General features: G+C 43.6%; 52 protein-coding genes (2 of these 52 only partly in view). 42 read left to right on the forward strand and 10 right to left on the reverse strand.

The annotated features are described in order from the left end of the window. The 5 genes from DWX68_RS00580 to DWX68_RS00600 all read left to right on the forward strand — a co-directional run. Positions 1-463, forward strand: partial view of an NTP transferase domain-containing protein gene (locus tag DWX68_RS00580; RefSeq protein ID WP_181986244.1) — the 3' end only. Its footprint begins 527 nt before the window's first position; only the last 463 of its 990 coding nucleotides appear in the window; its start codon lies off the left edge, out of view; it ends in the stop codon at positions 461-463. Further along, the gene (moaC, locus tag DWX68_RS00585) at positions 438-914 is read left to right on the forward strand and encodes a cyclic pyranopterin monophosphate synthase MoaC (RefSeq protein ID WP_022360485.1); all 477 of its coding nucleotides are present in this window, start codon (positions 438-440) and stop codon (positions 912-914) included. Before DWX68_RS00580 ends, moaC begins: the two co-directional genes overlap by 26 nt. After that, the gene (gene moaA / locus DWX68_RS00590) at positions 911-1,891 is read left to right on the forward strand and encodes a GTP 3',8-cyclase MoaA (RefSeq protein WP_118628375.1); all 981 of its coding nucleotides are present in this window, start codon (positions 911-913) and stop codon (positions 1,889-1,891) included. Before moaC ends, moaA begins: the two co-directional genes overlap by 4 nt. Positions 1,892-2,021: 130 nt before the next feature. Further along, the gene (locus tag DWX68_RS00595) at positions 2,022-2,459 is read left to right on the forward strand and encodes an MOSC domain-containing protein (RefSeq protein ID WP_022360487.1); all 438 of its coding nucleotides are present in this window, start codon (positions 2,022-2,024) and stop codon (positions 2,457-2,459) included. A 29-nt stretch (positions 2,460-2,488) separates the two neighbouring features. Further along, positions 2,489-2,977 (forward strand): MogA/MoaB family molybdenum cofactor biosynthesis protein, encoded by a 489-nt coding sequence (locus DWX68_RS00600; RefSeq protein WP_117796574.1) that lies wholly within the window; start codon positions 2,489-2,491, stop codon positions 2,975-2,977. A gap of 176 nt (positions 2,978-3,153) precedes the next feature. Here DWX68_RS00600 and DWX68_RS00605 read toward each other — a convergent pair whose 3' ends face one another. The 5 genes from DWX68_RS00605 to DWX68_RS00625 all read right to left on the reverse strand — a co-directional run bounded on the left by DWX68_RS00605 (position 3,154) and on the right by DWX68_RS00625 (position 8,194). Continuing rightward, positions 3,154-3,855 (reverse strand): response regulator transcription factor, encoded by a 702-nt coding sequence (locus DWX68_RS00605; protein ID WP_022360489.1) that lies wholly within the window; start codon positions 3,853-3,855, stop codon positions 3,154-3,156. Beyond that, positions 3,848-5,809: a DUF4118 domain-containing protein gene (locus DWX68_RS00610; protein WP_107000892.1), complete on the reverse strand. Its 1,962-nt coding sequence runs from the start codon at positions 5,807-5,809 to the stop codon at positions 3,848-3,850. The genes DWX68_RS00605 and DWX68_RS00610 overlap by 8 nt, the downstream gene beginning before the upstream one ends. Before the next feature lie 81 nt (positions 5,810-5,890). Then, the gene (locus DWX68_RS00615; RefSeq protein ID WP_147341938.1) at positions 5,891-6,175 is read right to left on the reverse strand and encodes a hypothetical protein; all 285 of its coding nucleotides are present in this window, start codon (positions 6,173-6,175) and stop codon (positions 5,891-5,893) included. 17 nt (positions 6,176-6,192) lie between these two features. After that, positions 6,193-6,840 (reverse strand): TrkA family potassium uptake protein, encoded by a 648-nt coding sequence (locus DWX68_RS00620; RefSeq protein ID WP_022360492.1) that lies wholly within the window; start codon positions 6,838-6,840, stop codon positions 6,193-6,195. 13 nt (positions 6,841-6,853) lie between these two features. Then, positions 6,854-8,194: a potassium transporter TrkG gene (locus tag DWX68_RS00625; RefSeq protein WP_118628376.1), complete on the reverse strand. Its 1,341-nt coding sequence runs from the start codon at positions 8,192-8,194 to the stop codon at positions 6,854-6,856. Between the two features lie 403 nt (positions 8,195-8,597). Between DWX68_RS00625 and DWX68_RS00630 the strand changes: the two genes are divergently transcribed. From DWX68_RS00630 to DWX68_RS00695, 13 genes are all read left to right on the forward strand, one after another. Beyond that, complete coding sequence (locus tag DWX68_RS00630) at positions 8,598-9,365, forward strand: NAD(P)-binding domain-containing protein (protein WP_118628377.1); 768 nt, start codon at positions 8,598-8,600, stop codon at positions 9,363-9,365. 261 nt (positions 9,366-9,626) lie between these two features. After that, positions 9,627-10,799, forward strand: a complete 1,173-nt coding sequence (locus DWX68_RS00635; protein ID WP_118628378.1) for an ATP phosphoribosyltransferase regulatory subunit — start codon at positions 9,627-9,629, stop codon at positions 10,797-10,799. Next, positions 10,793-11,509: an ATP phosphoribosyltransferase gene (gene hisG / locus DWX68_RS00640; RefSeq protein WP_118628379.1), complete on the forward strand. Its 717-nt coding sequence runs from the start codon at positions 10,793-10,795 to the stop codon at positions 11,507-11,509. Before DWX68_RS00635 ends, hisG begins: the two co-directional genes overlap by 7 nt. Positions 11,510-11,515: 6 nt before the next feature. Continuing rightward, complete coding sequence (gene hisC / locus DWX68_RS00645) at positions 11,516-12,631, forward strand: histidinol-phosphate transaminase (RefSeq protein WP_118626958.1); 1,116 nt, start codon at positions 11,516-11,518, stop codon at positions 12,629-12,631. A gap of 109 nt (positions 12,632-12,740) precedes the next feature. Beyond that, positions 12,741-13,337, forward strand: coding sequence for an imidazoleglycerol-phosphate dehydratase HisB (hisB, locus tag DWX68_RS00650; protein ID WP_118493391.1), 597 nt, complete (start codon positions 12,741-12,743; stop codon positions 13,335-13,337). Positions 13,338-13,445: 108 nt separating this feature from the next. Further along, positions 13,446-14,063: an imidazole glycerol phosphate synthase subunit HisH gene (hisH, locus tag DWX68_RS00655; protein WP_022360499.1), complete on the forward strand. Its 618-nt coding sequence runs from the start codon at positions 13,446-13,448 to the stop codon at positions 14,061-14,063. Positions 14,064-14,141: 78 nt separating this feature from the next. Then, entirely contained in the window at positions 14,142-14,852 is a 711-nt protein-coding gene (gene hisA / locus DWX68_RS00660) for a 1-(5-phosphoribosyl)-5-[(5-phosphoribosylamino)methylideneamino]imidazole-4-carboxamide isomerase (RefSeq protein WP_118628380.1), read from the forward strand. A gap of 84 nt (positions 14,853-14,936) precedes the next feature. Beyond that, positions 14,937-15,695 carry an imidazole glycerol phosphate synthase subunit HisF gene (gene hisF, locus DWX68_RS00665; RefSeq protein ID WP_118628381.1) on the forward strand — a complete coding sequence of 253 codons (759 nt, stop codon included), beginning with the start codon at positions 14,937-14,939 and terminating at the stop codon, positions 15,693-15,695. A gap of 365 nt (positions 15,696-16,060) precedes the next feature. Then, positions 16,061-16,747 carry a bifunctional phosphoribosyl-AMP cyclohydrolase/phosphoribosyl-ATP diphosphatase HisIE gene (hisIE, locus tag DWX68_RS00675; RefSeq protein ID WP_118628383.1) on the forward strand — a complete coding sequence of 229 codons (687 nt, stop codon included), beginning with the start codon at positions 16,061-16,063 and terminating at the stop codon, positions 16,745-16,747. A gap of 414 nt (positions 16,748-17,161) precedes the next feature. Then, positions 17,162-17,938 (forward strand): hypothetical protein, encoded by a 777-nt coding sequence (locus DWX68_RS00685; protein ID WP_118628385.1) that lies wholly within the window; start codon positions 17,162-17,164, stop codon positions 17,936-17,938. A gap of 154 nt (positions 17,939-18,092) precedes the next feature. Next, the gene (locus DWX68_RS14990; protein ID WP_270224331.1) at positions 18,093-18,218 is read left to right on the forward strand and encodes a hypothetical protein; all 126 of its coding nucleotides are present in this window, start codon (positions 18,093-18,095) and stop codon (positions 18,216-18,218) included. 311 nt (positions 18,219-18,529) lie between these two features. Beyond that, positions 18,530-19,573 (forward strand): ATP-binding protein, encoded by a 1,044-nt coding sequence (locus DWX68_RS00690; RefSeq protein WP_347475151.1) that lies wholly within the window; start codon positions 18,530-18,532, stop codon positions 19,571-19,573. Between the two features lie 152 nt (positions 19,574-19,725). Further along, positions 19,726-20,319: a YHYH domain-containing protein gene (locus DWX68_RS00695; RefSeq protein ID WP_118628386.1), complete on the forward strand. Its 594-nt coding sequence runs from the start codon at positions 19,726-19,728 to the stop codon at positions 20,317-20,319. 137 nt (positions 20,320-20,456) lie between these two features. Here the strand turns inward: DWX68_RS00695 and DWX68_RS14995 are convergent, their stop codons facing one another. After that, a complete protein-coding gene (locus DWX68_RS14995) occupies positions 20,457-20,579 on the reverse strand; it encodes a hypothetical protein (RefSeq protein WP_279220389.1) in 123 nt (40 codons plus the stop codon). 155 nt (positions 20,580-20,734) lie between these two features. Beyond that, positions 20,735-25,498 carry a hypothetical protein gene (locus DWX68_RS00700; protein WP_147354930.1) on the reverse strand — a complete coding sequence of 1,588 codons (4,764 nt, stop codon included), beginning with the start codon at positions 25,496-25,498 and terminating at the stop codon, positions 20,735-20,737. A gap of 113 nt (positions 25,499-25,611) precedes the next feature. Between DWX68_RS00700 and DWX68_RS00710 the strand changes: the two genes are divergently transcribed. From DWX68_RS00710 to glf, 23 genes are all read left to right on the forward strand, one after another. Then, positions 25,612-25,920, forward strand: a complete 309-nt coding sequence (locus DWX68_RS00710) for a type II toxin-antitoxin system HicB family antitoxin (protein ID WP_243027432.1) — start codon at positions 25,612-25,614, stop codon at positions 25,918-25,920. After that, positions 25,910-26,098 carry a hypothetical protein gene (locus DWX68_RS00715; RefSeq protein ID WP_117796560.1) on the forward strand — a complete coding sequence of 63 codons (189 nt, stop codon included), beginning with the start codon at positions 25,910-25,912 and terminating at the stop codon, positions 26,096-26,098. Before DWX68_RS00710 ends, DWX68_RS00715 begins: the two co-directional genes overlap by 11 nt. A 363-nt stretch (positions 26,099-26,461) precedes the next feature. Then, positions 26,462-26,974 carry a transcription termination/antitermination NusG family protein gene (locus DWX68_RS00720; RefSeq protein WP_118482501.1) on the forward strand — a complete coding sequence of 171 codons (513 nt, stop codon included), beginning with the start codon at positions 26,462-26,464 and terminating at the stop codon, positions 26,972-26,974. 25 nt (positions 26,975-26,999) lie between these two features. Continuing rightward, entirely contained in the window at positions 27,000-28,346 is a 1,347-nt protein-coding gene (locus tag DWX68_RS00725) for an exopolysaccharide biosynthesis polyprenyl glycosylphosphotransferase (RefSeq protein ID WP_118468912.1), read from the forward strand. A 32-nt stretch (positions 28,347-28,378) separates the two neighbouring features. Further along, complete coding sequence (locus tag DWX68_RS00730) at positions 28,379-29,326, forward strand: DUF4422 domain-containing protein (RefSeq protein ID WP_118628390.1); 948 nt, start codon at positions 28,379-28,381, stop codon at positions 29,324-29,326. 28 nt (positions 29,327-29,354) lie between these two features. Further along, complete coding sequence (locus DWX68_RS00735) at positions 29,355-30,143, forward strand: ABC transporter permease (protein ID WP_118628391.1); 789 nt, start codon at positions 29,355-29,357, stop codon at positions 30,141-30,143. Positions 30,144-30,152: 9 nt separating this feature from the next. Beyond that, entirely contained in the window at positions 30,153-30,914 is a 762-nt protein-coding gene (locus DWX68_RS00740; protein WP_118471628.1) for an ABC transporter ATP-binding protein, read from the forward strand. A gap of 41 nt (positions 30,915-30,955) precedes the next feature. Next, entirely contained in the window at positions 30,956-32,845 is a 1,890-nt protein-coding gene (locus DWX68_RS00745) for a DUF4422 domain-containing protein (RefSeq protein WP_118628392.1), read from the forward strand. A 51-nt stretch (positions 32,846-32,896) separates the two neighbouring features. Next, complete coding sequence (locus tag DWX68_RS00750) at positions 32,897-35,299, forward strand: glycosyltransferase (protein WP_118628393.1); 2,403 nt, start codon at positions 32,897-32,899, stop codon at positions 35,297-35,299. A gap of 60 nt (positions 35,300-35,359) precedes the next feature. Then, positions 35,360-37,090 (forward strand): hypothetical protein, encoded by a 1,731-nt coding sequence (locus DWX68_RS00755; RefSeq protein WP_118628394.1) that lies wholly within the window; start codon positions 35,360-35,362, stop codon positions 37,088-37,090. A gap of 263 nt (positions 37,091-37,353) precedes the next feature. Beyond that, entirely contained in the window at positions 37,354-37,479 is a 126-nt protein-coding gene (locus tag DWX68_RS15000; RefSeq protein ID WP_279220390.1) for a hypothetical protein, read from the forward strand. Positions 37,480-37,486: 7 nt separating this feature from the next. Then, positions 37,487-38,503, forward strand: a complete 1,017-nt coding sequence (locus DWX68_RS00760; protein ID WP_118628395.1) for an acyltransferase family protein — start codon at positions 37,487-37,489, stop codon at positions 38,501-38,503. Positions 38,504-38,674: 171 nt separating this feature from the next. After that, positions 38,675-39,514: a decaprenyl-phosphate phosphoribosyltransferase gene (locus DWX68_RS00765; protein WP_118628396.1), complete on the forward strand. Its 840-nt coding sequence runs from the start codon at positions 38,675-38,677 to the stop codon at positions 39,512-39,514. A 5-nt stretch (positions 39,515-39,519) separates the two neighbouring features. Then, positions 39,520-40,083, forward strand: a complete 564-nt coding sequence (locus DWX68_RS00770) for an HAD-IB family phosphatase (protein WP_118628397.1) — start codon at positions 39,520-39,522, stop codon at positions 40,081-40,083. A 293-nt stretch (positions 40,084-40,376) separates the two neighbouring features. Next, positions 40,377-41,306, forward strand: a complete 930-nt coding sequence (locus DWX68_RS00775) for a sugar phosphate nucleotidyltransferase (RefSeq protein WP_347475150.1) — start codon at positions 40,377-40,379, stop codon at positions 41,304-41,306. A gap of 20 nt (positions 41,307-41,326) precedes the next feature. Continuing rightward, positions 41,327-42,265, forward strand: coding sequence for a glycosyltransferase family 2 protein (locus DWX68_RS00780; protein ID WP_118628436.1), 939 nt, complete (start codon positions 41,327-41,329; stop codon positions 42,263-42,265). 26 nt (positions 42,266-42,291) lie between these two features. Next, positions 42,292-44,067: a DUF6020 family protein gene (locus DWX68_RS00785; RefSeq protein WP_147354931.1), complete on the forward strand. Its 1,776-nt coding sequence runs from the start codon at positions 42,292-42,294 to the stop codon at positions 44,065-44,067. A gap of 44 nt (positions 44,068-44,111) precedes the next feature. Further along, a complete protein-coding gene (locus tag DWX68_RS00790) occupies positions 44,112-46,547 on the forward strand; it encodes an LTA synthase family protein (protein WP_182432110.1) in 2,436 nt (811 codons plus the stop codon). Positions 46,548-46,563: 16 nt separating this feature from the next. After that, positions 46,564-47,790, forward strand: coding sequence for a glycosyltransferase family 4 protein (locus DWX68_RS00795; protein WP_118628401.1), 1,227 nt, complete (start codon positions 46,564-46,566; stop codon positions 47,788-47,790). Positions 47,791-48,013: 223 nt separating this feature from the next. Continuing rightward, positions 48,014-48,991: a hypothetical protein gene (locus tag DWX68_RS00800; RefSeq protein ID WP_147354933.1), complete on the forward strand. Its 978-nt coding sequence runs from the start codon at positions 48,014-48,016 to the stop codon at positions 48,989-48,991. A 129-nt stretch (positions 48,992-49,120) separates the two neighbouring features. Continuing rightward, positions 49,121-50,062: a MarR family transcriptional regulator gene (locus DWX68_RS00805; RefSeq protein ID WP_243027434.1), complete on the forward strand. Its 942-nt coding sequence runs from the start codon at positions 49,121-49,123 to the stop codon at positions 50,060-50,062. An 89-nt stretch (positions 50,063-50,151) separates the two neighbouring features. Then, on the forward strand, positions 50,152-50,829 hold the full coding sequence (locus DWX68_RS00810; RefSeq protein WP_243027436.1) for a hypothetical protein: 678 nt from the start codon (positions 50,152-50,154) through the stop codon (positions 50,827-50,829). Between the two features lie 265 nt (positions 50,830-51,094). Continuing rightward, positions 51,095-52,207 (forward strand): UDP-galactopyranose mutase, encoded by a 1,113-nt coding sequence (gene glf / locus DWX68_RS00815; RefSeq protein ID WP_107000857.1) that lies wholly within the window; start codon positions 51,095-51,097, stop codon positions 52,205-52,207. A gap of 546 nt (positions 52,208-52,753) precedes the next feature. Here glf and DWX68_RS00820 read toward each other — a convergent pair. Genes DWX68_RS00820 through DWX68_RS00830 form a run of 3 tightly spaced genes read right to left on the reverse strand, consistent with a single transcriptional unit; the run spans position 52,754 to position 57,163 of the window. Beyond that, entirely contained in the window at positions 52,754-53,851 is a 1,098-nt protein-coding gene (locus DWX68_RS00820; RefSeq protein ID WP_107000856.1) for an alginate O-acetyltransferase, read from the reverse strand. Positions 53,852-53,878: 27 nt separating this feature from the next. Further along, positions 53,879-56,422, reverse strand: a complete 2,544-nt coding sequence (locus DWX68_RS00825; RefSeq protein WP_118628403.1) for a HAMP domain-containing sensor histidine kinase — start codon at positions 56,420-56,422, stop codon at positions 53,879-53,881. A 45-nt stretch (positions 56,423-56,467) separates the two neighbouring features. Beyond that, a complete protein-coding gene (locus DWX68_RS00830; protein ID WP_022360531.1) occupies positions 56,468-57,163 on the reverse strand; it encodes a response regulator transcription factor in 696 nt (231 codons plus the stop codon). Between the two features lie 435 nt (positions 57,164-57,598). Here DWX68_RS00830 and DWX68_RS00835 point away from each other — a divergent pair, with 435 nt between their 5' ends. Then, on the forward strand, positions 57,599-57,671 hold the 5' end (the start) of the coding sequence (locus DWX68_RS00835; protein ID WP_118628404.1) for a beta-ketoacyl-ACP synthase III. Its footprint extends 890 nt past the window's final position; 73 of the gene's 963 nt are visible here — the first part of the coding sequence; the start codon lies at positions 57,599-57,601; its stop codon lies beyond the right edge, outside the window.

Here is a 57,671-nt window from a genome sequence, read left to right on the forward strand (position 1 = left end):
GGGTGTTTTACTGGACACCAACACGAAAATGGACTACGAATCGCTGCTTGCCTACGAAAAAGACAGGCAGAAGCGCGGGGAGCTGGCATTTCGGGCGTCGATTTCGCTGAGCCGCGAGGAAGAATGCTTCAGCGCGCTGACGGCGGATTTTCTGGAGGCAGTTGCTGAGAGTGGTTCAATGCTCGGTGCCTGTCAGATCCGGGATATTTCTTACAGCAAGGGCTGGAAAATGCTCAAGATCGCGGAGGCGCAGCTGGGAATCCAGTTTTTAGAGCGCCAGACGGGCGGAAGCAAGGGCGGATTTTCTGTGCTGACGCCGGAGGGAAAGGTGTTTTTAGAAAAATTCCGCCGGATGGAAGCAGCAGTGCAGGCGGCAGCAGAAGCAGCGTTTGAGAAAATCTTTCTGGAGCCGGAAGAAGAGGAAAAGGAGGATACAGATGGAAGAGAAATTAACGCATTTTGATGAAAAGGGAAATGCGATCATGGTAGATGTAACGGAAAAGAAGATTACCAGCCGGACGGCGACGGCATCCGGCAAGATTCACGTCAATGAAGCGGTCATGAAGGCGGTTCTGGAGGGAACGGTTGCCAAGGGCGATGTGTTGGGGGTGGCGCGTGTGGCGGGAATCATGGCGGTGAAGCAGACCGCACACCTGATCCCGATGTGCCACACACTTCTCATCACGAAATGCAGCGTGGATTTTGAGGTGGATGAAAAAGAGCTGACGATCAAGGCACTTTGTACTGCTAAGCTGGAAGGAAAGACCGGCGTCGAGATGGAGGCGCTGACCGGCGTCAGCGTGGCGCTTCTGACCATTTATGATATGTGCAAGGCGATCGACAAGCGGATGGAGATCGGAGAGATACATCTCGATGCAAAATCGGGAGGAAAGAGCGGGGAATTTGTGCGATGATAGACGGATACGGCAGAACGATCGACTACGTCCGGATTTCCGTGACCGACCGATGCAACCTGCGCTGTGTGTACTGTATGCCGGAGGAAGGCGTCAGCAGCATTTCCCATGAAGAGATCCTGCGGTTTGGTGAGATCGAGAGGGTCTGCCAGATTCTGGCAGAGAACGGCATTCAGAAAATCAAGCTGACCGGAGGCGAACCGCTGGTGCGCCGGAGACTGCCGGAGTTAGCAGCAGCGTTAAAACAGATTCCGGGAATCAAGAGCCTGACGATCACGACGAACGGTGTTTTATTAGAAGAAATGTACGATGCGCTGGCGGACGCGGGGGTTGATTCAGTCACGATCAGCCTGGATACGCTGGATGCGTCGGTGTACCGGCAGCTCACACGCCGGGATGAGCTCGAAGCGGTCAGACGCGGTCTTCGGACGGCGATCCAGAAAGGCAGGATGCAGATCAAGATAAATTGTGTGCCGGTGCTTGGGATCGAGGAGCAAAAGCTTTTAGAGGTGGCGGAACTGGCGAAAAACCATAACGTGCACGTGCGTTTCATCGAAATGATGCCGATCGGCATGGGGACGCAGTTTGCCTTTGTGAAAGAGGATGCGTTGAAGCATGCGCTGGAAGAGGCATTTGGAACCTTTACCCCGTGCGGGGACGTGGCAGGAAATGGCCCGTGCCATTATTTCGCAGTCCCTGGCTTTCAGGGACGGATCGGTTTTATCAGCGCGGTCAGCCATAAATTCTGTTCCGAATGCAATCGGATCCGGCTGACATCGGAAGGATTCTTAAAGACCTGTCTCCAGTATGACAATGGGGTGGAATTAAAGACCATTCTGCGCGGCGGCGGTACCGATGAAGACCTGCGCCGGGCGATCGGACAGGCGCTTGCGGAAAAGCCGAAGGGACATAATTTTGAGAAAAAGACGGAATTTACGGATCGGGAACACCGGGGAATGTCCCAGATAGGCGGATAAGCAGGGTGTTTGTGAGGATTATGATTATGGTTTCTGCGGTGAAAGTGTGAGCCGGCGGAATGTTACAAGTGAAATATCGTATATGAAATATGAAATCGGAAAATTTATGGATAGAAAAGGGGAAACAATCATGGGAAAAGTAATCGCAACGTGTACCAGTGAAATCAAAGGTGTTCAGAAGAAAAATGTCCATCAGGTCTGTCTTATCGAGGACTATGGAATCGAGGGTGACGCCCATGCGGGCAAATGGCACCGTCAGGTCAGCCTTCTTTCATATGACCGGATTCAGGAATTCCGCGCGCGTGGTGCGAAAGTCGAGGACGGCGCGTTCGGTGAAAATCTGGTCGTGGAAGGAATCGATTTCAAGACGCTCCCGATCGGGACAAAATTTAAATGCAACGACGTCGTGCTGGAATTGACACAGATCGGAAAAGAATGCCACCATGGATGCGCGATCTTCCAGGCGATGGGCGATTGTATCATGCCGCGCGAGGGCGTATTTACGAAGGTGCTGCACGGCGGCGTGATCAAAGAGGGAGATAATCTGGAGATTCTGGAAGAAGCGTAGGAAAGAGATCAAAGAGAGGTGGGAAACCAATGAGAGCAGCAATTATTACATCCAGTGACTCCGGGTACGCGGGAAAACGGGAGGATGTGAGTGGTCCGGTAATCGCAGAAATGGTGAGAGAGGCTGGTTATGAGGTGGTCTGGCAGAAGGTGCTGCCGGATGACCAGGCGATGTTGGAAGAGGCGATGAAGGAGATCTGCGATGAGGGAAAGGCCGATCTGCTCTTAACAACGGGCGGAACGGGATTTTCTCCGCGCGACGTGATGCCGGAGGCGACGCTGGCGGTCGCGGAACGGATGGTTCCGGGTATCCCGGAGGCGATGCGGGCATACAGCTTACAATTTACAAAGCGGACGATGTTAAGCCGAGCGGCAAGTGGGATCCGTAAACGCACGCTGATCGTCAACCTGCCGGGCAGTCCGAAGGCGGTGCGGGAGTGTCTGGAGTACATTCTGCCGCAGCTGGATCATGGATTAAAAATCCTTTTGGGGCTTGATGGGGAGTGTGCTAGAAAGTAGGGAAAGCAGCAAAAACGAAGATGGAAAAACAGATATAATATGTAAGACGATGTATGCTAATAGCGAGGACTTTCAAGTCCTCGCTATTTCAACGATGGTCAGCTTATTTGGGGCAGAATGGAATGACCACAAGAAATCTACTCCATTCAGTCATGAATGTTCAGTTCAGGAATTACTTACTCGATGCGGAGCATCCGATAGCCGATTCCGATGTGTGTTTGTATGTATTGCTGCCCGTCTTTTCCGCGTTCCAGCTTTTTGCGCAGGGTCGCCATGAACACCCGCAGAGAAGCGATATCGTTTTCCCAACTGCTGCCCCAAATCTGCTGCGTGATATAGGTGTGTGTCAGAACCTTACCAACATTTTTGGAGAGCAGGCACAGCAGCTTGTATTCGATGGGTGTCAGGTGCAGCTCTGTGCCGTCAAGATATGCGCAGCCTGCCGCATAGTCGATTTTCAGCGCACCATTCGTAAAAATCGGAGAATCCTGCACGGAGTCTGTTTTCATCATCGACAGTCTCCGCTGCGTCACCCGCAGTCGTGCCAACAGTTCGTCCACGGAAAAAGGCTTCGTTAGATAATCATCCGCCCCAGCATCCAGCGCCCCGATTTTATCGGAATCCTCTGTTCTGGCGCTGATCACAATGATCGGCATATTCGACCACGAGCGGATTTTTTGGATGACTTCCACGCCGTCCATATCCGGCAGCCCCAGATCAAGCAGTACAATGTCCGGGTTGTGAGACAGCGCTTCCATCACGGCACTTGCGCCGTTTTGCGCCGAAAGATACCTATATTCGTGAGTTTTTAGTGTCATCGTTATTAAATTTCGCACCGGGGTATCATCTTCTACAACGAGGATGAGCGGCTTATTCATTTAAGTTCACCTCACTAAGTGGTATTGTAAAGGAAAAGATGCAGCCATGCGGCGAATTGTCTTTCAACGTCATTTCACCATGATGTGCATGAACAATGGTTTGACAGAGCGTAAGTCCTAGTCCAAGACTTCGGCGGCTGTCGCCAATTGGATTGCCCCCAGTAAAGAACATTTCAAAAACACGTTCCTTCAGTTCATTCGGAATACCGGGACCGTTATCGCTGACACATATTTCAGCCATATTTTCTCGCGGGATTGCCGTGATCCGGATGTTCGAGCCAACCGGGGTATATTTGACTGCGTTATTCACCAGATTGATGAGCACCTGCATGATGAGTCCTGCGTCCATCCGTGCCAGCAACAGTACGTCTCCGCAATCTACTGCGATGTGATGTTCTGCCGCTCTTCGGTCAATATGCCTGAGTGCTTCCGATATGATGTCATCCACGACCTGATCAGAAAGGTGCAGCTTTACGCTGCCGTCTACAATTTTCGTAATGGAAAGCAAGTTCTCAACCAGTCCCGTCAGCCATTGTGCATCGTCATAAATGTCCGTAAAAATCTGTTTCCGTGTCTGCTCATCCAACACGTCATAGCTGTGCAGCAGCGTATCTGCGTTGCCGGAAATCGAGGTCAGTGGTGTCCTGAGATCATGAGAAATCGAACGCAAAAGATTGGCGCGAAGCTGTTCGTTCTTTGCAAGAACGGCAGCTTCTTCCTTTTCTCTGGCATTTCGCAGGTTATCCAGCGCCAGAGAGCACTCGCCGAGGATGGAGAACAGAACGCTGGATGTAAATGCGTCAGGCTGCGTTTGCTTTTCCATCGGAATCCCGACAACACCGTAAATCTGCTGTCCGGTACGGATGGCAAGATACAGCCGTTTTGCTTTTGGAAAGTTTTGCGTCGTTGCTCCGGCGCGCTTGCGGTTTTGCCAGACCCATTGAACCACGTTCTGTTCCCGGTCGGTATCTGGGATGCTGTATGGACTACTTCCGTCAGCCGGATAAATGTTCCCATCCAGCAGAGCGTTGCCCTGTGCCGGGTAAATCAGAACGTCTCGCTGCATGAGCTTTTGTATCTGCGTCGCGGTCATCCGATAGACCTCCTCCGGCGTTTCCGCTTTTTGGAGCTGTCTGTTCATATCAAAAAGGAGCTTCGTGCGATAAGCGTCCCGTGCGGATAGCTGTGCGTGGGCTTTGAGCTTGGCCGCAAGTGTACTTGTCAAAAGTGCAGCCGCGAACATGACGGCAAAGGTTATTGGGTATTTGCTGCCATAGGCTGCCAAAGACAGCCGGGGCTCCGTCATAAAATAATTGAACAGGAGGACACTCAAAAAAGCGGACAGCACACCGCAGGTATATCCGCTGGTAAAAGTGGAAGTCAGAAGCACACCCAGCAGGTAAACCATGATGATATTGGCATTTGCAAAGCTGAGCCGCAGAAAAATCCATCCGATGACCGTCGTAACTGCCAGAATTCCGATGGTCAGAAGTAGTTCCCGGGCGGTCGGAAACGCCGGGCGGATAGTAAGCGGCTGATTTCTGCGGCAGTTCTTATAGGCTTCCACATCCGGAATAATATAAATATCTACCTCCGGTGCAAGCGTAATGAGCTGTTCTGTCAGCGTCGATTCGCTCCAGAAATGCCGCCGCTGTATGCCGCTTCGTCCAATCACAATTTTGGTCACATCAGAGAGCCGCACATATTCCGCGATCTGTGTCGCCACATCTTCACCATGCGTTGTGACAATTTCTGCGCCAAGCTGCTGCCCCAGACGCATATTCGCCTGCAAACGGACGGTATCTTCCGCGTTCATATCAGCGTCTCCGGGGGTCTGCACGTAAAGTGCGGTAAGACTGGCGCAAAATGCCTGTGCCATTTTCCCTGCCATTCGTACAATGCGTTCATTGGATGGAGACGAGGACAGGCACACAAGAATATGCTCTTTTGGCATTTCGCTTCCTTTATTCTGCACATTTTCACCACCCCTCTTAAACAATATTATAGCAATTATAGCACCAAAATGTGAAGGTTTCTACTGCGCCCAATTGGATTTGTTGTCCGGAAAAGAAATTTGCTCTGAATCATAGATCACGATTTCTACATGGGCATGACTATTGCGAAACTGAGAAAATGTTTCCTCAAGTTCGTCAGGAGAAATATTTCCGACCAGATGCACGCACGGTTCAGCCTGCTGTTGTTCAGACGATTCTTTGATGCGCTTCTGATTTTCGTCCAGAAAGCGATCCAGCCGTTTCATCAAAAACCAGCCGAACAGGAACATTAGCGCCGTCCCAGCGATCAAAACGCTATCTTCCATATACCCTCACCGTCCATTCAGATTCGGAAGCACTTTTGCAGCGCTTTGTATTCGCCCAACGCTAAAATCGTTATTTCCCCGGACAGCACCGTATCCGGCGTAATGGAAGCGTCGATTTTTCCTGAATGTTTGATGCCGAGAATGTTAATGCCATACTTTCTGCGAATATCCAGTTCACCAACACTTTTGCCGATCCACCCGGCCGGAACTTCTACTTCAAAAATGGCGTGCTGCTCGTCGATCTCTATGTAGTCGAAAATATGGTCGGCAGTGTATCGGATCGCTGCCCATTTTGCCACCTGTTTTTCCGGGTAGACTACCTGGTCGGCACCGTTGCGAAGCAGAAACTTCGCCTGCACATCACGCTCGGCACGCGACACCACGCACTTCGCACCCAGTTCTTTCAGCAGCGAGGTGGTTTCCAGCGAGTTCTGAAAGTTCCCGCTGATGGTCACGATGCAGACATCAAAATTTCCGATGCCAAGAGAGCGAAGAAACTCCGCGTTTGTACTGTCGCCAATTTGTGCGTTGGTGACATATGGCAGCACATCATTGATTCGTTCCTCGTTTGTATCGACCGCCATGACCTGATGCCCCAGCTGAGAAAGCTGTACTGCAATATGCCGTCCGAAGCGGCCTGTGCCAATCAATAGAATGTTTTTCATGTGAAAAGACTCCTTATCCAATCGTGATTTTTTCCTGCGGCAGCTTTGCATTCCCCACCTTTTTGCTGGAAAATGTCGCATAAATGAGGGTAAGACCGCCGACTCTGCCCAGATACATGAGCGTGATCAACACCATTTGCGATGGAATGTGCAGCTGCGGTGTAATACCAAGTGTCAATCCCACCGTCCCGACCGCCGATGCCGTTTCATACAGGCAGACAGACAGCGGAAGATTCTCATATGCGCTGATAAAGACAGCACCGCCAAAGAACAGCATCAAGTACATCGTCAGAATGGTCGCGGCGGTCTTGACGGCGCTGCAATCGACTCTGCGTCCGAAAAATCGGGCACTATCGCGCTGGCGGAAGGTTGCAGTGGCATTGGCAAGCAGAACCGCCAGTGTCGTTGTTTTCATACCGCCTGCTGTAGAACCTGGAGAACCGCCGATGAGCATCAAAAGGATTATTACGCCCTGTGATGCACCGGACATCGTGGAAAGATTTACCGTGTTGAAGCCCGCTGTCCTCGGCGTGACAGACTGAAAAAAGGATGCCAGCAGCCGGTTTCCGGCGGGAAGCGCGGAAAAGTCTGAAAAGAAGAAAAACATAGCAGGCAGAAAAATTAAAAAACCTGTCGTGACCAGAATCACCTTGCTCTGCATTCGGTAGCGATGAAACCGCCACTTGTTTTCAAAGATGTCATCCCACGTCAGAAATCCAATACCGCCGATCACGATCAGCAGCATAATCGTGATATTGATTACCGGGCTGTCCGCGTAGCCGGTAAGAGATGGATAGTGGTTGCTTTCTGTCCCAAGAATGTCAAACCCGGCGTTGCAAAAAGCGGATATGGAATGAAATACCGCCATCCAGATGCCGCGCCATCCATAGTCCCGGCAGAATACCGGCAGCAGGGCAAGCGCTCCCAGTAGCTCAATCAGAAACGTCCCTCGCAGGATGAAGCGTGTCAGACGGACGATTCCGCCGACCTTTGGTGCTGAAATTGCATCCTGCATGGTGCTGCGCTGCATCAGAGAAATTTTTCGCCCGGACAACAGCGCAAACGATGCTGCTACGGTTACGACACCAAGACCACCAATTTGGATCAGTGCCAGAATAACCGCCTGCCCAAAGGTTGACCAGTAGCAGCCTGTATCCTGTACTACAAGCCCTGTCACGCAGACGGCAGAGGTCGCAGTAAACAGCGTTTCATTGAATGGAGTAATATTCTCTCCAGTCGTGGAGATCGGCAGCATCAGCAGTAGCGCTCCGAGTAGAATGACCCCGGCAAACCCTAATGTGATAATTTGAAAAGACGAAAGGCGGCGCTTTCGTCGAATAATCTCTTCAGGCATAAAGACAGCTCCTTATTTCTGTGATGGTCATATTATACAGCTGGAGATTTTAAGAGCGGATAAGGGAGATTTACGACGTATTAAGATTGAATAAAGATGAGGAGATGGCTTATTTCAATCGCTTTATTTGCGGAAGTGGACAATTTCAAAAAAAATGGCAAGGAGGATATGAACGATAAAATAAGGCGCCGGATCAAAGTGGGCTGCGAAGGTTGAGGGAGGAATTACGATGAAAACCCGGAAAAGTGCGCCGAGATATGAGTAGGATGCTGGAAAATATGTGTTTTTGGTTGTATACTGTGTATGTGAATAAAATCGGGGGAGTAACTATCAGAAAAGTTCGCTCGGAATCGTCTGGAAAAATTTCGGGTAAACGGAGAGGAGAAAGAGAGGGTAGAAGTTTATGAAACTGGGATTTATTGGAACGGGAATCATTACGACGTCCGTCGTGACTGGATTCTGCGAGAGCGGAATGGAGAATCTGCAGATCGTTGTATCGCCGAGAAATAAAGAACGGGCGCAGATGCTGCATGAGAAATACCCGGAGATCGTGTCGGTCGCGGCGGATAACCAGGAAGTTGTGGACCGGTCGGACTGGGTCTTTGCGGCGCTCCTTCCGAAGGCGGCGGAAGATATCTTAAAACCGCTTCATATCGGACCGGAGAAGAAGTTTATCAATCTGGTTGCAACGCTGAGCTTAAAGCGCATCGAGGAAATGTTTGGACAGAGAGAGATTCTGGCGGATGTTGTGCCTCTGACCTTCGCGGCGAACCGCTTCGGACCGGTGGTGATTTACCCGGATATCCCGGAGGTGGTCGATCTGATGAGTCACGTCGGCAAGCCGGTTCCGGTCGATACGCCGAAGCAGATCGCGATCCTTAGGAGCACGACGGGCCTGATGAGCGCTTACTATATGCTTCTGACCGTCATTATCCAGTGGTGTGAGAGAAACGGGCTGGATGAGCCATCCGCACGGGCATACATCACCGAATTTACTGGGGCGCTGTCCCGCAAGGCAGCGACGTGGGACGGGGATCTGGAAGACCTTGCCAGAGAAATGACACCGGGAGGACTGAACTGGATGGCGCTGACGCATCTGGAGGAAAAGGATGCGTATACGCCTTGGACGGAGATTCTGGGGCCGATTTTGGAGAAGGTTATAAAAGAATAGAGTCGAGGTGGAAAAACTCGGGGCGCACATTTCTCACGCCCCGAGTTTTTCTTTTAATTAAAGTGTGAGTATTCTAAAAAAGTAGTTGCTTTTTTTAAGAAGGAATGATAGTATATAGAAAACACTTTAGTACGCTACCATGATAGCGAGATAAACAAAAGTGATGGGAGCTATAACGGCAGGATATAGACGAGCGGGTGATTGTCCGGCGGATTTTGTTGAGCCGGGGCGGTTGCGGCGGCAGTTGAGAGGAGATAGAGCATGAATTTAGAGATTCAGAGCCTTCGGAGGGCGGAGGTGGCGACGCTTCGCCTGAGAGGTCTTTATGAGAGCTATGGATACCGCAAGTACCGGATGGGGCGGTTTGAGGAATATAGTTTGTATGCAGCGAATAAAAGTTTCCTGCTGGGGGAAAATGTGCCGACATTTACGGATCTGGACGGACGCCTGATGGCTCTCAAGCCGGACGTGACGCTGAGTATCGCGAAGAACACCAAGGCAGATAAAAATACGTGCGAGAAGGTCTATTATCTGGAGAGTGTGTACCGTGAGAGCAAGGAAAGCCACACTTACAAAGAGATCAGCCAGATGGGACTGGAGTGCATGGGCGGCGTGGATGACTGCGTGATCGCGGAGGTGCTGGCGCTGGCGCTCAAGAGTCTGGCGGATTTTGAGACGGACTATGTGCTCAAGATTTCCAACATGGATTTCGTGGTGGGACTGATGGAAGAGCTTCCGGTCAATGCCGATCAGAAAGATATCATTTTAGGGCTGATCCGGACGAAAAACCGCAGCGGGCTGGAAAAGCTGTGCGCGGATCTGGCACTGCCGGAGGGCGATACAGAGAAATTGTTGAAGGTTTCCGGGCTGTACGGAGAGTTTGGGCGGGTGCTGGCAGAGGCAGGTGCGATCGCGGATACGCCGAAAATGAAAGAGGCGGTTGCCCTGTTATCCCGCCTGTATGAGGTTCTGGAGGCGATGGGACTGGGCGGACAGCTTGACAAGGTGCGCCTGGATTTCTCGATGATCAATGACATTGAGTATTATAACGGCATCATTTTCCAGGGATTCTTAGACGGGCTGGCACGCCAGGTGCTTTCCGGCGGTCAGTACGATGGCATGATGGCGAAGCTCGGAAAGAAAGCCGATGCCATCGGATTTGCCATCTATCTGAAAGAGCTGGAGCGCCTGCCGGAGAAGAGTATCCGCTATGATGTCGATGCACTGGTGCTTTATGAGCCGGGCGTCGATGTGGTGCGCCTGTGCCAGGCGGTTGAAAGCCTGCGACGTCAGGGACTGCGCGTGCGGGTGGAGAAAACGGTGCCGGAGGATCTGCGTTACTGTTATCTGTACCGATATGATGGACGCCTTTCCCTGGAAGAGGATCGGGAAACGGCCTTTCAGGAGAGCGGAAAGGAGGGCGTGAGATGTTAAACATAGCACTGCCAAAAGGAAGACTGGGCGATCAGGTGTATGAGCTTCTGGCGTCGGTCGGATATGACTGCAAGAGTATTTACGACGAAAATAGAAAGCTGGTGTTTGAAAATCCGAAAACGGGTGTCCGCTACCTGCTTGTCAAGCCGAGTGATGTGGCAATCTACGTCGAACACCACGCGGCAGATGTCGGAATCGTCGGAAAAGACATTCTGATGGAGAGCAACCCGGATGTATATGAGCTTCTGGATCTGGGACTTGGAAAATGCCGGATGTGCGTGGCCGGAAAAGAGGATTACGTCGAGGACAAGGATCGCCCGGTGCGCGTGGCAACGAAATTTACGAATATTGCGAAAGAGCATTACGCGAAGCTGGGACGCGATATTGATATTATCAAATTAAACGGAAGCATCGAGCTGGCGCCGATTCTGGGGCTTTCGGATGTCATCGTGGATATTGTCGAGTCGGGTAGCACAATCCGTGAAAATCACTTGAAAGTGCTGGAAGAGTTCCTGCCGATCAGCGCTCGTTTCATCGCCAACAAGAGCAGCTTTGAGTTCAAGAACCAGCAGATCACCGAGATGGCGGAGAAGCTGAAGGGCGCGGTGGAAGAACACCAGAAGAAGAAAGAACAGGAAAAGAAGGAAAAAGCAGAGAAAGAGAAACAGGCAGCAAACGAAGCAGCCGCAGAGGACAAAAAGGAGGCGTAGGCAGATATGAGCCGTTTTTTGAGCAAAGCAAGCGAATCACTTCTTCCGTACACACCGGGCGAGCAGCCACAGGGACGGAAATTTATCAAGCTGAACACCAATGAATGCCCGTATCCACCGAGCCCGAAGGTTGCGGAGGCGATTCTGGCGGGGTATGAGGAAAATTCTTCTAAAATTATGCCGCTGGAACTTGCAAATTTACGCCTTTATTCGGATCCGGAAGAGCGCATCCTCATCGAGGCGATCGCCGACCACTACGGCGTGGGAACAAACCAGGTCATCGCGGGCAATGGTTCCGACGAGATTTTAGGTTTTGCATTCCGGGCATTCTGCGACCAGAACGCGCCGCTTCAGTTCGCGGATCTGACGTATGGCTTTTATCCGGCACTCTGCGGGCTCTATGGAATCCCGTTCAAGGTAGTTCCGCTGGAGGAAGATTTTACCTTAAATATCGAACCGTATAAAAATTGCGGAAATAATGTGATCATCGCCAATCCAAACGCTCCGACAGGCATGAACCTGCCGCTTTCTGCGATTGAGGAAGTAGCGGCGTCCAACCCGGACCGCGTTGTGATGGTGGATGAGGCGTATGTGGATTTCGGCGGCGAATCGTGTGTATCATTGCTTCCGAAATACGAAAATCTGGTGATTATCCAGACCTTTTCCAAATCCCGCAGCTTAGCCGGCGCGCGCGTCGGATTTGCGATCGCAAACCCGGAACTTATCGCGGATATGAACCGGATCAAATACAGTTTTAACCCGTATAACGTCAACCGCCTGTCGATTCTGGCTGGCGCGGCGGCGATGCGCGACTGGGACTACACGAAAGAATGTACCGGGCGCATCTGCAAAACGCGTGAAAAAACGACCGAGGCGCTCCGGGCACTTGGATTTACTGTGCTGGATTCGAAGACCAACTTCATTTTTGCCAAGAGCGGCGATATGCCGGGAAAAGTCTATTTTGACGGACTGCGCGAGGCAGGAATCCTGGTAAGACGCTGGGACAGCGAGCGGATCAAAGATTACGTCCGCATTTCCATCGGATCCGAGGAAGAGATGGAAACGTTTGTTGAGGAGACGAAGAAGCTGGTGGAAGCGGCGAGAAGTGCAGTTGTAAGATAGGCTGGAATTCAATAGGTTCACGCATTTACTGTAGGAACCGTATGAAAATGCTGGCAGCATGGTTTTTGTAGATGGGGCAGCTGTGAATAAGAAAGGAAGGCTGGCAGAAATGTCAAGAGAACGCAAGATTTCATTAGAACGAAACACGGCAGAGACGAAAATCAGCCTGTCGATTGATTTAGATGGAACGGGAAAATATCAGGTCGATACGGGCTGCGGATTTTTAAACCATATGCTGGAGCTCTTTGCCAGACATGGACGGTTTGACCTCACATTGAAATGTGACGGAGATACGCAGGTCGATTACCATCATACGACAGAGGACATCGGAATTGCCCTGGGACAGGCAATTTTAGAGGCGCTGGGCGACAAAAAGGGCATCCGCCGCTATGGAAGCTTCCTGCTTCCGATGGATGAAACACTGGTGATGACGGCCCTCGATTTAAGCGGACGCTCCTATCTGGTCATGGATGTGGAGATTCCGACCGAAAAAGTGGGCGATTTTGATACCGAGCTTGTAAAGGAATTTATGATTGCACTGTCCTCCAACAGCCGGATGACGCTGCATTTTAAAATGTTCCACGGCGAAAACAGCCACCATATCATCGAGGCGATGTTCAAGGGACTGGGACGCGCGCTCGGCGAGGCGGTGTCGATTGACGAGAAGTACCGGGACGAGATTCCATCGACAAAAGGGGTATTATGATCTAAGATAAAAGTAAGTATAACAAATCTATTTAATGGGTTTATAATGATTCAGCAGGTTCCTGCGTTGACTGCGGGAACATACATGAATTGATATAGGAGGCTGCAAATGATAACAATTATTGACTACGGCGTGGGAAACCTGTTTTCCCTCAGTTCCTCCCTCAGTTATCTGGGACTGGAAAATAAAGTCAGCCGCGATCCGGAAGATTTAAGAAAAGCGGATCACATCATTTTACCGGGCGTCGGCGCGTATGGCGATGCGATTGCGAAACTGCGCGGATCCGGAATGGCAGAGCCGCTGCTGGATGAAGCAAAAGCAGGCAAACCGATCATGGGAATCTGCCTCGGAATGCAGCTTCTCTTTGATAAAAGCTATGAATACGGCGAGCATCAGGGTCTGGGATTGATTCCGGGCGTGATGGCAGACTTAAAAGAAGACATTCCGGCAAACCTAAAAGTGCCGCACATGGGCTGGAACAGCCTGCATCTGACGGAAAAAGGAAAGAAACATCCACTGTTTAAATACAGCAAAGAGGGCGATTACGTCTACTTTGTCCACAGCTTCTATGGAAAAGATTGTGATGAGAGTCTGCTGGCAACCTCGGAGTACGGCATTCCGGTCACGGCGTCCGCGGCAAATGAAAATGTCATGGGCTGCCAGTTCCATCCGGAGAAGAGCGGGGAAGTGGGACTGCGGATTCTGAAGGCGTTTTCGGAGATATAATTAATAGAAAAACAAGAAAGGTAACTGTTTTTTCAGGCTTGTAGATTGGATTTAAACAGTTATGGAGAGGAAACGGACATGGAGCTATTTCCGGCGATTGATTTGCGGGACGGCAAGGCGGTGCGCCTGGTGCAAGGCGATTATAACCAGATGACAGTATTCAGCGACCGGCCGGAAGAGGTGGCGCTGGGATTCAAGGAGCAGGGCGCGAAAAACCTGCATGTGGTCGATCTGGACGGCGCGAAAGACGCGGCGCTGGCAAATTTTGACACGATAGAGAAGCTGATTAAGACAACGGGATTATTTGTAGAAGTCGGCGGCGGCATCCGCAACGAGGCATCCATCGACAAATACCTGTCGCTCGGAGCCGGACGCGTGATTCTCGGCACGGTGGCGGTCACAAATTATCCATTTGTCGAAGAAATGGTCCGCAAATACGGCGATAAAATTGCAGTCGGTGTGGACGCGAAGGACGGTTTTGTGGCGACTCACGGGTGGCTTGAGACGAGCGAGGTAAGAGGCGTTGACTTCTGCCGCCGCCTGCGCGATACGGGAGTGAAAACGGTCATTTACACCGATATTTCCCGCGATGGAAAGATGCAGGGAACGAACCTGGAGCTTTATAAAGAATTATCGCAGATTGAAGGGCTGGATATCGTGGCGTCCGGTGGAATCAGCAGCCTCAAGGAGATTGAGATCTTGAAAAAAGAGGTGTATGGTGCGATTTTAGGAAAAGCGCTGTATCTGGGTGCGATTGATTTAAAGGAAGCACTGAAATATTCCGTTTAGGAGAAGCGTCGTATAAAAAGCGGAAAAAAAATCATTCGAATCATTCGAATGAATAATCAGAAAAAGAAATCAGGAGGGAACGGCATGATTTCAAAACGTATTATTCCGTGTCTGGATGTAAAGAACGGGCGTGTCGTGAAAGGCGTCAACTTCGAGGGAATCCAGGATGTGGCGGATCCGGTCGAGATGGCAGAATTTTACAACCAGAGTGGCGCGGACGAGCTGGTATTTTATGATATTACGGCAAGTGTAGAAGGAAGAAAAATCTTTACCGACATCCTGACTGAGGCGGCAAAAAGGGTTTTCATCCCGCTGACGGTCGGCGGCGGCATCAGCACGCTGGATGATTTCGACCGCGTTTTAAAATGCGGCGCGGACAAGGTCAGCGTCAACAGCGGCGCGATCAAAAATCCGGAGCTTATTACCGAGGCGGCACACCGCTACGGCGATCAGTGTGTGGTGCTTTCGATGGATGTCAAACGTGTTGGAGACGAATACCACGTATTTAAGCAGGGCGGGCGTGTCGATACAGGCATTGATGCGCTGGAATGGGCAGAATCCGGCGTCAGACGCGGCGCAGGCGAGCTGGTGGTCAACAGTATAGATACGGACGGTGTGAAGCAGGGATTTGATATTCCGATGCTTTTGGAGATCGCGAAGTGTGTCGATGTGCCGATTATTGCATCGGGAGGCGCGGGAAAGAAAGAAGATTTTTTAGACCTCTTCCAGTATCCGCAGATCGACGCGGGACTGGCAGCAAGCATTTTCCATCGGAAAGAAGTGAATATTAAGGAATTGAAACAGTATCTGGCGGAGAATGGGGTGGAGATGCGGTTGATCTAAATCATCCTAAATTGCGAAGGGAGTGAGAAGTTTGAGGGCGGTGCTTTTTCGTGAGAGGGACGGAAAACAGGCATCCAGAAACTTCCGAAAAACGCTTTCGCTCTTGCGCCTACGCAGCGGTGCTAAGTTCGAAAAGACCTCACTAAGCACCGGCGTATGCGATGTTTTCTACAGTTTTTGGATGCCTGTTCTCCTGTGGATCACGAAGGAGAGCGTCGGCGCTGCGCTGACCGTACGAAAACGTGGGCCAGCAGGCAAAAATCCCATTGCCGTAGGCAATTTTAATGGAATTTTGCGCGTGACTGTGAAGGTACTGAACAGTTACGATGTAATTAAAATTTTATGTGGTAAGGCAGGATAAAAATATGAGTGAGAATATCAACGAGATTGCAGGCGTAGAGCCGTCGTTTAAGATTGATGAGTTAAAGTTTAATGAGAAAGGTCTGATTCCGGCGATTGTGCAGGACCATTATAGCAAGAAGGTTCTGATGATGGCTTGGATGAATAGGGAGAGTCTGGAGATCAGCCTTCGGGAGAAGAAAACGTGTTTTTACAGCCGCAGCCGTCAGGAGCTCTGGAGAAAGGGTGAGACGAGCGGGAATGTGCAGCATATTTCCAGTATTTATGCGGACTGCGATAAGGACACCTTGATTGTCGAGGTAGTCAAGGAAGGTCCGGCGTGCCATACGGGCGCGGAGAGCTGCTTCTTTGATCCGGTTTACCAGAACGAGGAGATTACGCCGTTTTCCTATGAGGGACTTTACGACCTCATTATGGGACGTAAGACGAATCCGAAGGAAGGAAGCTACACCACCTACCTGTTCGACAAAGGTCTGGACAAGATTCTGAAAAAGGTCGGCGAGGAATGCACCGAAGTTATCATCGCGGCAGCGAAGAAAGACAAGGACGAAACGATCTACGAGCTGGCAGACCTGTGTTATCATGCCATGGTTCTGATGGCAGACGCGGGCATCAGCGTAGAGGATGTGACGAAAGAGCTGGCGAAGCGGCATGTGGTGGATCATAAGGTGAAGCAGGAGTATATGCGGTAGAAAGCTCTTTTAAGTTTTTGGAGAGTGACGAATATAGTAGAAGGTAAGAATGGGCTATTGCGGATGCAGGTGTTTGCAATAGCCTATTTTTATACGAAAATTATATATATTAAGTGTATGGAATGCCTGGAGAATCAGGTTAAAAATAGGAGTGCAGAAGGAAAAAATGAAATTTGTGAAACAGCAAATGACAACAGATGCTGTTTCGCAAAATATAAGAAAAATAATATGGTCCTTTTTAATGATATGTGCACTCAATTTTAAATTTACAATGTAAAAAACATAGTTTTTACGAGAATGGACGTAAATAAGAATCAAATTTTGAGCACATTGAGAATCAAATTAAGTTTAAGTCTTAACGAAGTGGATGGTAGATGCTATACTAGACGTGGATTTAAGGAGGGAGATTCTCAGATGGCACAGTCGGCTGAAAAAAATATAAAGGAAAGAAGTTCACTGTATCCCATGTTTTCTATTAAAGAAATTGTGGATTTCATTAATGAAATTGTAAAAATCGGTGGAAAGCGTGTATCTATCAATACTGTTGCAAGTGTTCTTGGATTTAGCGTGAAGACAAATTCCTTTCGGGCAAAGATTAGTACTGCAAAGCAGTTTGGATTGATTCGAGGTTCAAATGGAGCGGTTGAACTGACAGAACTTGCCAAGCGGATTGTCTATCCGGTTAATGAATTAGATACCAGACGCGCTATCGTAGAAAGCTTTTTATCGGCTCCGCTATATCGTAAGATCGTGGAAAGATATGAAAACCAGGCCCTTCCTAGTCAAGATAAGCTTAGTAATATACTTCTTTTAGAATACAATCTAACGAAAAGCGCTAAGGATATTGCCGCTGCGAAATTCATTGAAAATGCAGAGCAGGTAGGAATACTGAAAAACGGCATTATTCTTTTGGAATCAGATGAGAATGATATTGACTCCTTTGAGGATGAAAGTTCTTCTAAAGATTCTAAAGAGGTTAGTGAAAATAGTACCGCTGAATCCAAAGAGGAAGTTCTGACGTCGATGGAGCCGTCGGCGTATTGTTTTACAATACCAACACTTTCTGGTTCTGTGGCAAAGGTTATCATTCCCCAGAATGTGACCGAAAAAGATTTAGATTTCATCACACTTTACATTGAAAACATGTTACCCACTTTTATTTCCAACTTAAAAGAAGAGTTGGAAAAATAAAAGCAGACCACCCATAGGTGTTCTGCCTCTTGAATCTGTGTTGCAGCACAAATTCTGCCGACGAGTATGCCGGGATACGTATTTACATTTTTAAATGTATCATACTTTGTCGGGGATTTCAAGAGGAACCTTCAAAAAAGGAGGTGACCGCCTTATGGATAAGGAATATGTCTTAGTATATACTCCATATATTACTCGTAAGGGCGTGCGCATCTGGGCTTCACAATATGGCCTCAAGGTGTTCTGCCTGCGAATCCCTCGCGAAAAGTATCGCGGCTAATTGATGATCAAGATTCTATTCCGGCATAGAATCTTGATTTTTTTTGTAATTGAGAGAGACGGATAGAGTAATTATGAAACATAAAATCAATAAAATAACGGAAAAATCACAAAAATGTTGATATAAAAATCAGAAATTTGTATATTATATAAAAAGAAGGTACAAAACATGTTGGTGCAATTTAAAATGAAAAACGTTCTTTCCTTTAAAGAAGAAACGATTTTTGATATGACAGCAATCAGCGCTTATAAAGAGCACCGTCGAACCTGATTGATATAGATACCAAGGAAAAATTCCTGCGGGTAGCAGCTATTTATGGCGCCAATGCCAGCGGAAAGTCCAATTTCGTGTGGGCACTACAGCTTTTTCGGCGGATTGTTTCCCAATCTTTGAACAATGTTGATGACGGAGCTGAGTCCGTACTCAAAAAATGCAGTAAACCATTTTCTTTTGAAGAGAACAAAGGTAATTCAGAATTTGAGATTGTACAGATTCTGCGGGACGAGGAGTATCAGTATGGGTTTGAGTACAATTCTGAGAAGATCGTGATGGAATGGCTGTACAGAAAGAGTTTAAAGACAAACCGTAAAGTGACGATTTTTGAGAGGACGATGCAAAAAGTAAATTTAGGGGTGTCCGTTAGAAAAGAATGTGAAGCTTATAAAGATCAAATTCCACCAGAGACATTATTGTTATCTTTCTTTAATAAGCTCAAGTTAAAAACAGATATTTTTAAAACGGTTTATTCAGGAATTACAGATGTACTGGTTTTTATGTCGGATGACTATGAAGATACAAGGTTTTTAGATGCTCTTTTACCTAAGGTAATTGATGGAAAAAAGGAAAAGTTATTAGAGTTTCTTACCGCAATAGATATTGGAATAAAGGATATTACTTATAAAGAAAAAGAAACGCTGTTTTTTACATTTCATAAAGGGGCGGATGGGGAATTATATCCTTTGAATTTATACGATGAGTCAGAAGGTACAATCAAGAGTATCATGCTTTTTATCCATGCACATATGCCAATTATCAATGATTATGTACTGGTGATGGATGAGCTAAATGTAAAATTACATCCATTGTTGTTAAAATTTTTTATTGATTTATTTTATGATAACAATTCAATGGCTCAGCTGATTTATACTACACATGATACGACATTAATGGATAAAAAATTCTTCCGAAGGGACCAGATTTGGTTTGTACAGAAAGACGAGCTGGGACATTCGGAATTATGTGCGCTTTCGGACTTTAAGGTGCGTTCCGATGCATCATTTGAAAAGGATTATCTGGCGGGGGTATATGGAGGAATTCCATTTCTTAAGGAGTTTTCCTTGAAAGAAGGTGAGTAAGAAGAGTATGTGTCAGCTGTGTAATGGCAACCGCATGGTTTTATAAGGCAGAATTAGTGCGGTATTATGGCAATTTTCTTGTGTTTTCTGTATGGAAATGTTACAATTAAATTGGAGAGCATTTCATTTTACAGTTACAAGGGGGAGTTATTATGAAACGTTTTAAAAAGTTTGGAACCGCGCTTTTATCCTGTATGATGCTGACGGCATCTTTCACAACAGTCTCAAATATGACGATGATTACAGCTGAGGCGCATCAGGGACGAACCGATGCACAAGGCGGTCATCATGACTACAAGAATAAGAGCGGTCTGGGAAGTTATCATTATCATTGTGGCGGCCATGAGGCACATCTTCATCCAAATGGAGTCTGCCCGTATAAGAATGGGGCTGTTTCGAATGGAAATACGTCCGGTCAGACGCAGACTCAGACACAGGCACAGTCCGCAGGTAATCAGAATCAGGTAGCGGAACAGATGAACATGTATCAGCCGGTGTTTGATGCAAATTATTATTATATGAATAATCCAGATTTGCAGTCGGTCATTGGCTTGGATTCGCAAAAGTTATTTGAGCATTTTTATACGTGTGGTATGGTAGAAGGACGCAGGGCATCGGAGAATTTCGATGTCAGTGTATATAAGGCAAATAACCCGGATTTGGCGGCAGTGTTTGGAGACGATTTGAAGGCTTACTATACACATTATGTGCAGAGTGGGCAGTTGGAGAACCGGGTTTGCAAATAAAAATAGGTGATGGAAGAGAAAAGCCATGCGGTTGTGTAATAAAGCCGCATGGCTTTCTATTTTCGCTTTTCTAAAACCAACTTCCGCATCCTTTGTTTCATGGAAGACCAAAACGGGGGCGGGAAAACTGTCCTGTTTTAGAGTTTAGAGAAATCTGAAAGCATATCTATAAAAGTTAAATGTCCTTGTTTCTTTTCAAAGTTATGCTTTCCGGTATGAAAAACATTTAAAGCATATATGGTTAAACCTATTTTTTTCATGGCATTGGCCTCCGAGGTAATATTTATAAATCTGTAATTTGTAAATGCTAACAAGCCAATTATAGAACTTATGTTCTGCAATGTCAACTGAGTTCGCTATCAGTCCGATATGTATTTCTAAGTAAATGTAGAATTTTGCCTTTGTACCCTTTATTTTAAATCAACTCCCGCAAGAAAAAAGCAATCTGCGATCCTCGATTTACCATATACTCCAGCACCGTCTGAGTCTTCAAAGCCAGTTCCACATCGTTCCTGAAATCCATGCGATGACGTGATACAAAAAGACCGACGTACTCTTCCATATAATACAAGGTTTGCTGATAAAGCGGTAACCGGCAGTCAGGATCACGCGTGACCAGTTTATACATCCAGTCGATTCCGTTTTCAATGTAAGGTTCCCGCCCAACGGTATAGAGCAGCCGGGAAATCGCATAGAACAGGGATTTGAGACTTCCTGATTTGTCGATAAAATCGTCAAAGAAAGCCGCTTTTCCTTCTGGAAGGAAGGCGCATCGGTGAACGCCGGATCTCCAGGGAGAATTGCCAAATAAATAGCTGATAATCACTTTGTCCAGTCCATACGGATGGCGGTCATCAAAAGAAACCTGTGGTTTGCTGCTTAATGCAAGAAGGTAAGGTTTCAGTAATTCCCATATATTCCAGAAAGCATCCGTTTTTCCACAGATATCTTGAATTCGAATAAGTTCGGTAATCAGATATTTTGAGTTATCATTCCGAATCAAATCTGCAGATTTGAAAAATGCATCGATCAGACCTGCCTGTTCTGCCTGCTCACAATGGAGCAGAACATCTGCCAGCCAGGAAACATAGTTTAATGTATATCCAGAAAGTTCCCTGCGTTCGGTGCGCAAATCCCTGTTATCTGTAAAAACAAGTTCCATGACAAGATCTTTCGTTGCATCCGCGAATTTAAATGCCTCTGCTGCTTGGGGAGAGATCAAGGAAAGAAGCGTGAAAATTGTTATATTCTGGAGCTTGGAAAAATCAAAGTCGGTTATATCAACTGAGTCTTTCGCAAGCGCACGGGCAATCACATCCTCATTCCGCTTGAAAAAGTCATCGCTGGAAAATGACTCATTTTTCAAAAGCGCGTCTTCATAAGAATCGGCGAGGAGTGAAAACAGATACAGGAAATGCCATGCAGCATTCTGGCTGTGCACCCAGATGGTTGACGCGATTCCGTTCACGATACGGCTGTTGTAACTCCAGTCATTCAGTGCCAATTTAAGAAGCAGGCACAGAGGATTTTCGTCATTTATGGCTTTTATATTATCTTCATTGCTTAAAAGAACCAGTCCAACGGCAATCGCATCGATTCCATTTCCAGCCTGAACGATTTCAAAGTGAGAAGCGTGTGCAAATAAATCAGCAATAGAGAAAATGATACATTCGCATAATGTCCGATCTTCATGTGACAATGTTTCCTTAAAATCCCGAAGTAAAACAGCACTGGTGTAAGATGCGATCGCGGTAAAGCGGTCCACGATCACAGATATATCGTCGGAAGAGAGTTCCTCATTGCGAACTTCAGCGTCCATATATGCCCAGATTTCGTTCAGCTCTGAGCAAATGGTGCGGACATTCTCATACTTTTTATATTCCCGGAATTTAACATCATGGTGGAATTTATAATCGCTCCATAACTGTAAATCCATATATTTCAGATGAGGTTCATAGGCGGCGGCGCTCTTCTGGCTTAATGCTTTCATGTCTTCTGTAAAATCAGGGAGAACCGTACAGAGTGTCTGCCCGTGCTCATTTTCCCGAACATCAACAATTTCCTGATAATGTCGTAAATCCATCCGGTAATAGGCAAATTTGTCATTGGATGACCAGGTATCGATATCGGCAGTCGCTCGGTCAATCGCTTGATAAAGTGTTTGTTTTCGGAAATTGAAGGCTTCTGTTGAAAGACCGCTGGAATTTGTTTGATACGATAAAATAACTTCTTCCAGACGTTTTTTCCTGAAAGGAAGCCGGTTACTTTCTAGCCGTTCTTTTTCAAGAAGATCTTTTCCGGTCAACAAAAAGGAAGCTGAGGATTCGGCGGTAAAGCGGTATGAATCCAGATGAAATAGTTCTTTTGTACGCAGAAGCTCACAGACAATCTCAAATAGTTTATCTGGATAAGCTTCTGCGGCGCTGACGATCACGGAAGTTAACATAACATTGCGGGACTTTTGCAGGATATAGCGGCAATAATTAACAACAATAAGAGTTTCTGAATGCTCGATAACCATAAGAAGCCATTTTTCAAACCCCATCAAGAGACTAATCAGAAGATTTGGACCAACCGAAGTTCCGCGGTACATTTTCCAGAGTCGGTCAGATGCAATTTGTTCTACAGGTATATCGTTTACATAAATAGTAATGTTTGTACATTCCCCATAATCCTCATTTAAAGATGAATGTGCGTAGGAATTACCAGCTTGATTGCAAAAATCAATTAACCAATCAGTTACAAGATTTTGTTCGGTTTGCAGCAATGGGATAATTGGTGTTGCATAAGCGCTTGCGGTTTGATACCAAAAGTCCAGATGAGGATTTAAACCGAAATCTTCTTCAACGTCAGGATGTGCGTAATGGGTACGAAGAGTCATATTAGAGCGAACCCACAATTTTGCCATCAGATGAAGCGTGGTTTCAGGTATTGCAGCTGGAACCATTCCATAATGATAAATATCCGATACAGCGCATTTTGCCAGATCCGTATACATACGGGGAAGCGGGGGATGGTTTTCATCGCCGGTTTTTTCATCTATTACCATTTGAAAAAGGGATTTTAAGGGTTCCTGAATCATCCATGCAGAATTTACCAATACATCCTGCAGCTTTTCTACCTGCCCTTTTTCAAAGGTATAACGCAGATCCTTGTCGTTGGCTATTTTTTGAAACAAAAATACTCCGATTTCTCCGGCCATGCGGGTATTTTCTGATTTAGCATGAGCGAGGTGTTTGGTCCAGGAATCCAGTACCTCGATGATGATAGAGATCAGGCTTTCATCCCAAAGAATAGTCTCTTTTTGCTCCAGCAAAAATGCAAACAAAGCTTGCCAGGCATAGCCGGATGGCTTGGAAAGGCGAAACGGAATCAGATTTCCAGTACTCCAGTATTGCTCCCAGTTCTCTGCGGCGCGGCAGCAGGTGTTGATTAAAATTACAAGTTTTCGTAACAGCTCATAGTTGTTTGCAGCCATCTTTTGTGTCAGCTTTTGATAAACTACTTTTAAAGATTCCGTGCTGATAACCGTTAAGAGAATCTCATCTTTCCATATCCGCTCTATCTGTTCGCAGTCGAGAAGGTGGAAAATAAGCTCCTGATGCGTTGGAACAGCGGCAAAATCAGCCAGCCATCCGCGAAATAGCTTTCGGATGCGGAGAGAAGGGTGGAAATCGGCAAAAAACCGCTCATTCAGGGTACCATGCCGGTAGCGTTCAGTAAAAATATGACCGACAACCAACTCTTCAAATACATCATGGCTGTGCAAATATCTTCTGGCATCGTCGCTTTGGAACAGCACGCCGCTTTTTTCCAGTTCAGAAAGTGCCTCGGAATCATCCTCTGCGAGAATCTCATGATAATAAATCTCATTTCGAAGCATTTTCGTGGTCAAAGAAATAAGGGCCGTTTCCCTTCTGGTTGGCAGATTGTCCTTCCGCTTCCGGCTGTTACGGATGATATCATTCCAGATCTTTTCCTCAAATGCCTCACGGTTCAAAGAACGCATCGATTCATCCTCAAGGTTTTCCAGAGCCAGATATAAGCCCAGATAGAAAGGCGCACAGAGCAGATCCAGTAACCGCTTATCCTGTGGCAGCTGAAAACCATAGGTATGGGATAGAGTGGACAGCTTATCTAGGTTAATTGGTTCGACCTGGTAGGTCTGAACCTTGCTGCCGTGTAATAGAGAGTTTTGAAAAGAATCCCGGTACGCGGTTCGGAGTGTCAGAATGATTTTCCATCCAGCTGCCATAAAGCGGTTCAGGATATCCTCAAACGTTTCCTGATATTCACAAACAAAAAACTTTTCGGCTGCATCGATATAGAGCACACGTGTGTCAGCCATTTTGTATACATCGATCACTTCATCCAAATTTAATTCGCCATAAGGGGTTAAAAAATTTAGGATATCATTCACATCCAGATCGGTACTTTTAAAAGCGAGGAATGCGCAGTCATTTGTAAGTCCATCCGTAAGTTGTTTTACCAGAGCCGATTTTCCGGAACCGGCAGCTCCGTCAATGAGCAAAATGACCGCATCAGAATTTAAAAACGAGTTAAGGTCTAGTTGGATATGTTCCAGAGTAATATCGTTTTCTCTATATCTTACGCTGGTGTGAATGTGATCAAATATCTCTCTTTTATGTTTTACAAGATTTTCACAGCAGGTCTGTACGGCAGAGTCCACCTGAAAAAACACATTGCGGCAAATGGTAAGCTGCTTATCCTGCATCAGCTGCGCTTCCAGGTTGCTGGGAACCCGCCAGACAAGCTCAATGCCAAGCTCTTCAGCGGCTGCTTCCACTTTTTTCTGATAGGAGGGCATGATATCGTCCTTTTTAGAACTGGGAGAAAACTCACGGCTGATATAAAAATAAAGCGTTGTAATACCTGGATATCTCTGTACGGCTCCCTTGACAGCACCGATCAGTTCCTGTTCTTTGGATGACATGGTAACACTGTCTGCATAGTATTTCGACTGGAAACCAATATAGCGATCGCCCACATGAATGGGATTTGTCTCAATATGGGGCTGGTTGAAGTAGCGGAAAATACCGTAGGGCTGCTGGAATTCATGGCAGAAGAGGTAGTAGGTAAGGGATTCGAAGGCGTGTTGGGGATTGGTGGAGTATTTGTAGTTAAATGCGTTCCAATTGACGGATGTTTGTGGGATCATGGGTGGGGACCTCCTTTGGGTGGTGTGATAAGGGTATTGTAGCATAGGGGGGAGGGGAAGGGAAATGGGAAAAGCGGAGATTTGATGGAGTTATTGAAGGAATCAATGATTATGTGGATTTTCAAACAAGTAATATTGCGGATGTAGAAAAAGAATTTCATTGTGCAGTTGACGATTACCTTATATTTTGCAGTGAAGTTGGAAAGGAACCGGAAAGGGAATATAAAGGCACTTTTAATGTCAGGATTAAGCCAGAATTACATAAAAAACTGGCTTTTAAAGCGTTAGAAGATGGCGATTCTTTAAATAAAGCGGTAGAAAACGCAATTGCTGTTTATTTATCGGATGGCAGAGCAAATGATATAAATAAAGATATAAAAAGAAGTTTATGTGTTAAAAAGGAGTATTGTAATGGCGGCTAATAAGAAAAATAATATTAATGTTGATAGACCAATAATTCAATCAAGTGGATACAATGGAAGTGAGCCTGTTCGTATTTGTCCGAATTGTAATAAGCCAAAACCAATCAGCGAATTTGGTTTCCGTAAAATGGGAAATGGTCAAATTAGAAACCAGTCCTGGTGCAAAGACTGTAGATAAAGCGGGGTGAAAACTCCGCTTTTATCTTATTAAATTAATTTAAGAATTTCCTAAACATTCCTTCCCACAAACTTCTATTGAATCCCCCCACAAACCGTAGTATAATAAACTAGACTTCGCATAGGCACAAATCCTCTAAAATCAGGGCGTGCCTATGCGGACGCATGAAAGCGCGTTAAGAGGCGCAGAATAAGAATCAAAAGCACGTGGAGTAAGCTGCCTGTGATCAATGTCATGGTCAGATGAAAGATGGAACATAGGATGGATCGAGATCGTATCCGGGCAGCCAGAAGGCGGCTCCGGGATGGCGAAGCATACCCATTGTGCACCTGAAAGCAGAGAAAATGCAAAGGAGAGTGCGATATGTGGTATGTGATCCAGACACAGACAGGCAGGGAACAGGAGCTGACAGAATGCATCGAACGCGTTTTGAAAGGAAATGGGTACCGCGCCTGTTTTGTGATTGAGCAGGAATGCGTCTGGCGCAATGCCGGGGAACTTTTGGAATACCAGAAACCGCTCTTTCCATCCTATGTTATCGCGGACACCGACACGCCGGAGGAATTCTTTCTGGCGTTAAAGCGGGTCCCGAAGCTTTCCAAACTCCTGCGGACAGACTGTGAATTCTGGGCGATCCGGGAGGAAGAGAAGAAACTGCTCTGCCAGATGATGGAGTTGGATGAATGTCTTGTCCGCCGCTCCTTTGTCACCCTTGACGAAGACGGCAACATCCTAACCGCCCAGGGACCATTATCCTTCTTCCTGGACAAGATTGTACGCAAGCGCATCCGTAAGCGGATCGTGACGGTGGAGGTTGAGCTTCTGGGAGAAAAGCGCAGGATAGAACTGGGAATCTGTCTGCCGGAAGATAAGTAAAAGAAAGGAACCAAAACACAAAAGCATGAATCAATTTGAGCAATACAAGCGCCTGATCAAGCTGGGATTTGCCCTGATATTGGTTGCGCTTCTGACAGGACTCTATGGCGTCATCTGGATTAACTGGTACAATAAGATCATCTGGGCGCCGTTCTTCCGCAGGGGTAACTGGATGATGATATTCATCTATGGACTCCTGCTTATTTTCTTTATGCAGCTGTACGGCGGATTTAAGATAGCGCTCCTGAAACGGGGCAATCTGATCTACTCGCAGATACTGGCGGTGGTAGTCACCAATATCATTACGTATTTCCAGATCAGCGTGCAGGATAAGAAATTCACGGCACCGGCGCCACTGGTGGTCAATCTGATAGGGGCGGTTGTCATCATCCTCGCGTGGACGATGACATTTCTCTGGCTGTACCGGGGCATGTTCCCGCCGAGAGAGCTGCTGCTGATCTCCGGCGATCACTCGGATTATCATTTGATTGAAAAAATGAATGCGCGGGAAGATAAATACATAATCAGCCAGATTGTCAGCTACCACGAAGGACCGGAACGCATCAAAGCGGAGATCGCCAAATACGACAGTGTGATTGTCGGAGATATACCGGCGCATGAGCGAAACTATATCATCAAATATTGTTTCGGCCAGAATATCCGGACATACAGCGTCCCGAAAATATCGGATATTTTACTTCGCAGTTCGGTGGAACTAAATCTGTTTGATTCGCCGCTGCTTTTATCGCGGAATAATCAGGGACTGCAGATTGAGCAGGAAATTATGAAACGGATCATCGACATCGTCGGATCACTCATCGGAATCGTTATCACGATTCCGATTTTTTTGATTGTAGGAATCTGTATTAAGATGACCGACGGCGGTCCGGTGATTTACCAGCAGACGCGCCTTACAAAAAACGGAAAGAAATTCCAGATATATAAATTTCGTACCATGGTGCAGAACGCGGAAGCAGATGGAAAGGCACGGCTGGCAAGCGAGGATGATCCGAGAATCCTGCCGATTGGCCGGATACTGCGGGCAACCCGCCTGGATGAGCTGCCGCAGATTTACAATATCTTAAAAGGTGATATGTCCATCGTAGGTCCGCGCCCGGAACGCCCAGAGCTGGCGGCAGAACTGGAAAAAGAGATACCGGAATTTTCCTTCCGCCTGCAAGTCAAAGCCGGTCTGACCGGCTACGCGCAGGTGTATGGAAAATATAACACGACCCCTTATGACAAGTTGAAACTGGACTTGACGTATATACGCAACTATTCAGTGCTGGAAGATCTGAAGCTGATTATCATGACGCCGAAGATTATGCTGATGAAGGAAAGTACGGAAGGAGTCAAAGAAGAACAGCAATAACGGAATAAAAAGCTATAAACAGGAAATAAGACATGGAAAAACAACCAGATATACGCATTTTTATTGCCTGCCATAAGCCGACCTATGTACCGGAAAATCCAATTTTTTATCCGGTACAGGTGGGAACGGCGTTGATGGAAAAACGTCTGGAACATATGGCATATCGAGATAATGAGGGCGATAATATATCCGGGAAAAATCCGGATTACTGTGAATTGACGGCACAGTATTGGGCTTGGAAAAATATAGACTGCGACTATTATGGATTCTTTCATTACCGCCGCTATCTGACATTTCACAGGGTCTGCCCCGTGATGGCGAGTGGACGAATCCTTGGAAAACGCCAGCATCCGTATATAGAGCTGGATTCCATCTGGGACGATCTGACACCATATTGGATGGAAGCCGAGTGGATGGTACAACAGATCGCGAAATACGATCTTTTGACCGTTTACCGGGAGCGGATCAATACGACGGTATACCGCCAGTACTGCCAGTATCATGAAGCAGAAGAACTGAATCATATGCTGGAGATTGTAAACCGGGTTTACCCGGAATATACAGATTCGGCAAAGGCATATATGAGTTCCAAAGATATCTATTATATGAATATGTATATCATGAAAAAAGAGCTGTTCCATACCTATATGGAATGGCTTTTTACACTTTTAGATACATTCGAGCAGGAGAGAAAAGAGATAAACAAACCGCAGGAACCAAGGCTGTATGGCTATCTTGCGGAGCGGTTGTTTGGTATCTTTTACTTTTACCAGAGGAAGAAAGGCATACAATGTGCCGAGCTTCCTTATCTTAAATTCTATCATACTGAACCGGGAAAGGAGGAAGAAGTATCGAATATACGGGAGTTTCGTTTAAAACCGACCAACTTAAAAATTAAAATAGATATGCGTAAGTTAAACCGTCTGTTTCCGGCAGGAAGTTTCCGGCGGGTATTGCTGCGCGGTTTTTTTTTGAAATAAAAGCAAAATCGAAGAAAGAGGAAAAGATATGAATTTGTTCTTAAAACGACTGGGCGGATTTTACAAATACCGCTTCCTGATGCAGCAGCTTGTCACAAAAGACATCAAGCTGAAATACCGCCGGAGCTTTCTGGGGTATCTTTGGAGTATTCTGAATCCGCTGATGGTTATGGTTATCATGGTAATTGTATTCTCCAATATGTTCCGATCGGATATTACCAATTTCCCGGTATACCTGATTATCGGACAGACTCTTTATAACTTTATGAGTGAATCAACCACACAGGCGATCTTTTCCATCATTGGAAATGCGTCCCTGCTAAAAAAAACGTATGTACCGAAATATGTATTTACCGTCTCCAAAATCACAAGTTCCTTTGTAAATATGATATTTGCTCTGGGGGCACTTATTATCGTATTTATCGTGTGCCGGGTAGTCCCGAATGTATTCTTCCTGTTCATTCCGGTGATTCTTTTGCAGGAATATCTGTTCTGCCTGGGACTGGGAATGCTGTTAGCACAGGGATGTGTATTCTTCCGTGATATCCAGCATATTTACAATGCAGTACTGACCGCATGGATGTACCTGACCCCATTATTTTATCCGATCACCCTGCTTCCGGAGGCACTGCGGAAACTGGTTATGACCCTGAATCCGATGTACTTCTATATCACGCAGTTCAGACAGATCGTTCTGGAATGCCGGATGCCAGATTCGTATCTGATCATCGCCGGATTCGTGGCAGCAGGTATCGCACTTCTGGTCGGAGTGGGCGCGTTCTTAAAGACGCAGGATAAATTTATCTTATATATCTAGGAGGCAGAAATGGCATCGGACAAAGATACAATCATAAAAGTAACCAATGCGGCGGTCCGTTTCAATATGGCTTCCGAGCGCATCGATAACTTAAAAGAATATTTTGTAAAACTAATCAAACGGGAGCTCATGTTTCAGGAATTCATGGCTCTGAAAGATATCAATTTTGAAGTAAAACGCGGGGAAGCATGGGGCCTCATCGGAACCAATGGTTCCGGAAAATCAACCCTGTTAAAACTGATCTGCGGCATCCTGAAGCCGTACCGGGGCACGGTAGAGGTAAAGGGAAGTATCGCACCCTTGATCGAGCTGGGCGCCGGATTCGACGGCGAACTGACGGCGACGGAAAACATCTATCTGAATGGCGCCGTTCTCGGTTACAGCAAAGAATTCATGGATGCACACTACGATGAGATCGTCGAATTTGCAGAACTCAAAGACTTCATGAATATGCCGATCAAGAACTACTCCTCCGGTATGGCAGCCCGTCTGGGATTTGCTATCGCCACGATCGTGCAGCCGGAGATCCTGATCGTCGATGAGGTGCTGGCCGTCGGAGATGCGGCATTCCAGGAAAAATGCCAGGAGCGCATGCATCATATGCTGGAAAATGGAACGACACTTCTCTTTGTCTCCCATACGATGGCAACCGTGCGTCAGCTCTGCGACCATGCAATCTGGCTGAACAAGGGAAATGTGGTTATGCAGGGCGAGGCAGAGAGCGTCTGCGATGCTTATATGGAAAGCCTGAATCTGCCGGAAAACGCATAAAAATCCCGCAAAATGCTGTAGATGAAAGGAATGTAATATACATGGAAAAACAAGCAGGACAGAACCCGGATATCCGGATCTACGTGGTCTGCCACAAACCGGCCTATGTGCCGGAAAACCCATATTTATACCCGATTCAGGTAGGAACGGCACTCTCCGGAAAAAAACTTCCGGGGATGCTGCATGACGATGAGGGAGACAATATTTCCGAACGGAATAAGACATACTGTGAGCTGACGGCACAGTATTGGGCATGGAAAAACGAAGAGGCGGATTACTATGGATTTTTCCATTACCGCCGCTATCTGGCATTTGATCCGTCTCTGAACAAAGACGATGGATGGGGGAATATTGCCTATGACCGCATCTCAGAAGAAGCGATCGAGGAAATGAAACTTCAGCCGGAGATTATGCGCGATCTGATCACAAAATATGACGTGATCAGCGTCCGCGGACGCCGGTATCCGCGCATTAAGACAGAAGGAAAAACGATGGATGTATACCATGAATATGGCATGGTTCCTTTCCAGCACCGGAAAGATCTCGACATTACCCTGCAGATTTTGAAAGAAAAATATCCGGCGTTTGCACAGACAGCAGATTCGTATATGCAGTCCGAAAACGCCCATGAGTGCAATATGTTCATCATGAAAAAAGAGATCTATAAAGACTACTGTGCATGGCTCTTTGACATCCTTTTTGAGACAGAAAAGCGGATCGACAGTACCTGGTACAGCGTGGAAGAATACCGGGTGATGGGATATCTGGCAGAACGCCTTTGCGGCATCTACTATGAGTGGCTGAAAACCCAGCCGGGAATCCGGGCGGGAGAATTGCCGAAAACCCTGTTCAAAGAGACAGCGCCGAAAGCGGTTCTGGAGCCGGTTTATCCGGCAGGCGTGCCGATCGTGCTGTCTGCCAACGATAAATTTTCACCGTATCTTGACATCATGATCCGCTCGGTGATTGTGAATGCCTCACCGGAGAGAGAGTATGACATCATTATTCTGTACAACGACATTTCTGAGAAAAATCAGCATCTGATTTCCATGGCAGCCAGGGACAAACAGAATATATCGATTCGTTTCATCCGAGTATGTGAATACTTCGATGCGGGCAAATTATTTGTCGATCAGCACTTGTCCGTAGAGACATATTACCGCCTGATCATCCCGGAAATCATGCCGAATTATCACAAGATTCTCTACCTGGACTGTGATATGGTAGCCGATCATGACGTAGCAGAACTGTATGATTTCGACCTGAACGGAGCTGTGATCGGGGCAGCAAAAGACATCGATGTGGCAGGACAGCTGAATCTGAACCAGAACAACTGGCAGACCTATGCGACCGAGATATTGGGTCTGGATAGCCCGTATGACTATTTCCAGGCAGGTGTCCTGATTCTTGATCTGGACGGACTCCGCAGGACGATGAGTTCAGAAGATATGATTCAGATGGCACTGACCCATTCCTATCGCTGTCACGATCAGGATATCCTGAACATCGTGTGCAAAAACAAAGTAACTTACCTGCCACAGCAGTGGAACACGCTGATGGACTGGCAGGAGATTGGACGCAGCCGTATGGACATTCTCAAGATGGCGCCGAGACAGCTCTATGAAGCATACACACAGGCGAGAAAACGCCCGTATCTGATCCATTTCGCTGGATACCAGAAACCTTGGGATGTGGTGGACTGTGATTTTGCGGAATATTTCTGGGAGTATGCGAAGCTGTCGCCGTATTATCCGATGATCCTGAGAAAAACGAAACGATGCCTGATGGATGAGAGAGAAGCGGAACTGTCAAGAATCGCAAGGATGGAGCAGAACGCGGGCATCCGGAAGATTGCCAATAAGGTGCTGCCGATTGGGAGTCGGAGGAGAGAACTTATAAAATATTTAATACAGATGAGAAAAAATGCTTAATATATAAAGCATTGAATTAAACACAAGTGAGAGGATACTAAGAAAAATACAATGTTGAGAAACGGAAAAAATAAACCTAAGATTTCTATTATTGTGCCGGTTTATAATGTGGAGCAGTATTTGGAGGAATGCCTTCATAGTTTAATACAGCAAACATTAATAGAAATAGAAATAATTTGCGTAGATGATTGTTCAAGTGATAATAGTGGAAATATTATAGATTCTTATGCCATTAAGGATCCAAGAATAAAACCGATACATTTGAAAAAAAATTGCGGGACAAGTTGTGCGAGAAAAAATGGGGTTATGCAAGCACAAGGCAGTTATATTATGTTTTGTGATGCGGACGATATGTATAAATCTAATGCATGCCAACGAATTTGGGAAGAAATGTCGGCAAATCCCGTTGACATATTACAATTCGGAACGGATGTCCGGTATGGAAAAACGTATACAAATTTGGAGAAGCAAAATCTTAAGAACGTTTTAAAACCTTATTGCAAGCAGTATTCTGGTGATTTATGCAAAGCCTGTTTTAAAGATAAAAATTGGAGCTTTACTTTGTGGAATAAAGCATATAATTCTGCAGTATGTAAAAAAGCATTTTTAGAAATTGACGATAAATATATTGTTGTTGCAGAAGATTTATATGCTTTTTTTTATATTAGCTTTTATGCTTCAAGATATAGAGGTATCGATGATAAATTATATATTTATAATTTTGGAATTGGAATTACTAATAATGAAAGATTCAGTTTGAAACAATTTCAAAAACAGTGTACAAGATTAGATGTTGTACATGGGTTAAATGCTTTTTCAGAAAAAAAGTTAGGTCAAAATCAAAAGGAAATTATTCAGGGTATAAATAATAGTATAATCGATGATGCTATATATCAATGGTATTATTGTCTTTCCATTTCAGATGCAAAAGAAGGATATAATTTATTAATTGAAAAATTAGGAATTAGTACAGTAATATCCAATATGGCTAAACAATACTGGGAGAAAAGTGAGGAATTGTTATCTCGTTTAACAGCAAGAGATAGGGAAATTCCAATTGGAAAAAAAGCAAAAAATATTGGTGTATATTACCATAGAATGAGAAATGGAGGAGTAGAAAAAGTCCTTTCTAAATTGCTATTTGTATGGAAAGAATTGGGCTACAATATAGTACTATTTACTGATGAGGAAGCAACTTCGGATGATTATGAGGTGCCAGAAAATTTGCCAAGAATTATATTGCCAAAATATACGAATTCTCAAGGAGAAAGGTATAAGAAAAGGGCAAATTATTGGGAAAGTATGATAAAAAAATATGAGATAGATACAATGCTATATCACTCATGTACATGCTGTGTTTTATTGTGGGATGTATGTTTGATTAAAGGTCTTAGATGTAATTTAGTTATAGAAACACATTCTATGTTTTGTGGTTCTATGTGGTATGATATTAAGTTTTCAAGTTATCTTCCACGAATTTATCGTATGGTTGATCGAGTTGTTTCCTTATCACAAGTTGATGTTGAATTTTGGAAAAATTATGCGCCCACTTATTTTATTCCTAACCCGATTGATTGTATCTCAAGAAAAAATATATCTAATAACTACAATTCACAAAATATAATTTGGGTTGGTCGCTTGGCTGAAGAAAAGAATCCATATGCAATTTTAGAGGCTTTTTCAATTGTACATAATGAATTACCATCAGCTACTTTAACAATTGTTGGAGATAATGATGATCCTTCTTGGATGCGTGGCTTGCAGGAACGAGCTAATCATTTGAATATTGAACAGAACGTCGAATTTTGCGGATATGAATTGGAAATAGGAGAATATTATCAAATGGCATCAATTTTTGCTATGACATCTTTAAGTGAAAGCTTCTCAATGGTATTAGCAGAAAGTAAGGAGTATGGGTTGCCAGCTGTGATGTTTGAATTACCAAATTTGGAACTTACAAGAGATAATAAAGGAATAATAGTCGTTCCGCAAGGTGATGTTTTGGCACTGGCTGATGGGATTATAAAATTATTGAAAGACGATTCTTTAAGAAAACAAATGGGAGAAGAGGCTAGAGAAAGTCTGGAAAATTTTATGTCATTTGATATAAAAAAAGCTTGGAAAAACTTATTAGATACTTTTGGAACATCGATAGATTATAATCTGAATCAAAATTTAACTTTGATGTTAGATATGCTTTTTGAAAACATATCTCGAGGAGCAAAACGTTTAGAAGTAGACACACCAAACTGTGAGTTTACAAATGCTAATAAATATGAAGAAATCCTTAAACGCCATGAGGAGGTTATAAACCGTCATAATGAATCTATTAATCATCAGTGGGAAATCCAAAAATGGCACGAAGAAAGAATTAAACGCTTAGAAAGTGAGCGTTCAATATTTGTTAAATGTAAAAGTAAGTTGATTAAGTTGTTAAAAAATCATAATGCGTAAAAAATGAAGAAAAATTTATCTTAGCTTCTTAAATAAATCATAGTGAAAGGAAATTAGGGAATGGTACAATTAAAAAATAAGACTACTAATTTTATATATCAAATAGGATTTTCTATTCTTCTTTTTTTAGCTACAATTGTTTGGATGTCTACATTATTCTTTGTTTTAGGAGTTCCTATTCAAGTTTATGTTATTCCAGTTTCAATTTTAGCATCCACATTTTTGACAGCTTGGATAGGAAAGCTAGATGTACGACGAGAAGGGATATATATACTAATTTCTGTTACATGTATTGTATTTATATGTGCGGTTGTGTCAGTAAATGTATACGATTTTTCATATGATGGAAATACTTATCATAAAACAACTATCGGGTTATTAAAAAATGGATGGAATCCGATATATCAAAGTTTTGAAGAGGCAGCTTTAACATTAAAAATCATTCCAGAGGATTATACTTGGCCAGTCTGGTATGATCATTATCCAAAAGCAAGTTGGATTATTGGAGCAGCATTTTATAAATTTTCTGAAAATATTGAAATGGGAAAATGTATGAATGCGTTAATTATGCTTTCATTTGCTTTCATGTTGTTTGGTCGTTTGAGCGATTATCAGTTGTTTAACAAATATATCAGATGTTTATTTTCGGCTTTGGTGGTAATAAACCCAATAACGCTTCCTCAAAGTCAGTCGTATTATAATGATGGTATGATGCAAATGCTTATTTATAGCGCATTACTTTCATTGATTAATATATCCTTTTTTAGAGGAAAAGAAAATTGCAGACAAGATTGGATTGCTATGTTTGCTGCAATTCATTTGGCTTTAAATATAAAGTATTCTGGCTTAATTTTTATGGGTGTATATTGTGGGGGATTTTATTTTTATTGGTTGATTTCTGATTTTCTAAATGAAAAAGAAAAATTAAAAAATGATTTTATTCATACAACAGGATTTTATTTGGTTACAGTTGGAAGCGCAATTTGCTTTACTGGAAGTACTTCATATATTCGTAATTTGATTTATCAGAAAAATCTATTGTATACAATGGTAGGAAAAGATAAAATAGAAATCATTACGACTATGCTTCCAGATTCATATGCAAATAAGCCATATGTTTTACAGTTCATTTGTTCACTTTTCTCGCATGCAGCTAATATCAGTGCAGGTTCAGAATTGAAACCATCTTTAAAATTACCCTTTGCATTTAATGTGGCTGAAATAGAAACAGGAAGTTTGTTTGATTTACGAATAGGTGGATGGGGATTTTTATTCAGTGGTATTTTTCTGATTAGTTTATGTGTATTGATTTTGGAGTGTGTGCATGATTATAAGAAAAAACAAAGAAAAGATATTTGGAAAATTTTACTTTTTGTAATAGCCTTGACTTTTATACAAACTATTTTTGTACCAGGATTGGCATGGGCTAGATATTTTGCACATCTATTTATTGTTCCAACGTGTGCCACGGGGATATTATTATATAAAAAGAACAGGAAAGAATTCTTTTTGGGATGTATGGTGCTTATTTTATTAATATTAAACTTAGTGAATTTTTCTTATTATAATTTTGAGCGTATTAATATTTCTCAGAAATCTAGATTGGAATTGGATCATTTAAGTAAGCTGAGCGAAGTTAATCCAGTATTAATTCATTTGAATGGAGGAGAATGTATGCAAGGTTATTTGTTTAATTTGATGGATGCCAATATTAATTATATTGTCGATTCAAATATGGAGGATGGAACAACAATTTTTAACTGGCGTATCAATTATAAAGAAACCTTGTAAGAATATAAAAGATACTTAGAGTATGATTCTAAATATTTTTAAGTATGGGCTGAGAAGTTTTGGATTAGGTTCAAATAGTAAGTCTAATTAATTTATAAAAGAATATATTTATGCGGCCGATAAGTTATGATGCTTGTCGGCTGTAATTCGATCAAAGAAAAATATATTAAAAGGTCATGAAAAAAATGTTCTTAGGTGTAGAAATGAGTAAAAAGGTCGGATAGAGGAAGGATATATGGAGAGGTTGAAAGAGGTAAGGTTAAATGAGACAATTTTTAGCAGAGCAGAGCAGAGCAGAGCAGAGCAGAGCAGAGCAGAGCAGAGCAGAGCAGAGCAGAGCAGAGCAGAGCAGAGCAGAGCAGAGCAGAGCAGAGCAGAGCAGAGCGTAATAATTATATAGACTTTTTGCGAGGAATCGCATCTATCGGAATCATTGCGATACATACAGCTTTTTGGTCAGGGCAAAGCTATACACCAGAATGGTTCTGGAATCTAACCTTGTTGTTAGATGTCCCGTTTTTCTTCTATTTATCTGGATGGGCATCAAGTTATAAAAAAAGTGATATAAAAAAAACTTGTAAAAGTATACTTGACATATGGTGTAAATGGATATTTTTTGTTTCAGCGGTATCAGTGTTTTGTTTTTTTTCTCATTTTTTTCCGTTTTCTTTTGAAGGAGTATCTGATATTAAGGATCTTTTTCAAAATTATATGTTTAATGTTAGCATACCAGGATTCTGCGTTGTAGCTGGTTCAATATGGTTTTTGCCATGTTACTTTGTTTTGATTTTTGTGAATGCAATAATTATGACGATACTAGAAGGCTTTGCTAGAACGACCGAGAATAAAAAAACATATATGTGGATACTGATAGGTGTATTTATTTGGATATCATATGGTCAATATTTTTTTGGTTTAGATGTTCAATATTTCCTCTTTTACAGTTTTTTTTGGATGCTGGGAATGAATAAAATGGGAAAAGCCAAGAACTTGCGTCAATTGCTGATGTTTTTGTCCTTACTAGCACTGGGTACGATGTTTACATCGTATTTACAAGGGTTACCTTTATATGACTTACAATCGGCAAAATTTCCACCATCAATAAAATACGGGTTTGCTTCTTTGATTACAATCGTATTAGCTAAGTATTTTGAGGGACGATATAGCGTAAAGAAAAATTTTATCGAGCATATTGGGAAAAATGCAATTTATTATTATTTTGCACAAGGAATTGGTAGTTCAATTAATTATTATGTGGTAGGCATGGTTAATTTAAATAATTGGTTATTTAAATGGATATTAGTTTATGGCGTAAATGTTCTTGTTACAGTGCTTATTGCTGAAGCACTCTCATTCATGTATTCAGAATTAATAATAAAGCGCATATACAGTAGACTTTCTGTAAAAAATTAATTGTTGGTTTTATAAGGTGGATGCATCATATTGAAATATTTGTTATTGATTTATTTATAATGATGGAGTTTATAAAGTTGAAATTTCTCTAATTTGGGTCTTTGTTCTCAGAATTGAGGAATATGTATATAGAAAATTGTTTATTATTACGTTTTAGGGAGAGAATAAGTATTGAAAAAATATATAAAACTACTTCGCGTAAAGCACTACATAAAAAATTTGTTGATTTTTGTTCCTATGTTTTTTGGCGGTGTATTTTTTGATTTTAGCAAATTAACAGCTGGGATGGTTGGCTTTTGGTGTTTTTCTTTTATTTCTTCAGCAATTTACATATTAAATGATTTGAAGGATATAGAGAAAGATAGAAAGCATCCTATTAAGAAAAATAGACCATTGGCTAGTGGGCAAATAAAACCCAGAGTAGCGATAGTTATTATGAGTTTATGTATAGGTGTATCGTGCGTGCTATCATTTTATTTGGATAACTTTCGTTCGTTTGTTTTGCTTATATCATATTTGGGGTTAAACGTTGCATATAGCATGGGCTTAAAGAATAAGCCTATTATTGATATTGTAATATTAGCAGCAGGTTTTGTGATTCGGATTTTTTATGGAGGAATGATTACTGGTGTCTCTATATCAAAATGGCTTTATTTGGTAATTACATCGGGAAGTTTATATATGGGACTTGGAAAACGGCGCAATGAGATGAAAAAACAAACAGATACTAGAGATGTTTTAAAGTACTATAATGTTGATTTTTTAGATAAAAATATGTATGTATGCGTGGCATTAACAATTGTATTTTATGCGTTATGGACATATGAAATGTCAAATGCGCAAATTAGTTGGACTATTCCAATATTTATAATTTTGTTAATGAGTTATAGCCTAGATGTGGAAGGAGATTCGGATGGAGATCCTGTAGAGGTGATTTTACATGATAAAATTTTGATAGGGATTTTGATCCTATATGCATTATTTATTTTTGGATTATTATATGCGGTGTGAAAATTATGAATGTATATGATTTTGATAGAACGATTTATGATGGAGATAGTACAATAGATTTTTATTTATATTCTATAAAAAAACATCCGGTAATTTTAAGGTGTTTGCCACGACAACTTATTTCTATAATAAAATATAAACTTAAACTTATTAATAAGACAGAGATGAAAGAAGGTTTTTATGTTTTTTTTAGAATGATACCAGATATTGATCACGACATTGATATGTTTTGGAATAAAAATGAAAATAAAATTTGTAGATGGTATATAGAAAAAAAGATGGTTGATGATGTAATTATATCGGCATCTCCGGAAATATTATTAACAGAGATTTGTAGACGACTAGGAATAAAATATTTGATTGCGTCTAAAGTTGAAAAAATAACAGGGAAGTACTATGGGGAGAATTGTTATGGAAAGGAAAAAGTAGTACGTTTTCAAAAGCGGTTCCCTAATGAAAATATCGATGAGTTCTATTCGGATTCATATTCAGATGAACCGTTGGCAAGAATTGCAAAAAAAAGTTATCTTGTCTCTAAAACATCTAAGAAAATTTGGTATATAAATTAATGTATAAATAGCTTCCTGTATAATTCAAAGTGTAGAAAGTAAATGATTTTACAAAAATAGATACCTAAGTTAAACTGTTATTGCTGACCGGCCAATTAGCTACGTAACTCTTTTTACTGTGGAATAGCTAACATTGGCTGTTTTTTATTGACACTATGTTCATTTGTGCATATACCATTTACACTTTCATTTATAGTTACAATAGGAGTTATTTTATCCTTATCATATGTACATATGAAAGTGATGGATAGGATTATAAAATAAAGCAACAGATAGATAATGTTATATATGTGATGGAGGAGAAAGACATGGATGCGACTCTTATTATTATGGCTGCCGGTATCGGTTCGCGATTTGGAACAGGCATTAAACAGCTTGCAAAGATGGCTCCGAATGGAGAGATTATCATGGATTTTTCTATTTATGATGCAAAAGAAGCCGGATTTACAAAGATTGTTTTCGTGATCCGGAAAGCGATTGAGCAGGAGTTTAAAGAGATAATCGGAGATCGCTTATCCAGGTTTATGCCGGTGGAATATGTGTATCAGGAGTTGGATGATCTGCCGGAAGGCTATGAGGTTCCGGCAGGAAGAGTGAAACCATGGGGAACCGGTCAGGCGATTTTAGCTTGTAAAGATGTGGTAAAGGAACCATTTGTGATTATCAATGCGGATGATTATTACGGAAAAGAGGCATTTATGAAGCTTCATGAGTTCTTGATTTCCGAGAATGAGAATAAAGAGAAGATGAACCTTGCCATGGCTGGATTTTCTTTGAAGAACACGCTGAGTGAGAACGGAGCTGTAACCAGAGGTGTCTGTGTGGCAGATGCAAATGGATATCTGGAGAAAGTGATTGAGACAACGGGAATTCAGATAGTGGATGGAAAAATACAGTGCGATAATGCGGAAGTCAGCAAATGGATTACATCAGATACAATGGTATCCATGAATATGTGGGCGGGATATCCGGATTTTTTGCATTATATAGATAAAGAATTTGCCAGATTCCTTGATACATTAGGAGAAAATCCGGAGAAGAAAGAATATCTTCTCCCGAATATTGTAGCGGAATTGCTGGACAAGAATTTAGCTTCTGTAAAAGTTTTGAATACGTCGGATAGGTGGATTGGGATTACGTATAAGGAAGATATAGAACCAGCGCAGAAAAAGTTTCGTTTTATGATAGAAAATGGAACATACCTGGAGAAGTTATGGAAATAACAATATTGGAGAAGAATATAATGGATAAAATAGCTATTTTAATACCATGCTACAACGAAGAAAAAACGATAGAAAAAGTTGTTAAAGACTGGAAAAAGGAACTGCCAGATGCAGTTGTTTATGTATATGATAATAATTCAACGGATAGGACAGTTGAATTGGCAAAAAAAGCAGGAGCGGTTGTTCGCTATGAATATAGTCAGGGAAAAGGCAATGTTATTCGAAGAATGTTCCGAGAAATTAATGCCGAATGTTATATTATGGTTGATGGGGATGATACGTATCCGGCTGAATATGGAAAACATATGGCGGAACTTGTGCTGTATAAGAATGTAGATATGGTTATAGGGGATAGGCTTTCATCTACATATTTTGAAGAGAATAAAAGACCTTTTCATAATTTTGGAAACAGTTTAGTAAGGGAAACTATTAATCGTCTGTTCCATACAAATATTCGAGATATTATGACAGGATACCGTGCATTCAGTTACCTTTTTGTAAAAAGTTTTCCGGTTTTGTCCAAAGGATTCGAAATTGAGACGGAAATGACGATCCATGCAGTTGAGAAAAATATGTGTATTGAAAATGTGATAATTGAATATAGAGATCGACCGGAGGGAAGTGAATCGAAATTAAATACATATTCGGATGGAATTAAGGTATTAAAAACGATAGGGAGATTATATAAAAATTATCGGCCAATGAATTTTTTTGGAATGCTCTCAGCGTTGCTGGGTGTGATTTCATTGATAATGTTTATTCCAGTATTGTATAAGTATATACAAACAGGAATGGTTCCTAATTTTCCGACATTAATTGTTTCTGGGTTTGTTGCATTGGCTGCGATGGTTTCTTTCTTTTCTGGACTTATTTTATCAGAAATTGTGGAAAAAGAACGCAGAGAATATGAATTTAGATTACAAATGATTGAAATGAATAAGGAAAAGGTTATCAAATGACTATATCAGAAAATAAACATAGTTGGATGAAAATTATAATTGCAATAGCAATGAGTTTTTGTGGGTTGCTTGGGATACAGATGCAATATTTAAATTATACTTTTACTGGTTTGGGAAAAGAAATATTATTAATTGTTTTTTTTTGTACGTTTAAGATGTATTACCGAATTTCTGTAAAAAGAAATGTTCAGTTTTATATCTCAATTGTCTTGTCTGTTTTTTATGCGATGATTTTAGAGTTTGGCTTTCAATTAGATATAATGTCATGTATCCAATTCAATATAATGACAGCAGCGACAGTGCTCCTTTTGGCAATAGAAATATTCCCTTTTTTGCACTATATAATATATTATTTTGAACAGAAAACGATTGCAATTGAAAGCGATAAAAAAAATCTGAAAAGATGCTTTGCTATAATTGTTTTATTTTGGATAATGGCATATTTAGCGTTATTTCCTGGAGTATATGCAACAGATGCCCCTTATTGGTATCATGAATTTTTGAGAAAAGAGATTCCTATATCATCTCAATGGTCTCCAGTATATTGCGGGATATTTTATTTCTTTGTTAATGCTGGAAAGGTCATTTTTGATAATTATTCGATAGGCTTTGCTGCATTTACTTTATTACAAATGAGTGTTTCGTTGTATGTTATCTGGAAAGTTTTATCATTTATAAATGATAAAATGAATAGAATGTGGGTAATATTATCTACACTTTTTTTCCTTTTGCCTATACATGTTATCCTTTCTTTGACATCAGCGCAGGACTCGCTTTTTGCAGTATCGTTTGCCATGGTAGTATTATTGTTAATTGAATATTTACTAGATGAGCAATTTTTAAATAAGAAAAATGCTATAAAATTGTTTCTATGGATGTTTTTAATGTGTGTCATTAGAAACAATGGAGTATATGTTCTCACTTTTCTACTTCTGTCTGCATTACTGCTGAAAGCTAGAAGAAAATTTTTGATCTTATTGACAGGAGTCATAATATTCGTATTTGTGTATCAAGGACCGGTCTATGCTTTATGTGGGTGGCAGAAAGGTACAGCCTTAAGAGAAATGCTAAGTTTACCTTTGCAACAAATGGCATGGGTATATAATAATGATGATTTGACGGAAAATCAACGTAAAGAGATGCAAAAATTTGTTCCTGATGAGGGATGGAATACATATGAGCCTCTTATTTCAGACCACGTAAAATCTAACCTTAATATAGAAGAAGTACAGAATGATAAGCTTTCTTTTTTGAAATCATATATTAGTTTTTCTGTCTTTGATCCAATAGGATATGTACAGGCATTTGGACTGCAAACATTTAGTTTATGGTATCCGAATAAAACTTGGCCAGATCCCAGACCGTGGCATCCGTACATAGATATACTTTGCTATGCTGAATCGGTAGGGTATGAACCGGGGTTTGTAATTAAGAGGGATAGTTTATTTCCGCAGTATCAGTGGATTTTAGAAAATTTATATGGAGCCGGAAGTCCTGGAGATGGATATGGTGGAAATTTGAAAATGGTTTTTTCTAAGATTCCGATTTTTTCGACATTATGTCAGGCTGGATTCTATAGCTGCATTTTGGCTTTTCTTGGTGTTTATGCTGTTTTTGTAAATAGGAATAAAAAAATGGTCTTGATTTTGAGTGCAGAATTTGGTATGTGGCTTACTGTACTTTTAAGTCCGGTTATTATGTATCGTTATTGTGCACCATTTATATTTACAGCACCGCTATATGTTTCAGCAATGTTTCTTTTGAAAAAAAACACTAAAAATAATATGTGTGGAAAAATATAATGCTTGGAAATGAAATAAAAAAGAATTTATATTTTAAATATGGAGTGAGTTTACTGGTAGCACTGGTAATCTCACTCTTCTTTTCGCATACGATTTTTAATGATATATTTGCCAGCCCTGCAAAAGAAGCAAGACTGGTCATTACAGCAACAGCCGAGCGAAATATCAAATCAGGTGGATCAGATATAAGGATTGTCCGAATTCTTCTGGATGGAGAGGACGTCCCCTTTGATTCAATAGAAAAACAGGGGGACTGGAATCATGCAGATGGTGTCTGGATGGTGGTCAATCCGGACAGCCCGGCTACGCTTTCTTATACAGCAGAAAATGTGAAAGAGCTTCAGGTGGATTTCCAGATGCATGATGGCTCTGGTGTGGCAGAAATATGGTCTAATGATAAGAGAATCAGCCGCACAGATTTGTATTCTTCTGGGTGGGAGTCTTACTATTTGCGGAAAACAATCGGCAGTGTTTCTATTTTTAATAATCTAGTGATGTTTGCCGGAGTATTCCTGATAACACTGTTTTGTTTGGCAGGGATGGAACAGTTGATTGTGAATTTAAGAAAGTCGATCGGAATCAAAAAGGGAGTAGCATTTTTTATTGGATTTTATGTTGTCTTATATGTTATTTCCTGTTATTTTAACATCTTGGATTTAGGAATTCGATGTGGCTTGATATTATTAGTCATATCGGTGCTTGGAGCAAATGTGCATGAATGGCATGAGAAGCGAGACAGTGACAAAAAGATTTATCGGATAGTGACAGATGGCGTGTGGCTGATTCTGTCATCTGTTATTTTATTGTACATGGTCGAACTGGTGGAACAGAATCTGGCAAATATTGGGGCAGAATATATTTTCGGAAATATTGTGATTTACCTTCTGTTCTTGATGATGGTGTATATGCTGGTTCGAAGTATTTTTTATTCGGTATCGGCGGTCATGCTGGTTATGTACATATTTTCCGTAGCAAATTCGTTTGTGCGTTTGTTTCGTGGTTCGCCTATCGTGCCGGGAGATTTTCTTGCGATGGGAACGGCTAAAAATGTGTTTATGAATTACCACTACAGTGTGACGGGACCGATGCTTCTGGCATTGTGGCTTCTGATAGCGTTTCTTGTATTGACTTTTTATTTTTATGGAAGAGAAAAACGTGTTTTTTCGTGTGTTTTAGTGTGGTCGCTTCCGTCTGTATGTCTGCTTAGTTTTATGATGGGTGGAACTTTATTTGCCCCGGATATGGATTTTTGGAACCAAAATATAAACATTCAGAGGTATGGGATTGCTCTTAGCTTCATTTCGGATATCCGCCATATGAAACTGGAAGAGCCAGCGGGATATTCGTCAAAAGATTCGGAAGAGATGATTTCGAAATTTGTAGAAACGGAAGATGAGAAGGAACAGAATTGTCCGAATGTGATCGCGATTATGAATGAGAGTTTTTCGGATCTCAGTGTGATTTTCCCGGAATTGGATAATGAAGTGTATATGTCGAATTTTAATTCTTTATCGGGAAATGTAGTAAAAGGTTATATGCAGGTATATCCGATCGGAGGCGGAACGGCAAATACAGAGTATGAATTTCTGACAGGAAATTCGATGGCATTTCTTCAAGGATCGATTCCGTATCAGCAGTATATCACACGGAATGGCACGTATTCGATTGCACAGATTTTGAAAACCAGAGGGTATCATACTACGGCAATTCATCCATACGATAAGAGAGGATATAATCGCGCTCAGGTGTATCCCAAAATTGGCTTTGAAACGTTTCTGGATGTGTCTGATTTTGAAAATGCAGAGCTGATTCGAGATCGTTATATTTCGGATCGGGATTCTTATAAAAAGGTAATCGAAGAGTTTGAAAAAATCCGTCAAAGTGGACAGCCGGCGTTTATTTTTAATGTGACGATGCAGAATCACAGCGGATACGACGCAGGATGTTTTACAGAGAATGCAGTCCGGATTCCGGGGCATGAGGGAGAATTTCCAAATGCAGAAGAGTATCTGACACTGATTCGTGAGTCAGATGTGGCGATTCCGATGTTGATTGATTATTTTAGCAAGATAGAAGATCCAACGGTGATCGTATTCTTTGGGGATCATCAGCCGATGGTGGAAGAAAGTTTCTATGAGCCGTTAGCAGGAAAGCCGCTGACGGAGTGGACACTTGCGGAAGCGCAGAGCCGCTATATTGTCCCATTTTTTATCTGGGCGAATTATGAGATCGATGCGGAGGAAAATGTATTTACCAGTGCGAATTTTCTCTCGGAACTGATGTTTGAAAAGGCGGGGATAAAATTGCTTCCGTATCAGGAGTTTTTGAAGGAAGTGAGAGAGGAGATCCCTGCGATGGATGGTGGTGCATGGCGCGATAAGGATGGCACCTGGGAAGTGCTGGACACCAGCCAGCCGATTTTGGAGGAGTACTGGAGATTGCAGTACCGGAACATGTTTGACAAGAAGGTTCACTATTAAGTCTGGGGGTGTCTGAATGGAGAGACAGGAAATGGAAGGAAAGCAGCGCGGGAAGGTGCTTCTGGTTACCCACGTCAGCGGCTTCGTTCCGCAGTTTGAGATGAACAATGTGCGTATCTTACAGAGCATGGGATATGAAGTTCATTATGCTTCGAATTTTAATACGCCGTCCTATGGGACGGATAATCGCCGTCTGGATGGAACGGGGATTATCTGCCATCAGATTGATTTTGTGCGAAGTCCGTTTGATAAGCGGAATCTGCATGTGTATCGTCAGATGGTTGAGCTGATGCGCCGGGAAGATTTTTCGCTGGTGCACTGTCACACGCCGATGGGAGGGGTGATGGCGCGTCTGACGGCACATGTGACGGGGACAGGCCCGGTGATTTATACGGCCCATGGATTCCATTTTTTTAAAGGGGCGTCGTGGAAGAACTGGCTGTTTTATTATCCGATGGAAAAGTTTTTGTCGAGGTGTACGGATCAGCAGATCTGTATTAACCGGGAAGATTATGAACTTGCGAAGCGGAAATTCCATGCGAGGTATGTGGATTATGTGCCGGGAGTGGGGATAGATAGTTCTCAGTTTCAAGCACTTGGGGATAAGGAAAGGCAGATGAAGAGAGAAAGCCTTGGGGTGCGGTCGGATCAGGTGGTGCTTCTGACATCCGGAGAGATGATACCCCGGAAGAATCAGGAAGTTTTGTTTCGGATGCTGGCCAGGATGAGGGATGAGACGGATCATAGTGTTTATGAAAAGCTTCATCTGCTCTTGTGTGGACATGGAGAATTGAATGAGCATCTCCATGAGCTGGCAGATAAGCTTGGAATTACCGATCATATATCGTTTTTAGGATACCGGGAAGATATGCTGGAGATCTTTGGAGCTTCGGATATCTTCCTTTTTCCATCCTTTCAGGAAGGATTGCCTAGAGCGATGCTGGAGGCCATGGCAAGTGGACTTCCGGTGATCTGTTCGGAGATCCGAGGAAATACAGATCTGATGGGAGATAGATGGACCGAGTCAGCAAATCAGAGAATGAAGCTATGCCCGGGCGGAATCATGCTGAATCATCTTCAGGATGCGGATGTCTGGGCGGAAGCTCTTCGGGATATGCTTTCTAGGAGAAGCAGCTGGAAAGAGATGGAAGAAGCCTGTATCATGCAAAGTCGGGAGTTTGGCCTAGATGTGGTGGAAAAAAAGATGAGGGAGATCTATGGACGTTTTGCAGAAATGGAATAGAAGTATACCGGATGGAAATGGGACGGCAGCGGCGGTCTTATTTTTTTTGCTTTTTATATTTTTGAAACAATTTTATTTATTCCCTTCTGGGGGGATGGAGGCGGCGGATGTATGTCTGTTCGCCTCCTTTTTTATGCTGTTATGTGACTGTATGAGAAGAAGACCGGAGCGGCTCTTGCAGCTGAAGACCGAAAGCCTGTTTTATGTGTTTCTGGCCTCTGTTTTGATGATTAATGCATATTATGGGATTCGCCTGGGACGAGGTGAATTTTTTAAGTATACCTGCTTTTGGATCTTCAATGCCTGTGCTATCTGGAGTTTCTGCTATCTGACGGAATATGGCGGAAAAGCTTTTTTGACCGGGATTAATCGTGTGGTAAAAGTGAATATCGGAGTGCAGCTGCTGATATATCTGTCGGGTCATGGACGCATATTTCGTGAGTACTGGGGAGCGGTTCGCTATCAGGGAACCTTTAATGATCCGAACCAACTGGCATTTTTCCTGTTTATGATGATATTGCTTCTGTATCTGTACCGGTGCCGGTTTGGGGATCGGAGCTTTCCTGTGTTCTATGTGCTGGTCTTGCCGGTGATCGCAGCATCGAAGTCTACGGGAATCTTATTGGGAGTTTTTGTATTTACTATTTTGGCTGTTTTGTATGAGCTGTATCAAATTGGATGCAAAAAGGGTGTATCAGTGAAGGTATGGATCTTGGGAATCTGTATGGGAGTGCTTATATTTGGTTTGTTTTTATGGTGGATATGGCCTGCAGCGGATTTTGATGTGAAGACGGTGGATTATAATATGCTGACACGGATTCAAGAGAAGATATGGAAGGTTGCTCATGGTGGCCTGTTGGGACTTTTTCTGGATCGTGGAATGGAGAAGCTGGTACTGTACCCTCAGTATCTTTTGTATGGAGCTGGAGAGGGCGGTTTTGACCGATTTACATTGGCAAGTCAGGTGAATGAGATTCACTGCTGTCTGTTCAGTGTGATGTTTTGCTATGGTTTAATTCCGACTAGTTGTTTGTTGGTCTGGCTTGGACGCAAGCTGCGACGCATAGATGCGGCTATGACCAGCGCTGTGATTGGACTTCTGGCGGAGAGCTTTTTCCTTGTGAATTATCGGCAGCCGATGTTTTGGATGATACTGTTGTATGGGAGTGTGGCAGGCGGATGTAGAGGCGGGGACGTATGAAAAAAAATGAAACATATAATTAGTTGTAAAATTTCTGGAAGTTTACATTAGCAATAAACTTAAAATAACTCAAAAACTTTACTTTTAACATCGGCTAAGTTAAAATGAAAGAAATTGAGTTAAGGAGGAATGGAAAATATGCTTACAAGCGTATTCGGGATTTCTATAAAATATGAAGCATGGAATCATCAGGATTCTTTGCCTGTTTATATTGCAGGAAGTTATAATTTTCACACAGCATATATTGGAAACAGACGCTGTATAATGCTTACTCCGACAGAAGAACTTGCCACACTTCCGGCATTGAAAAAACAGATTACAAAAATACAGCAGATTGATAATGTACCAGTCGTATTTGAACTTGCGTCGGTATCTAATTATCGAAGAAAAAGCCTTATAGAAAATAATATACCGTTTATTACTGATAAGCAGGTCTTTCTTCCTTTCATCGGGACAATGCTTTCTGATGAGAAAGAACCCCAAAAGCTGACAGGTAAGTTTGTTTGCTCAACACAGCAGTTGTTTTTGTTTTATCTGTATAGTAAGAAAAAACGATTGTATATTTCAGAAGCCGGAAAAGTGCTTCCATTTACAGCGATGACCTTGACCAGAGCAGTAAAGCAGTTGGAAGCGACGGATTTGTTTCTTGTAGCAAAAGACGGTGTCAACAAGTTTATTGAGTCAAAATATAACAGAGATGAATTATTTGAAAAAGCAAAAGTATATTTGACAACACCTGTCCGCAAAGCAGGATATATAGATAAGACGCAAGTTACAGAAAATATGGTCTTTGCAGGGGGGACGGCACTTTCTGAAAAAACAATGCTAAATCCAAGCCGAGTTGCTACCTATGCAATCAGTGAGAGGGATTATGATAAAACTTTGCTGACCGATGAATTGATAGACCCGGATAAGCAGGTAAGACTTGAATTATGGGCATACAACCCGAAACAATTTTCAGAGGATAACAGTGCTGACGATATTTCCATTGTTTTATCTTTTGGAGATACAAACGATGAGAGAATTGAAGAAGCAGTAGATGAATTGCAGGAAAGAAGGTTGAAGGAGTAATGGTCAGCGGATTTACAAAATTTAAGGAAAGATTTTAGGGTTTTGAAAATCAATATGTTATCATCGGCGGGACAGCTTGTGATTTGATTATGGAAAATGAAGAATTACCGTTTCGTGCTACAAAAGATGTAGATATTGTATTGATTGTCGAATCCATAACAGCGGAGTTCGGTAGGCAGTTCTGGGAGTATGTCAAGGAAGCAGGATATGAGCATTTGAATAAAAGTACCGGAAATACACAGTTTTATCGTTTCACATCTCCGAAAAGCAAAGAATATCCATATATGATAGAAATATTTTCCAGAAATCCGGATTTTGTTATATTGGAAGATGATGCAGTTCTCACACCGCTTCCGATAGACGATGAAATCTCCAGCTTGTCGGCAATCCTTTTAAATGAAGCGTATTATGAATTGCTAAAAACCGGACAATTGATGGTTGATGGCATTCCGGTATTAAGTCCGACTTGTCTGATACCATTTAAGGCGAAAGCGTGGCTGGATTTAAAGAAACGCAAGCTGAATGGAGAGCAGGTTGACAGCAAAAATATAAAGAAACATAAAAATGATGTGTTCCGATTAGCACAGTTAATCACAGCCAATACAAGGCAAGTTCTCAGTCCGGAAATAGCAGAGGATATGAAAAAGTTCTTATCTGAAATAGCTGATGAAACAGTGGATTTAAAGTCCTTGGGTATAAGAGGAACAGATAAGAAGAAAATGACAGATATGTTGTACCAGTGTTATGGGTTGAAGGATAATACATAGTAAAAGTGTTCTTGAAGATTTTGGACTCGCCCTGAGAGGGGAGGGTGCGGACATTTTCTTGGACAGGTTAAACAGCCAATCCAAGTCTACGTCTGTACTCCATAGGACTCATGTATCCTAATGGAGTATTAATAAGGTATTGTGTCCAAATTGAGAGTTTGTTTTGGGGAATGCTTGAAGCTGACGGGATATTCTTGTTTAAATTGTCGTTGTATGTTATAAATAAATCACAAGTATAACAACACGTAACAAGGAGAAAACCAACATGTACGATTATTTAATAGTAGGCGCCGGTCTCTACGGTGCCGTATTCGCCCATGAGGCGAAGAAAGCGGGCAAGAAGGTTCTGGTGATTGACCGCCGCCCGAATATTGCAGGAAATGTGTATACAGAGCCGATGGAGGGCATCCAGGTTCACAAGTATGGCGCGCATATTTTCCACACGAATAATAAGGAAGTCTGGAATTATGTAAATCAGTTCGCGGAGTTTAACCGTTTTACGAACTCTCCGGTGGCGAATTACCACGGCGAGCTGTATTCCCTGCCGTTTAATATGTACACCTTCAACAAGATGTGGGGTGTCGTGACTCCGCAGGAGGCAGCGGCGAAGATCGAGGAACAGCGCAAGGCAGCAGGCATCACCGAGCCGAAGAACCTGGAAGAGCAGGCGATCAGCCTGGTTGGTACGGATATTTATGAGAAGCTGATCAAGGGATATACACAGAAGCAGTGGGGAAGAGAGTGCAAGGATCTTCCGTCCTTTATCATCAAGCGTCTTCCGGTTCGTCTGACCTTTGACAACAACTATTTTAACGCCCTGTATCAGGGAATCCCGGTTGGCGGCTATACGAAGATGGTTGCCAATATGCTGGACGGCATCGAGGTTCGCCTGGAAGAGGATTATTTTGAGAATAAGGCTGATTGGGATGCGATGGCAAAGAAAGTAGTTTACACCGGCGCGATCGATGCGTATTTTGAGTATTCGCTGGGCGTTCTGGAGTATCGTTCTGTGCGCTTTGATACCGAAGTGCTGGATATCCCGAATTTCCAGGGCAATGCGGCAGTGAACTATACAGATGCGGAGACTCCGTGGACGCGTATTATCGAGCATAAATGGTTTGAGTTTGGCAAGGATGCGGATGGCAATGATCTGCCAAAGACGGTTATCAGCCGTGAGTACAGTTCTGAGTGGAAGTTAGGCGATGAGCCGTATTATCCGGTCAATGATGCGAAGAATGGTGCGCTGTATGAGAAGTACAAAGAGCTGGCCAAGAAGGAAGAGAAGGTAATCTTTGGCGGACGTCTGGGCGAGTATAAGTATTATGATATGGATGCGGTGATTGCTTCGGCGTTGGAGCTGGTGAAGAAAGAGCTGTAGGAGAATTTTTGATTTTTATTCGGATCGGCGGATGGTTTCGGAATCATGGATTAGATGGGAAGCTACCTGCTGATTCAGATAAAATGGTGAAATGAAAATTGCAAAATTTAGTATTTCAAAAATAAGGCATAATAAAACATCTTGAATACAGAAAAAAGATATGCTATAGTAAAAATAGGAAAGCCAGAGACATACGGCCTGCCGAAATGAAACAGTTAATCTCTTATGAGACCAGCCGCCCCTATTGCAGTAGTGGCGGCTATTTTCTTCTCGTGAAGATTGTATAACACAATCCTACGAGAGCGACAATGAATATTCCAGACTGAATTAAATCCGAATATGTAATATACATTGTTATCGCCCTCCTTTCTGTCATTGGTATGACGAGATGCTGGAGGGGAAGCCCTCCAAAAGTAGGGGCAGGCCGCCTTTCATATGCTCTGACTTTCCATAATTTTAATTTATCATAATTATAATGTGAGATCAATAAAAAAACACATCTAAACTGTGCAAATGATACTTTTGAAAATGCACAAACTATGCACGTCATTGATTCGGCATCAATTTCTCCAAATCCTCCATCATTCTCCCCAAATCCCGTTCCACCACCTCATACACCAGCACATCCGGCTTATTTTCGTTCAAAAATTCCGGCTCGAATGCCTGCCAGTGGTAAAAATCGGTATACGCAAAGTATTTTGGCAGTCCGACCAGCAGGGCGGTGCCGAAGGAGTCGCGGTAGATCGTGATGCGTCGCGGGTCGGGCGCCTGGTCTGCTGAGATGTGGGCGATGTTGCCATCGTCGGAGGCACTGTCGTAGTGGATGGTTACATTGTTTCGGTAACCGGATACATCTGCTTTGGTATCGTCGCACATGGATTCTGGCATGTGGAACAGGTTTGCCAGATCGCCCGGATCGCGTGGCTCATAGGTGACAGTGACGTCCTCGATCGGCGTGGAGGTGCCGCCAGCGGCATCGATGATCTGCCCGGAGACGAGAAATCCGGCAGCATCGTTCCAGTGGGTGTCGGTTTTGAAATACCACTGATAGTCCCGGCGGTTTTTGAGCTCCGGGTATGGATTGACAACTGGGACATTTGTGTGTATTTCCAGATAATCGAGCAGTTCACTGCGGCGGGTAGGTCCGTCCGGTGCGGTGAAGCCATCCGGGAGGAATTCGCTGCATACGCCTTCTTTATTGGGAGCACACAGGAAGATAAATTCGGTGCCTTTTTCTTTCCAGGCGTCGTGGACGGTCTGGAGTTTGTGTGCCAGCATCTGGAGTTCCCCGGCGGAAAAACGGTTGGTGCCGAGGAAGTCCTCGACAGAGCTTCCGAGCGTGTAAAAGTACCAGCCATCTTTTCCGGTGATGACGTCCTGCGAGTCTCCGAACTGGAATAAGGAGAGGTTTAAGCGGGCGTTCAGGCTTAAGAAGCGGTTGCGGAACGCCGCGTGGTCGTTGATCCAGTCCTCAACACCGGATGGAAAGGTATCGATGGTTTCCAGCGACAGAGTTGGAAATGCCGCCAGACTGCGGTTTTCGCCGGTGCCCTCATCGGCTGTGGTTTTCAGGATAGGAAACAGCAGGTTGGGGGAGAGGATGCAGGCGAAGAAGACTGCGATCATGATATGAGTGCGTTTCATAGGATAAAGTCCTCAATTCATAAATTTTTATTCATTTCTTGAATTTTCCGTAGTGTTTATGGTTTCATTGATAGCATTTTCGGAAGATTCGCCGTTTACCTCTTTTTGAATAGTAGCTTCTTCCGGTATATTTGTTTTTTTCAGTTCATCGCCCTTTTTCGGCTTTTCAGTCGCTTTGGAAGCATCGGTTTCTTCTATTATTTTTGCGTCCTCCACCGCCTTCTCCGTCGTTTTCTCCACCAAATCAAACGCCACCTGCGCCTTAAACAGATCCCCATCAATATACAAACTAAACTGCCCTTTCTGCAGTTCCGTCAGATCTTTGGCGATCGATAGTCCCAGTCCGCTTCCCTCGGTGGTGCGGGCAACGTCGCCGCGCACGAAACGCTCGGTCAGCTCGTCGGCACGGATGTTGAGCGGATTGGCAGATATATTTTTGATGGTGAAGACTGCCTGGCCAGCAGTACCGGTTTCTGGATTTCCGGGAACGCGGGCGAGGTCTACGTAGACGCGGCTGCCCTCCATCGCATATTTGCAGACATTGTTGTACAGGTTTTCAAGTACGCGCCACAGGCGGCGTCCATCGGCGCGGATCATCAGCGGTTCCCGCGGGGCATTGATGATGAGCTGCAGATGTCTGGCATCCAGTTTTTCTTCAAATTCGCCGTTGGTCTGAAATGCCATCTGGACGAGGTCAATGTCGGTAAATTCAAGCTTCACATTGCCGGAGCTTGCCTTGGATGCCTCGACGAGGTCTTCAATCAGTGTTTTGAGACGCTGTGATTTCTGGTCGAGCACATCAAGATAGGCGTTGATCCGCGCATCTTCAATATGTTCCCGTTTCATTAGGTTTACATAATTTATAATCGAGGTCAGCGGCGTTTTGATGTCGTGTGAAACGTTGGTAATCAGGTTGGTTTTGAGGCGTTCGCTCTTCATTTTCTCCTGAAGGGCGGTTTCAAGACCGGAACTGATGTTGTTGAGTCCCTCTGCCAGCGTGAGCTCCGGACCGTCAAATTCATCGAGATCAAGCTGATAGCTGGTCTCCCCGGCGGAGAGCTGGCGGACGGCATCGCGGATGGATTCCTGTTCGCTTGCCTGCCGGAACAGTATGTAAAAGATCCACAGGTTAAACAGCAGAAATACCAGCACAGTCAGACCTGTCAGCAGGTAAACAACGTATAAATTTGCATACACGCGGTCCCAGAAATACCAGGCAAGGCTGATAAGCGCTGTGTTGATTGCAAGATAGAGAACAAATCCGATGCCTAGGCGGCTGCGGAAGTTCTGCCGTGTTTTGAGGATCAACATTTTCTTCTGAATCCGGCAGATCAGGCTGGAGGTCCACAGGGTACCGGCGCGGTAGCGGCGCAGGAGGCTGAAAAAGAGCAGCAGTCCGCCCAGATACAGGACCAGCGCCTGCAGGCTGTGATCGGAGAAGTACCAATACTGCGATGGAATGACCAGATGCAGGATGCGGATGAGAATCAGGTCGCTTACAACCAGGGCGATCGCGGTCATGGCGGCAAAAAAGACGATGCCGGTTTCAGTGCCGCTCTTGTCGAAGCCGTGCAGCGTCACGTCGAAGCTGCGGTAACTCTGGTAGCCGGACACCCGGAACAGAAACAGGAAGCTTAAAAGCAGTCCGATCGTTGCAAAGATTGTCAGTGCAAATCCGGTCAGATACAGGTGCTGCCGGTGCAGGTATGCGGTATGCGTGCGCGCGTAAAGGTCAGTGACTGGATAATTTGTATCGATTCCGATCAGCAGATAATAGTCGCTGCCGGTGTACGGGTTATTGGATGCCAGTGCGGAAATGCTGCTGAGCGGGATCGCTTTCATGTTGGTGTCGTAGAAAACGGAATTGCCCGGCAGGTACGCGTAGCGCCCGTATTCCTTGACATTTTCCGGTGTCAGGGAATCGGTGTTTGTAAACTGGGTTGTTTCGCTCTGATCCGAATCTGGCTCCGTGTACTGGATTTTAAAATGCAGGTTGGATGGATTGGCGACGAAACGGTTATACACTGTGTAATAACGATGCAGTGTGTCCATGATCTCGACCGCCGCATCCTCCAATGTGCTGCGCTTCCGGCTGGCAGAACGGTAGCTGTAGATCCGCTGCGGCTCTTGAACCGACCATTCGACGTAGCCTTCGCGGCTCTTGACGCCGTCTGCCGGTTCAGAAACCTTCTGGCAGTTAAAGTCGTCGTCGAGCTGGTACCCCATGGATTCCAGATAGGAAATCAGGGAGGACAGGGAGAAATTTTCGGTCTCGCTTGGTCCAAAGGTCATTTTGAGCATCCGGCGCGAGAGGTCGATCGAGCTGTCGGCACCGAAGACGTCCTGATATTCCATATATAGGAAGATATCGTTCAGATCGTTATTAAATTGTGTGTTAAATTCCGCGGTGTCCTCATAAGGAACCGAGCCAATGCCGGTCAGCCCCAGCCCGAAATTTCCATTGATATACATGAGGCTGATACCGATGAGTCCCAGAATCAGGAAAAACAGATGCGCGAGGCTGGCGATCCATTTCTGGATCTGCATCGGAATATGTGAGAGTTTTGTCATAAATTTTGCAACTCCTAACTTCTGTTAGATGGATGATTCACATTTTTACTGCTTCTCAATTTTATATCCAACACCCCAGACAACCTTCAGATAGCGCGGCTCCCTCGGGTTAATTTCGATCTTTTCGCGGATATGGCGGATATGAACCGCAACTGTATTGTCCGCGCCGATCGCCTCCTCATTCCAGATCGCCTCGTAGATCTGGTCGATGGAGAAGACTTTTCCGGCGTTTTTAACGAGCAGAAGCAGGATGTTGTACTCGATCGGTGTCAGCTTGATGAGTTCGCCGTCCACGGTTACTTCCTTATTTTCATCGTTGATCTGCAAGCCGCCGCATTTGAATACGTGGTTGCCCATCTGATTGTTCATATTTCCCAGCTGCGTGTAGCGGCGGAGCTGAGATTTCACGCGGGCGACCAGTTCCAGTGGGTTAAACGGCTTCGTGATATAATCATCTGCCCCGATATTTAAGCCCAGAATCTTGTCCGCATCCTCAGACTTCGCGGAAAGAATAATGATCGGGATGCTGCTGGTTTCACGCACCTTCAGCGTCGTCCGGATGCCATCTAACCCTGGCATCATAACGTCCAGAATCATCAAATTCACGGTGTGCGTTTTTAAAAGTTCCAGTGCCTCCGCGCCGTCATATGCCTTGATAACCTCAAATCCCTCACCGGTTAAGTATATGTCAATCGCTTCCACGATCTGTTTGTCATCGTCACATACAAGAATACTCTGCATAGCAACTCCTCCTTTTAATAGGGTAATATATAGTATACAAATTTCTGTATAGATACAATAAAGATACCTATGTCTTATAATTATACAACGAAAAAGGAAACCGCGGTATCCTAATTTTTATGTATTTCAAGTGATGCGTATTTCAGGAGAAGAGCCGCCCCCAATCTGTAGGAAACATCACTCGCGCCGGCACTTAGCGAGGTTTTTTCGAGCTTAGTGTCCGCTGCAGCGAGTGCAAGAGCGAGAGCGTTTTCCGGAAGATTGGGGGCGGCTCTTCTCTGTCCGGGTTGCGTCTTCTCACCAGAATCCTGCCGTTCATTTACAAGTTATCCTTGACAAACCCCAGATTCTCCGCTACACTCTAAATTAATTTGAATATCAAACCATTTGAAATTAAAACTATCTTTTATAGAAGAAGCGGAGTTAAACGAGAAAATGACAGCTAGAATCATTGGAATCGGCGCGTATGCGCCGGAGCAGGTTGTGACGAATCAGGATTTGACGAAAT

This window comes from Clostridium sp. AF20-7 (assembly GCF_003479275.1).
In the GTDB taxonomy this organism is placed as follows: domain Bacteria; phylum Bacillota; class Clostridia; order Lachnospirales; family Lachnospiraceae; genus Otoolea; species Otoolea fessa.

Coding starts and splice junctions, on each gene's coding strand:
- DWX68_RS00620 (WP_022360492.1), bottom strand. CDS start 6,840: ATGAAAAACATTCTATTGATTGGCACAGGCCGCTTCGGACGGCATATT.
- DWX68_RS00685 (WP_118628385.1), top strand. CDS start 17,162: ATGGCACAGTCGGCTGAAAAAAATATAAAGGAAAGAAGTTCACTGTAT.
- DWX68_RS00770 (WP_118628397.1), top strand. CDS start 39,520: ATGAATGTATATGATTTTGATAGAACGATTTATGATGGAGATAGTACA.
- DWX68_RS14995 (WP_279220389.1), bottom strand. CDS start 20,579: ATGAAAAAAATAGGTTTAACCATATATGCTTTAAATGTTTTTCATACC.
- DWX68_RS00775 (WP_347475150.1), top strand. CDS start 40,377: ATGGAGGAGAAAGACATGGATGCGACTCTTATTATTATGGCTGCCGGT.
- glf (WP_107000857.1), top strand. CDS start 51,095: ATGTACGATTATTTAATAGTAGGCGCCGGTCTCTACGGTGCCGTATTC.
- DWX68_RS14990 (WP_270224331.1), top strand. CDS start 18,093: ATGGATAAGGAATATGTCTTAGTATATACTCCATATATTACTCGTAAG.
- DWX68_RS00725 (WP_118468912.1), top strand. CDS start 27,000: ATGAATCAATTTGAGCAATACAAGCGCCTGATCAAGCTGGGATTTGCC.
- DWX68_RS00595 (WP_022360487.1), top strand. CDS start 2,022: ATGGGAAAAGTAATCGCAACGTGTACCAGTGAAATCAAAGGTGTTCAG.
- DWX68_RS00830 (WP_022360531.1), bottom strand. CDS start 57,163: ATGCAGAGTATTCTTGTATGTGACGATGACAAACAGATCGTGGAAGCG.
- DWX68_RS15000 (WP_279220390.1), top strand. CDS start 37,354: ATGAGACAATTTTTAGCAGAGCAGAGCAGAGCAGAGCAGAGCAGAGCA.
- DWX68_RS00810 (WP_243027436.1), top strand. CDS start 50,152: ATGGAAAATGAAGAATTACCGTTTCGTGCTACAAAAGATGTAGATATT.
- hisH (WP_022360499.1), top strand. CDS start 13,446: ATGATAACAATTATTGACTACGGCGTGGGAAACCTGTTTTCCCTCAGT.
- DWX68_RS00610 (WP_107000892.1), bottom strand. CDS start 5,809: ATGCCAAAAGAGCATATTCTTGTGTGCCTGTCCTCGTCTCCATCCAAT.
- DWX68_RS00750 (WP_118628393.1), top strand. CDS start 32,897: ATGTTGAGAAACGGAAAAAATAAACCTAAGATTTCTATTATTGTGCCG.
- DWX68_RS00615 (WP_147341938.1), bottom strand. CDS start 6,175: ATGGAAGATAGCGTTTTGATCGCTGGGACGGCGCTAATGTTCCTGTTC.
- DWX68_RS00730 (WP_118628390.1), top strand. CDS start 28,379: ATGGAAAAACAACCAGATATACGCATTTTTATTGCCTGCCATAAGCCG.
- hisF (WP_118628381.1), top strand. CDS start 14,937: ATGATTTCAAAACGTATTATTCCGTGTCTGGATGTAAAGAACGGGCGT.
- DWX68_RS00825 (WP_118628403.1), bottom strand. CDS start 56,422: ATGACAAAACTCTCACATATTCCGATGCAGATCCAGAAATGGATCGCC.
- moaA (WP_118628375.1), top strand. CDS start 911: ATGATAGACGGATACGGCAGAACGATCGACTACGTCCGGATTTCCGTG.
- DWX68_RS00605 (WP_022360489.1), bottom strand. CDS start 3,855: ATGAATAAGCCGCTCATCCTCGTTGTAGAAGATGATACCCCGGTGCGA.
- DWX68_RS00745 (WP_118628392.1), top strand. CDS start 30,956: ATGGAAAAACAAGCAGGACAGAACCCGGATATCCGGATCTACGTGGTC.
- DWX68_RS00720 (WP_118482501.1), top strand. CDS start 26,462: ATGTGGTATGTGATCCAGACACAGACAGGCAGGGAACAGGAGCTGACA.
- DWX68_RS00820 (WP_107000856.1), bottom strand. CDS start 53,851: ATGAAACGCACTCATATCATGATCGCAGTCTTCTTCGCCTGCATCCTC.
- DWX68_RS00785 (WP_147354931.1), top strand. CDS start 42,292: ATGAAAATTATAATTGCAATAGCAATGAGTTTTTGTGGGTTGCTTGGG.
- DWX68_RS00755 (WP_118628394.1), top strand. CDS start 35,360: ATGGTACAATTAAAAAATAAGACTACTAATTTTATATATCAAATAGGA.
- DWX68_RS00600 (WP_117796574.1), top strand. CDS start 2,489: ATGAGAGCAGCAATTATTACATCCAGTGACTCCGGGTACGCGGGAAAA.
- moaC (WP_022360485.1), top strand. CDS start 438: ATGGAAGAGAAATTAACGCATTTTGATGAAAAGGGAAATGCGATCATG.
- hisA (WP_118628380.1), top strand. CDS start 14,142: ATGGAGCTATTTCCGGCGATTGATTTGCGGGACGGCAAGGCGGTGCGC.
- DWX68_RS00780 (WP_118628436.1), top strand. CDS start 41,327: ATGGATAAAATAGCTATTTTAATACCATGCTACAACGAAGAAAAAACG.
- DWX68_RS00700 (WP_147354930.1), bottom strand. CDS start 25,498: ATGATCCCACAAACATCCGTCAATTGGAACGCATTTAACTACAAATAC.
- DWX68_RS00795 (WP_118628401.1), top strand. CDS start 46,564: ATGGAGAGACAGGAAATGGAAGGAAAGCAGCGCGGGAAGGTGCTTCTG.
- DWX68_RS00715 (WP_117796560.1), top strand. CDS start 25,910: ATGGCGGCTAATAAGAAAAATAATATTAATGTTGATAGACCAATAATT.
- DWX68_RS00625 (WP_118628376.1), bottom strand. CDS start 8,194: ATGCCTGAAGAGATTATTCGACGAAAGCGCCGCCTTTCGTCTTTTCAA.
- DWX68_RS00695 (WP_118628386.1), top strand. CDS start 19,726: ATGAAACGTTTTAAAAAGTTTGGAACCGCGCTTTTATCCTGTATGATG.
- DWX68_RS00805 (WP_243027434.1), top strand. CDS start 49,121: ATGGAAAATATGCTTACAAGCGTATTCGGGATTTCTATAAAATATGAA.
- DWX68_RS00740 (WP_118471628.1), top strand. CDS start 30,153: ATGGCATCGGACAAAGATACAATCATAAAAGTAACCAATGCGGCGGTC.
- DWX68_RS00735 (WP_118628391.1), top strand. CDS start 29,355: ATGAATTTGTTCTTAAAACGACTGGGCGGATTTTACAAATACCGCTTC.
- hisC (WP_118626958.1), top strand. CDS start 11,516: ATGAGCCGTTTTTTGAGCAAAGCAAGCGAATCACTTCTTCCGTACACA.
- hisIE (WP_118628383.1), top strand. CDS start 16,061: ATGAGTGAGAATATCAACGAGATTGCAGGCGTAGAGCCGTCGTTTAAG.
- hisB (WP_118493391.1), top strand. CDS start 12,741: ATGTCAAGAGAACGCAAGATTTCATTAGAACGAAACACGGCAGAGACG.
- hisG (WP_118628379.1), top strand. CDS start 10,793: ATGTTAAACATAGCACTGCCAAAAGGAAGACTGGGCGATCAGGTGTAT.
- DWX68_RS00630 (WP_118628377.1), top strand. CDS start 8,598: ATGAAACTGGGATTTATTGGAACGGGAATCATTACGACGTCCGTCGTG.
- DWX68_RS00635 (WP_118628378.1), top strand. CDS start 9,627: ATGAATTTAGAGATTCAGAGCCTTCGGAGGGCGGAGGTGGCGACGCTT.